Source organism: Frankia sp. AiPa1, from assembly GCF_023243075.1.
Classification (GTDB): domain Bacteria; phylum Actinomycetota; class Actinomycetes; order Frankiales; family Frankiaceae; genus Frankia.
This window is the reverse complement of sequence record NZ_JALKFZ020000033.1, coordinates 1-57,671: the sequence shown is the minus strand read 5'-3', so window position 1 is coordinate 57,671 and position 57,671 is coordinate 1. Positions and strand designations below refer to the sequence as shown.

The window sequence follows — 57,671 nt, the reverse complement described above, 5'->3', positions numbered from 1 at the left end:
GGCGAGCCCACCTGCGGTGCCGCGCAGCCCACGCCCCCCACCGCCACCAGCACCAGCACCAGCACGGCAGCTACCCCGCAAATGCGGCTGGCCGTCGCCTGGGCGCTGGCGGAGAAGAACTCACCCGATCCCACCTGGAGCGACCACTACCACCATGCCTGGTCCGGCTGGTGCGAGCAGTTCGTCGAACAGGCCGAAAACTTCACGTTCCGATTCCCGACCGCACTCGCCGACTTTGCCTGGCAGCGTGACCACGGCCGCCTGCACACCGGTGGGACGCCGCCCGCCGGCGCTCTCGTGTTCTATGGCGGTGGCTCGGCCGGACACGTCGCCGTTAGTATTGGCGGGGGGCAGGCGGTCGGCACCTACGGCTTCGTCGGGCAGCGTCTCGCCGTCCGGCAGTACCCCGTCGTCGGTTTCCTGACCAACCCGTACCTCGGCTGGTCCACTCCGATCGGCAGCTGATCTCTCCGCGAGCCGCGAGCCGCGAACCGACCGGGCCCGTGATCGTCCCGCGGGCCCGGTCTCGCTCCAAACCCGCAGGACGAGCCGGATGCGCACCGCCCTCAAACGCCGGCTCCGCCAGCCAGGCAGCCACCCCGCCGGCCTGCTGATCGTAGCCGCATACTTCCCCGCCACGATGCGCCTGGTCCTCGCCGCGTTCCGTCAGGCGCACGTCCCTTTGCAGCAGATCAGGCCGGCGCTGGACTTCCTGCGCGACCAGAGAAGCTCCGCCGGCCACCGCAGGGTCCACACAAAATGCCGCGCTTACGCCGGCCCTGGGGCGGGGGCGGGCGTCGCATGGTGGGCGTAGGCCGTACCGGGAATGGCATCGAGCAACGTGCGGGTGTACTCGTGCTCGGGATGGGCGAACAGCTCCGTGGTGGTACCGGTCTCGACGACCCGGCCGGACCGCATCACCGCGACCCGGTGAGCGATCTGGCGGACGACGGACAGGTCGTGCGAGATGAACAGGTAGGCGACGCCGGTGTCGGATTGCAGCTCGCCGAGCAGCTCGAGCACCTGGGCCTGCACCGAGACGTCCAGGGCCGAGACCGGCTCGTCGCAGACGACCAGTTCGGGGGCGAGCGCCAGGGCCCGGGCGATCGCGACCCGCTGCCGCTGGCCGCCGGAGAGCTCCGCCGGGCGGCGCTCGAGCACCGACGCGGGTAGCGCGACCCGGTCGAGCAGGTCACGGGCGCGGGCGGCGCGCGACGCCCGGTCACCGACATGGAACACCCGTAGCGGTTCAGTGATCACCTCGTCGATGGTGAATCTTGGGTCGAGCGAGGCATAGGGGTTCTGGTAGATCAGCTGAGCTCGCCGCCGCAGCGCCCGCAGCCGACCGCCACCGGCACGGGTCACGTCGTCGCCATCGAAGAGGATCCGCCCGCCGGTCGGATCGGCCAGCCGCAGCACGAGCCGGGCCGTCGTCGACTTCCCGGAGCCGGACTCGCCGACCAGCGCCAGCGTCTCGCCGGGGCTGATGGTGAAGCTCACCTCGTCGACGGCGCGCAGCGTCCGCGCACCGCCCGCAGTGCGGGGCAGGGGGAAATCCTTGACCAGGTTGTCCGCGACGACCAGCGGTCGCGCCCCGTTCGTGCCCGCCGGCGCCGCGGGTGTCAGGGCAGCGGCCTCCTGGCCTCCGTCCCGGCTGCCGTGCTGGGCACCGTTCTTGCCGGCGTCCGAATCGGCGGATGGCACCGTCTTCGTGAGCGCAGCCGCCGGTCGCGCGGACACGACAGGACGCAGGTCGCGGGTCGCGGACAGGCTGGGGGCGGCCCGCAGCAGGCTGCGCGTGTACGGGTCGCGAGGGTCGTCGAGGATCCGGGCCGTCGGGCCGGTCTCGACGATCCTGCCGCGCGACATCACCGCGATCCGCTGGGCACGGTCGGCGGCGACGCCGAGGTCGTGGGTGACGAGCAGGACGGCGGTGCCGAGCTCGGCTGTCAGCTGGTCGAGATGGTCGAGGATGAGCCGCTGCACGGTGACGTCCAGTGCGCTCGTCGGCTCGTCCGCGATGATCAGCCGGGGTTTCGCGGCGATCGCGATGGCGATGAGCGCCCGCTGCCGCATGCCGCCGGACAGCTCATGCGGATATTGCCGGGCCCGGGTCCGCGGTTCCGGCAGGCCCGCCCGCTCGAGCAGGTCCACCGCCGCCGCGGCGGCCTCCCCGCGGCCGGCGAGCCGATGGATCCGCAGCACCTCCGCGACCTGGTCCCCGATCCGCTGCACCGGGTTCAGCGAGACCGCCGGGTCCTGCGGGACGAGCCCGATACCGGCGCCGCGAATGACGCGCAGCTCGCGGTGAGAAAGCCGGGCCAGGTCGTGGGCGCCGAACTGGATGCTCCCGGCGTCGATCCGGCCGCCGGGTGGGAGCAGACCGATGACAGCGTGCGCCGTCGTGCTCTTCCCAGAGCCGGACTCGCCGACCAGCGCGACAATCTCCCCGGAATGGATGTCGAGGTCGAGGCCGCGGACGGCCAGAACCGGTCCGGGCCGGCCCGGATAGGACACGGACAGTCCACGGATCGCGAGCAGGGGATCGTTTTCCTGGTCGTTCTTCTGGTCGACGGTCATCGTTGGGTCGCCCATTCGCCGTCCAAGGCCCGGGCAATCCGGTTCGTCGAGAGCACGGTCGCGACCACGGTCAGGCCGGGCAGGGTCGTCAGCCACCAGGCATTGGCCAGATAGTTCCGTCCGCTGGAGATCAACGTGCCCCATTCCGGCGCCGGCGGCGCGGCGCCGTAGCCCAGGAAGCTCAGCGACGACACCGCCAGGACCGACACCCCGAAGTCGAGTGTCGCGAGCACGAGCACCGGCCCCAGCGCGTTCGGCAGGACGTGCCGGCCGAGCACGCTGTACCAGCGAGCGCCGATCGAGCGGGATGCCTCGACATAGGTTGCCTGGCGCACCTTGAGCACCTCGGAACGCATGACCCGGGCGAAACTGGCGACCTGTGCGATCCCGACCGCGACGGCCACCTTCACCGTGCCATAGCCAAATGCGGTGACCAGTGCGAGCGACATGAACAGCCCGGGAATCGACAGCATCACGTCGACGACCCGCATGATGACGTCTTCCACCCAGCGGCCGACGAAACCGGCGATGAGGCCGAGCGTGCCACCGACGACGAACGCGACCGCCACCGCGATGATGGTCGCCTTCAGCGACAGCGCCGCGCCGTGCACGACCCGGGCGAACAGGTCGCGGCCCAGCTCGTCGGTCCCGAACCAGTGCTGGCCGCTGGGTCCCGCGAACCGGTTGCTCGGGATTCCCTGCAGGGGGTCCCGGGAGGTGTACAGCGCCGGCCAGAACGCAGCCAGGCCGACCACTACCACCACGATCACCGAGAGCACCAGGCCCGGCCGATGCAGGAAGAACCGTCCGAGCCGAGGCAGGTGGAGTCGCTGCCGCGAGGCCGGCGGCCGCGCCCCGCCATCCTGCGCGTCCCTCGCCGCGGAGGGCTCCGCGGTGTCGTCGGAGCCCAGCGCGGGCGTGGGCACCTGCGTCGCGGGCACTGACGCGGACGCGACGACAGCCGGGTCGGTGGCGGCGGGGTCGGTGGCGGCTTGGCCGGCGGCGGACTGGCCGGCGGCGGGGGGCCGCGTCACCGGCTGCTCCCTGCCGTTGACCCGACGACGGTCGAGGTCGCCAGGCCGCCACCCAGTGTCGGGTCGCTCGGGGTGCCCCTGGGGCGGGCGGGGCCGCGTCTGGCCGAACCCACCGCGATCCTGGGGTCCAGGAGCGGATAGACGAGGTCGATGACCAGGTTGACGGTCACGAACACGAACGTGCCGAAGACGACGACGCCCTGCACGACCGGGATGTCCTGCACGTTGACGGCGGCCGCGGTGATCCGGCCCAGGCCGTTACGGGAGAACACGGTCTCGATGACGACCGCGTTCGCCATCAGCTGGCCGGTGAGCACACCGATGATCGTCAGCGTCGGGAGCAGCGCGTTGCGCAACGCGTGCCGCAGGTGGACCCGCAGGCGCCCCGCACCCTTGGCCTGCGCGGTCTGGGTGTACGGCTCAGCGAGGGCGGTGAGCAGGCTGCGGGCGAGGATCTGCGCGACCATCGCGCCAGGCAGCACCGCCATGGTGACGGCCGGCAGGATCAGGCCGCGCAGCCCATCGTTGCCGAAGGCGGGAAACAACCGGATGCGGAACGAGAAAAGCTGGACGAGCATCAGCCCGATCCAGAACCCCGGTACCGAGACACCAAGCGACGGCAGTGACAGCAGGCCCTGGCGCAGCCACCGGTGGTTCGTGTAGGTCGCGGCGAACGCGAGCAGGCCGCCGGTGAGGACACCGATGGTGAGGCCCAGCCCGGTCAGCGCCAGCGTCGGCGGCAGCGCGTCGAGCAGCACCGAGCTGACGGACCGGTTGGTGGACACCGAGGTGCCGAAGTCGCCGCGCAGCGCTTTGGTCAGGTAGTGGAAGTACTGCACCAGGACCGGCTGGTCGAAGCCGTACTGATGGCGCAGCTTCTCGATCTGCGCGGGGTCGATCCCCTGCGAGTCCATCCCGGCACCGGCCATCGCCGAGACCGGGTCGCCCGGCAGGAAATCAAGGACCAGGAACGTCACCGTGTAAGCCGCCCACAACACGCCGACCGCCTGGGCGAGACGGCGAAGTACGTAACGCCACATCGTCTCCGCCGTCTCCCATCGTCTGTTCCGTTGCTGTTCCGCTCCGCATGGCTGGCCCCGGCAAGTCCGCAGACCCGCCGGGGCCAGCCGGGGCCAAGCCGGCGGCTGATGTGGTCGCCGGCTGGCCCGTGCTCACGTCGGTCAGTTCTTCCAGGTGTCGTGCAGCTGGATGCGGCTGGACGCCTCGAACCTCAGATCATGGACGTTCTTGCCCACCCCGAGCTCGGTCTCGAGTTCGACGACCGGGACGACATAGGCGTTGTTGACGATCAGCCGCTGGGCCTGCGCGACGAGTGCCGCGCGCTTCGTCGCATCGGGCTCCGCGGCCTGCTGGACGAGCACCGTGTCCAGCCCGGTAGCCGGGATCTTGTACGCGTTGAGGCCCTTGGTGGAGAACTGGCTGCGCAGGATGTCCGGGTCGGCCCGGGTCACGTTGCCCCACAGCACCTCGAATCCGCCACCGGTCAGGACCTGGGCGATCTGCGCGATCTGGAGCTGCTTCAGATCGATCTTGATGCCGACGGCCTTGAGCTGCTGCTGGATCAGCTCCAACGCCGGCTGGTTGGTGGCGGCGTTGGTGAACCAGGTGATCGTCACGGCCAGCGGGGTGCCGTTCTTCTGCCGGATCCCGTCCGCGCCAAGCTTCCAACCCGCCGCGTCGAGCAGCGAGCCGGCCTTCGCCTTGTCGAAGGCGAGGGTGGAACTCAGGTCGACATAACCCGGCGTGGTGCGCGCGAGGACGCTGGTCGCCGGCTTGGTCCCGGTCGGGAACACGGTGTCGACGATCTGCTGCCGGTTGATCGCCAGACCGATCGCCTTGCGCACGTTCGGGTCGCTGAAGGGTGCCTTGGCGTTGTTGAAGCTCAGCCCGAAGGGCACACCCGGGTTGGCCCGAGCCGCCAACTGCACGCCGCTTGCCCGCAGCGACGACTCGTCCGCCTGAGCCACGGCGCCGATCGCGTCGACCTGGCCGGTCTGCAGGCTGGAGGTCCGCACGCCGGCCTCCGGCACCACCTTGAACTCGAGCGCGTCGAGGTAGGCGTCACCGGACTTGGAGAACAGCGAGGAGCCCCAGGTGTAGCCGGTGCGCTTCTTCAGCGAGATGGACTGACTGGGCACGTACTTTGACAGCACGAACGGCCCGGAGCCGATCACCCCGTCGCGGCAGCGCGCCTGCGGGGTCTTCCTCACGCTCGCCGCGGACACGATGCCGAGCGAGAACGTCGAGGTGGCCTGCAGGAACTGGGCGTTCGACTGCTGGAAGTCGACCTCGATCGTCCGGTCATCGATCGCCTTGCTGCCGGCATAGCCCGCCAGATAGCCGGCGCCCAGCTGGGCCAGGGTGCCCAGCTTGGGGATCACCTCGAAGTTGTCCTTGACGACCTGCGCGGTCAGCGGCGTACCGTCGCTGAACGTGACACCGGGCTTGAGGTGGAAAGTGAACGCCTTCGCATCCGGGCTGATCTGCCAGCTCTGCGCCAGCCAGGGCACGATCTTGCCGGTGGTGGGGTCCTGATCCGTCAGCGAGTCGACGATCTGGCGGGTCGAGTAGACGGTGTCGTTGCTGCCGACCTGTTGCGGGTCGACGCAGCCCACGTCCGAGCCGACCGCGAAGGTCAACGTGCCGCCCGACTTCGGGGCGGCCCCCGCGGGCGTGCCATCGTCGGACGAGCCGCCGGAACCACAGGCGCTCAGCAACGTCGAGCCGACGGCAAGCACGGCCACGGCCACAACGGCCCACCGGGTGGATGCGGACTGTCTGGATCGATGCACGGAGGTCTTCTTCTCCTTGGAATCTGGGCCATCGGGGGGCGGTCGTCCTTCGGAGCCCCGACCGGACGGGCGTCGTGGCCCGCGGCGGTCTCGCTGACGGCCGGTCAGCCCGGCGCAGGACGGCCACCCGCCGTCGCGGCAGGTGGCAGACAGGTGGCGGAACAGGACAGCTAGCGACGAAGCAGCCACTGCGCGAGCCGGCGCGCCAGTAGCGGGCGAGCTGGCGGCTGGCCGCTTGCTGGCCACCGGATGGGGCGCCGAGGCCGGTCCCGTTGGCGGGCACCTCAGTCGTCCAGCCGCGGCTCGCGGACGCGAGCCGCGTCAGCTCAGGCGGCGGGCAACCGGGTGGGACCGGAAACGATCTCGTAGCTACGACACAGACAGGTGGTGACTCGCTGCAGGTCGATGTGACGGCGAGAGAACGCGATCAGCGATGGGTGGCTGGGCGTGCTGACGGTGGAGCGACGCGTCGTGGGCACGTTGCACTCCTCCTCGCCTGAAATCACGTGGGCCCGCATCGAACATCTCGTGGGCGACAACTGCCCGGCAACACTGTCAGGTCATCGTTTTGTCGTCAATCTCGGTACTGACTGCCGCTCCGCGACGTCGGCCGGATGACCAAGAGCATCTCTGCCCACCGATGGGTGTCGGGGATGCCCCGAACCCAGAGAAAGGTTCTATGTCCTGCCGTACACCGCCGGTTACCGGCACCATCGCGTGGGATGCCGCTGGCCGGCCCGAGACCATCTGGCGGAGTCGTTACAGTCGAGTGATATCGATCTTGACTGGGAAGGGCGCGACCGCGTCGATGACGCCGGTGAAGACCTCGCCGCTGCGGTAGGCCCCGGCTGCCGGGTCGAGAACGTGGGTATGGACGACCGGGACGCCGGCGGGGGGCTGCTCAACCCGCCAGTAATACGAGATTCCCGCTCGTGCGTACTGCTCGGCCTTGACGATCCGATCCGTTGTCTCCGAGCCCGGCGAGACGACCTCGACGACGAGCAGGATGTGCTCGGGACGGGCCGGCATGATGTCGATCGTGTCCGCGCGGTACACGACGACGTCGGGACGCCGATTGGTCAGCGGGACGTCCTGGAGCCGGACGTCAAAGTCGAAGTCCGCGTTCCAGTCGGGCCCGGCAGCGGCCTCCAACGCGACCGCGAGGATCTTGACCAGACGGTTGTGCCGCTTGGACGCGCTGGGACTCACGACGACCATCCCGTCCACGATCTCGACGCCCGCGCACTGTTCGGCCGACCAGGAGTCGTACTGCTCCGCCGTGATCTGCTGATGCATCCAGGCGGGAGCGATCATCTCCGCGGTGATGGCGCACCTCCCTCAGACGACCCGACAGACGTGATCCCTGCGCACCAGCGTAGCGCCGTCCACAGTCGCCACAGTCGCTGTGGACGCGTCGGTCAGCGGGCGCGCAGCAGGGCGAGACACAGTGTCAGGCCGGGGCCGAAGGCCATCGCGACGACAACCGCGTCGGCCGCGAGGCCACGGCGGAGCTGGTCGAGGACGAGCAGAACCGTGCCCGACGAGCAGTTGCCCCGTGTGTCGAGGATCCGGCGGGTCGCTGCGGTCTGCTCGGGGCGCAGGCCCAACCGTTTCTCGACGACGTCGACGATGCGGGGGCCGCCGGGATGCACTGCCCACCCGCCGACGTCGGTGACGTCCGCGGCGATCGGCGCGAGCAGCGTCGCCGTCGCGGCCCCGACATGGTGGGCGAGCACGTCGGGTACCCGCGGGGACAGGCCCATCCGGAAACCGTGGTCGGTGAGGTGCCAGGTCATCAGGTCCTCGCTCGCGGGCGCGGTCGCGGCGGTGGTGTCGAGGATCTCCAGGCCGTGGGCGGCGTCGGGGAGGACGACGACTGCCGTCGCGGCGTCACCGAACAGGGCGTGCGCGACGACCTGTTCCAGATCGCGGTGCGCGACCGCGGGCTGGGCGTGCAGGGATGTCAGTTCCACGCAGAGCACAAGCGCGGGCTGCCGGCGGGCCCGGACGAAATCGGCTGCGGCTCCCAGGCCGGGAATGGCGGCGTAGCAGCCCATGTGGCCGATGAGTAGCCGGCGTACCGACGGCGCCATGCCCAGCTCGCGGGCGAGCTGGATGTCCAGGCCGGGCGTCGCGTAACCGGTGCAGGACACGACGACGAACAGCCCCAGCTCGGCGGCGCTGATCCCGGCGTCCGCCAGCGCGTCGCCCGCGGCCCGGCGGCCCAGCGGCGGGGCCTCGTCGAGGTACCGGCGCATCCGGGCGGCCGTCGACCAGTCGCTGATGTCCTCCCGCCGCGGATCGACCACGCTGTGCCGGATGCGGACGCCGGAGCCGAGGAACAGCCGGCGCGCCAGCGGGTCACCCTGGTAGTGGTGCGCGAAGTAGTCGTCCCACAGGCTCTGCTGGGCATAGGGGTGGGGGAAGGCCGAACCCAGGCCGGTGATCACTGCGGCGGACAGCGCCGCGGTCACCACCGGGCCACGTCCGCGTCGGCTTCCGGGTCGCCGCCCAGCGCGGCGAGGCCCAGCCAGTCCGCGCACACGTCGCTCGTCGCGGGTTGCAGCGAACCGCAGCGAGCGTCGCGGTAGAGCCGCTCGAGCGGATGCCTGCGGCGGGTCACCGACGTCCCACAGGCCTCGACGATCGACGCGGCGACGTCCTGCGCGGTGCGCCCGGCGAGCAGTTTCGCCCGCCACACCCACCGGTTCGTCGACGGTGACCCCGGGTCGGCGTCGACGCGGCGGGCGCACTCGTCGACGACCGCGTCCAGCGCGGCCAGGGCAGCGTCTGCCTGGCCGAACCGGGCGCGCACGGCGGGCAGCCCGGCGAGCCCGCGCGCCAGCCCGGTGCCGGCGCGGCCGCGGGCGTGCTCGAGCCCGGCGTCGAACACGGCCCGGCCGACCCCGGCGTAGACGGCGGCGTAGGAGGCGACCAGCCACTGCGGCATGACCTGCGCGACCAGCAGGCTAAGCCCGGCGACGCCGCCGACCAGCGCATCCGCGGGAACCCACGCGTCGAGGCGCACGTCGTGGCTGCCGGTGCCCCGCATGCCGAGGGTGTCCCAGCTCGGTTCGACGCTGACCCCGGGGCCGCGAGGGACAAGAAAGTGGCTGACCGTCGCTGCTGCGGGTGGGGTCGCCGCTGTGGGTGGAACAGATATGCCGGGTTCCTCGGCGCGGGCGGCGACGAAGAAGACGTCGGCGTGTGACGCCCCCGAGCAGAATGACTTCACGCCGGTGATCCGGTAGCCGTCACCCTCGGGTTGGTAACGGGTCCGCAGCTCGGACAGGCGGGAGCCGGCGCCCCGCTCGCTCATCGCGACGGCGATGAACTCGCCGGCGGCGGCTGCCGCCAGGGTCCGGTCGCGGGCGGCGAAGTACGACTCCGGCGCCCCCATCGCCCGGGCGAGGTCGTCGGGTGTCCTGGCCAGCGCCCCGACAACCGAGGTGTGCATGTTCAGGACCAACGCGGTCGCGCCGCTGCCCGCGGCGAGCACCCGCGCGGCGTCCGCCCAGTCGGCGAAGCCGCCGCCGGACCCGCCGAGCCGGGTCGGCACGAGCAGCCCCAGCAGGCCGGCGCCGCGCAGTTCGTCGAGGTCGGCGGCGGGCAGTTCGCCGTCCCGGTCGGCGTCGGCGGCCCGCGCGGCAAGTCCGGCGACGGCGCCGTGGGCGAGCTCCGCGGCGTTGACGGTCTCAGGGGATGCGAGGGTGCGGGGCGACGGGATCGGGGGATTCACCGGCGGCCCGCTACGGTCGCGGTTCGATGGCCGACCGCCTGGTAGACCCCGGCGGTGGAGCCGGTGGGCAGCATCCGGACGGAGTCGGCGCGCCGCGCCAGCCAGCGGGTGTAGTCGACGAGCGACGGGCGCAGGCCACCGACAACCGTCATGTCGATGCCGGCGCGCCCGAGTGCGCCGGCCAGCCGGTCCGGCGCGACGAGCAGCGCCGGGTCGTGCAGTCGTCGCGGCGGCCCCCCGGGCAGGTGCTCGGCGATGCGGACCAGGGCCAGCCGGCAGAACAGGGTGTCCGCCAGCGTGTCGATGACGACGGTGCCGCCCGGCACGAGCACCCGGCCGATCTCCGCGCAGGCGCTGTTGAGGTCGGTGAGATGTTCGAACAGCTCGCCGGCGACAACGCAGGAGAACTGCCCGTCTGGGAACGGCAGATGGTGCACGTCGGCCCGGACCGCCAGCACGCCGTGCCCGGCGGCCTGGCGCAGCGCCGGCGCCGACAGATCGACGCCGACGTGCCGCCAGGCAGCGAGCCGGCCGGTGAGCGCCACCGAGAGCAGACCGGCGCCGCAGGCAAGGTCGAGCAGCGTCGCGCCGGGGTGCGGCGGGTCCGGAATCAGTCGTCCCCGGGCCTCGGCGAGCCAGCGCAGCGCGGCGAATCGCCCGTGCGTCCCCCACCACTCGCCGGCGAGGTCGTCGTACTGGGCGGGATCGTTCCTGGGCCGGCGTGGGACGCGCCGCTGTAGCGGGGGAGCGTTCACAGGTCTCCGGGATGAGCGTCGGGGCCGGCGGCCGGCGGCATCGCCGGTCTCACCCGCACAAATGGTGTGAGCCGCTTCCACGGTAACGGCAGATCCAACCGGTGCACACCATCGACACAATAAAAGATCGACGCAATAGCATGGTGCGGACGATCGACCTGCGGTGCCGCGGTTTCAGCCCAGCCAGGTGCCGGCGACGACGAGCGCGACGTCGATCGCGGCGACGGCCATCGCAGTGCGAAACGCCGTCCGGTCATCACGGCGCAGGCCCACACCGGTCAGCACGCCTACCGCGGCCAGTACTCCCACCCGCCAGCGAGACGGTCGCGCCGGCCCGAGCGCCGCCACCGCAGAGCCGGCCGCGAGCAGCAACGCGGCCGACCCGCGCGAACCGGTGGCCCCGAGGCGCTGCGGCAGCCCACGCACCCCCGTGCGGGCGTCGGCGTCGAGGTCCGGCAGGACGTTGGCGAAGTGCGCGCCCGCGCCGAGCAGCGCGCCCGCCGCCGGCAGCCACCACGGCGGCGCGGGAGCGCCGGGCAGCCCTTGGACGACGAAGGTGGGCAGCAACGCGAACGACACGGCGTAGGGGACCACTGACAGCGACGTCGACTTCAGCCCGAGGTTGTAGCCCCAGGCACTCGCCACGGCAGCGAGGTGCGTGAACCCGGCCCGTTCCCCGCAGGCCAGCGACAGCGGCACGCAGGCAACCAGCGCCATCGCCGTGGCCGCTGCCACCGTCGCGGGCGTGAGCCCCTCGCCAACGAGGGGCTTTCCCGCCCGGCCCCCGGCCGCGTCCCGATGTCGATCGACCAGGTCGTTGCTCCAGCCCACTGAAAGCTGCCCGGCCAATACCGCCGACGCCACCAGCCCGACCCCACCCGCCGTCCGCCCACTGGACGCCGCGAGCGCCACCGAGAACAGCGTCACCGCGGCCGTCGGCTCCGGATGACACGCCCGCACCAGCGCGGCACATCGTCCCGGCACCCCGGACTGCCAGGCCGTGCCGATCCTGCAAGCTCCGGGGTCCCGTGTCCCCACGGCCGATGGTGCCATGGTCGTGAGCGTCCCACGAAATCCAGGCCCGGCGCGGACGAGCCGACCGTGCCACGGCGCCGGCCGGGACGCGCGATGCTCCGGCGGCAGCGCCGAACGCGACCACCACCTCCGCGGACACGGGTGCCGCGCCGCGACAAAGGCTCGTGGTCACGGAAAGCGATAGGCATCCTGCCCGCTGGTGATGCCAGGGTGATGCCATGGCGACCGGCATCGGGTGGCGCACGGTAGAGTAGCTGGCATCAGCCGGCACGGCTGACCTGCCTGGGCGCGATCGCGTGGACGTGCCGGTACGAGGGGCGGTAGCTCAGCCGGTTAGAGCAGGGGACTCATAATCCTCCGGTCGTGGGTTCGAGCCCCACCCGCCCTACCATGTTTGTCATTGTACGAACCGCCCCCTTCGGGCGTGTTGTGGCTGGTAGGGCGGCTGCGGTGGTCTCGGTTGGGTCGGGTCTGGGGATGCGGAAGACCGGTTGGAACCGTCCGGGGCCGAGGATCTTGACTTCGTGGGTGAGGGCTTCGACGAGGGCCTTGCGTTGAAGGTCGGTGCCGGTTTCGATGATCGTATCGACGTGGTTGGCGATCTTGCGGAGGGTGGCGCGTGGGGGCATGACGGGTTCGTCGTCGATCTGGGCGGTGAGTTCGGTGTGGCGGTGGCGGAGTTGCTTCTGTTTGGTGCGTAGGGTGGCGACTCGGTTGGCGAGGGTTTCTTCGTTGAGTTTGCCGCGCTCGAAGGCGGCCAGGTAGCGGTCGAGGGCCTGGTCGGTCTGGGTGAGGTCGGTCTGGATGGTGGCGAGTTCGCCGGCGCGGTCGCTGTGGGTGTCGTGGTGGCGTTGGCGGGCGTGGTGGACGGCGTCGGCGATGAGCTGCTGGTGGTCGCGGTAGAAGTCGGCGAGTGCGGTGAGGATGGCGTGGTCGAGGGCGTCGGCGTCGAGGCGGGGGGCGTCGCAGCGGGTGCGGCTGTAGCGCAGGCGGGTGAAGCAGGTGTAGTAGCGGTAGGTGCGGTTGCGGCCTTTGGCGTTGGAGCCGAGCATCGCTTTGCCGCATTGCGGGCAGCGCATGCGGCTGGTGAGGTAGTAGTCGGAGTCGCTGGCGGCGCGGTGGGTGTGTCCGTCGCTGCGGATGGTGAGGATCTTCTCGGCCTCGCCGAACTGGGCTGCCTCGATGATCGGTTCGTGGGTGTCGATGACGGTGATCTCGCGGAAGGTCAGTTCCCCGAGGTAGATGCGGTTGTCCAGGACGCGGATGACCTGGTGTCCGGACCAGGGGCCGCCGGTGGTGGTGCGGTGGCCGTGCTCGTTAAGGGTATTGGCGATGGCGCGGGTGCCGAGCCGGTCCCGGACGTAGAGGTTGAAGATCAGGCGGACGACTGCGGCTTCTTTCTCGTCGACGAGTAGTTTCCAGTGGGCGCGGTCGACCTGGTAGCCGAAGGGCCGGTTGCCGCCCATCCACAGGCCCTTGGCGGCTTTGCGTTCCATGCCGGCGATGACCCGGTCGATGATCGTGTCCCGCTCGAACTGGGCGAACATCGCGAGCATCTGGAGCAGCATGCGGCCCATCGGGGTCGCGGTGTCGAACGGCTCGGTGGCCGATCTGAACACGACGCCGGCTTGGTCGAGGTCTTCGAGCAGGGTGACGGTGTCGCGCAGGTTGCGGGAGAGCCGGTCGACGCGGTAGACGAGTAGGACGTCGATCAGTCCGCTGCGGGCGGCGGACAGGGCGCGTTGGAGGTCGGGGCGTTCGGTGGTGGCGCCGGAGGCGTCGTCGGAGAACCGGTGGGCGATGGCCCAGTCGGGCTGGGAGTCGACGTAGGAGCGCAGTCGTTCTTCTTGAGCTTCGATGGAGTAGGGCTGGTGCTCGTCGTCGGTGGAGCGCCGTAGGTAGATCCCGACCCGGACGGTGTCGAGCGGGTCGGCGGTGGGTTGGGGGGTGCGGTTCGCGCTCTTGCGACGCGAGGTCGCACGGGCCATGGCGCGTTTCCTTTTCTTCCGGTACTGGTCGTGGACGGCAGTCGGCTTTACGCGCGGCGTCTGTGGTATGGGAGAACGCGACGGAATTTCGGCGCCAGGGGAAACAGGGTGCGGGCCGGCTCGCTGCGGTCTCCGTGGAGCAGGGCCGGGCAGTGTGCCGTGAGGTAGGCGAGGGTCTGGGCGTGCTGGTCGTCGAGGGACTGCTGGTGGCCGTTGGTGGTGATCCGGGCGTAGAACACAACCGGCGGGTCGGCGGGTTCGGTGATCGTCGCTGTCTGTGTGGCCGTCCGCCGGGTTGAAAATGGGCAGGGCATACCGAGGGATCCTTTTTCGATGATGGGCGGGCGACCCATCCGAGAGGGATGGGCCGCCCGCCCGGCTGAGATACCGAAAGCCGTCAGGCTGCTTTTTTCGGTGCGACGTCCGGGGCGCCTTTCCGTTCCCACTGTAGGACAAGTTCAGCCAGAACGGACACTGCGGTGTCGTATTCCTCGGGCGTCATGGGGACGGTTTCGGCGCGTTCGACGATGATGTTTCTGACCGCGTCCTGACGCTCACCGGATGTTTCTTCGTTGCTACTGTCGGCTGGGACGGGGTCGTTACCGTGAGGTGGACGTCGGCGGGTCACCGCGACGTCTCCAGGGCGGTGGACCGCCCGCAGGAATCATTTTCCGCCCGGGTGCGGATTCGGTCGTGAAACGGCTGCGCTAGGTTCATGCGATCGGCTTCCGGTCGCTGCCGGTGTTTCCCGGGCCGGTCGGTGGGTGTGGGGTGAAGGTCCACGGGGGTAGCTGCACGCTGAAGACTCCGGTGCCGGGCGGCGCGAGGAGCTGGGCGCGGTAGAACGTGACACCGTCGATGATCGGCTGGTGGGCGCCGCGGCGGATTACCCATTCGTCGGGTGGGACGGGCCGGCCGGCGTGGGTGCGGCCCCAGACGGTGGCACCGGTGTAGGTCGGGTTGGCCAGGACGCGGGTGACCGCGTCCGGGGTCCAGGGCCGGGGGAATCTGGTGACGGGATCGACCCGCAGGAGGGCGGGGGTCTCGACGCTGCGCAGCCGCGTGGCGATCGCGTGGGGGGTGAGCCGGTCCTCGATTCTCCACCGGTAGATCGCGGTGACCATGGACGCCGGCCCGGGGTCCAGCAGAAGGCGGATACCGCGTCGCGGTGTGCCGTGCGCGGCGCCGACGCGCAGCGGGAGGTAGCCGTAGGGGACGGGGCCGAGGTGGTAGCCGTCGCGGACGAGGGCGATCTGCGCGCGGCGAGCGCGTTCGGTGGTCTCGGCGTGGTGGGCGGCGAGCAGCCGGGCGTCGCGTGCGGCGCGGCGGTGGACCAGCCGCGACCACCAGCCAGGCGGGCGGGCCGGCTCGGCGGGTGCGGGCGGCAGCGCGGGGATCGGCGAAAGATCAGACATGGGGGCTCCAGCCACACAGGCGAGCGGGAAGGAAGCGGGTGAGGCCGGCCGTGGCGCGCGGGCCGGCATGGGGCGGGCTCAGGCGGCGCGGCGCACCACGATCGCGGGCGGGACGGCGGCGGGCGCCGGACTGGACGGCGGTGGATCCGGGGGACGCGGGGGCCGGCGGGGCTGCTCGCCGGAGCGGAACAGGAGCACGTCGTGGTGGGCGGGCCGCGGCCGTCCGCTCACCGGCGCGGCGTCGAGCGGGCGGGGGTGGAGGACGGCGGTGAGCGCGACCGCGCGCTGCACGGGCCGCCAGCCCGCCTGACGTCCGGCGGCGACGATCCGGCTGGCGAGGTCGAGACCACCGACGACGTGGTAGGCGGCCACGACCACGAGGCGGCCCCCCGGCCCGGCCAGGTCCAGGTATCCGGCGAGACGGCCCGCCAGCCGGTCACCCCCAGGACCACCGGGGCCGGCTGGGTCCGGATCGGGTCCGATCCCGGTCAGCAGCAGGTCGACCGGTCCGGGTCCGGCCCAGGACCCGCCGTCGGGCCGGCGGTCCAGAATCGTCCCGTCGCCGGGTGCGCCCTGGGCTTTGGCCACGGTCAGGGCGGCCCGGACGGTCTGCCAGGCATGGGTGTCGGGGGCGATAGCCAGGGCGTGCCGGCGGGCCCGGACCGCCTGGACGACGACCGTCGGCTCGGCGCAGTCCGGGTCGCAGACGATGTCCCCGGGCTGGCTGTGGAGGGCGATGGCATAGGCGGCGACCGTTGAGGGAACCGTCATGGTCACCTCGATGCCGGCGCGCCGGCCGTCGCTGGCGTCGTCCCCGGCGGCGAGCGGGCCGGTGGGCCAGACCGTGGCCGCCTGTGCGCGGCGCCGGTGTCCGGCGTCGCCTCTCACCGGCGCTCCCGCGGGCCGGTGGGCAGGACGAACAGCAACAGATCGGAGTGCACCCGGCGGGCCACAACCTGGTGCGCCAGGGTTGTGGGAGGCCCGCCGAGCTCAGCGATGGGGATCTCCAGTAGGACCAGCCGGTCGAGCAATGCCAGGCCGTAGCGGCCGGTGGCAGCGACCAGCGCGCCAGTGGGATCGAGCAGCCCACCGGCGATGCTCTCGCTGCGGGTAATCACCGCCAGCATGCCGCCGGGAGCAACCAGCCGGTCCCACGGGACCCCGTGCACCCACCCGGTCCGCGTCGGGTCGACGACCGTGACGACCAGCGGCCGGCGGTCGCCGTCTGGACCCTCGCCCTGCGCCCTGGGTCCGTACCCGGACGGCTGTGCCGGTCCGGCAGCGGACGCGGAGCGGACCTGGACGGCGCGGCCCAGTCGGTCGACGGCCCCGCCAGCGTCGGCGAGCCGGTCCGCCGGCGTCCCATGGCGGCCCGCGGCAGGCATGTCCGCATGCGGTGGGATCAGGATCAGGACCGGGTCGCCGGGCCGGGTGTAGCAGGTGACGAGCTGGTCGAGGGCGGCGGCAAGCCAGCCGGCCGACGGCCGGCCGGGACCCTCCGGCGGGTATGGCCAGACGGTCGTGGGCCGGCCCGCGGGGACGACAGCGCCCCCGTCGCGGTCAGGATCGGATACGGGCATCGCAAAAGGTTCCTTTCACAGCGAACGAATTTTTCGTGGCCGTAAAAGGAGACCGTCTGCTGGGCACGTCTCGGACACGCGCCCGGCGAATATCTCCAAGATTTTTCTCGCTGGGCATGGCCTAGTCCAACCGGACTATTGATCGCTGGCAGCCCGCTGGGCAGCGCCCGGAGGAGATGCCCAAAACTTTTTCCAAGATTTTTCTCGCTGGGCATCGCGGTCGACTGCATGCCATGCCAGTGGGGTGCCCAGCGATCTTCGGTGGATGTCACAGCGGTGCAGCTCACAGGCCTGCTGGGCAGTCCAGGTCAGGTGCTGGCATCACCGTGAATGCGAGGCCGACGAAAAGGTAGAAATTAAGATCGCTGGGATCGTTCTGGGTGCCATCGATCTTTTCTGTGCATGTACTGGGAGATCGTTCTGGGTTTTTGCTGGGCGTGGCGTGGCGTCCTGGGAGCTGTCCGCATTTCCGTGACAGCGAAAGGGTGGCAGTAATGCCCGATGGAACATTTCCTTCTCCCGTGAGACCGGCCAGTCGGGGCGCGTCCGTGTTGCCGCTGGCGACGTTGCGGAACTGCTTTGGTCTCCTCGTCGCCGGGCCGACGCCGTTGGCGCTGGACGGTTCGACGGTGGCGGGCCTGCCGGCACGGCCGGTGGCGTTGGACGAGTTGCGTGACCTGCTGCTGGCCGCGTCCTGCCCGCAGGCGGTCCGCGACGGCGCGTGGGCGGTGCTCCTGCGTCGTTCCCGCCGCTACGGCGACAGCTGGACGGTCGGCGCCGCCGGGATGGCGCTACCAGCCCTGTACGCGGTCTGCGCGCGGCTCGGCGGGCACAGTGATCTCGATCCCGCCGATGTGCAGGCCGAGGTGCTCACCGGCTGGCTCGAAGCGGCAGCCAGTATCCGGTTGGACCTGCCGCGGATCGCGGTCCGGCTGCGCTGGGCGGCCTACCGGGCGGGGCTTGCCCTGACCGTCGCGCAGTGCGAGATCCCGCAGGCCGACCCAGACCTGTTCCAGACCCTCGCCGAGGCCGAGTCCCGGTCCGATTCGGGTCTGGGCGGTCCCGAGCAGGTCCTTACCAGCATGGTCGCCGCGGGTGTCCTGAGTGAGACCGAAGCCGACCTGATCGCCGCGACGCGTCTCGGTGAGATGCCGGTCAGCGCCTGGGCTGCCCGCCACGCCCTCGCGCCCCGCCGCGCGTCCCGGCTGCGCACCCAGGCCGAGCAGCGCCTGGTCGCTCACCTCACCGTCGGCCCGGCCAGCACCCGCCGCGCCCCCCAGAGCACCGACGAGCCAGGCGGGCCGGGGCGCGCGCCCGGACCGCCTCCCGGCACGGCGGGACTGCGTCCCCTCATAGGCGCGGCGGCGCTGACGGCCGTGGGGGTGCCGGCATGACCCCGGACACCCCCAGCCGTGACCGGCCGGCCGGCGCGCGCCGGGGACATACGCGTGGCCTGGCATGGCGTGCCCTGGTGCTGGTCGTCGCGATCGGCGTGCTCGTGCTCGTCGGAGACACGGCGTTCGCGGCCGTGCCCCAGGGCGGTGCCGTGGCACCGGACCTCAACACGGTCCTGAACAACATCCGAAATTGGATCATGGGGATTATCGCGCTGTTGTCGACGGTGTTCCTGTCCATCGGCGGGGTGCGGTATCTGATCTCCAACGGCGATCCGGGAGAGATCAACAAGGCGAAGGACAGCCTTCGTAACGCCGCCTGGGGGTACGGGCTCGCCGCGCTCGCCCCGGTCGTGGTGGAGATCCTCAAGCAGATCGTCGGCGGCTGACCGTGGCCGCCGTCTGCGCCGCCCAGACCCGTAGCCACGACCGGTCGGAGGTGTCCCGCGCCCGCGGGGCACGTTCGGCCCACGGCCCTCGCGGGGGGCCGTGGGGGCGTGGTCTGTGGCTGGTCAGGGCGGCGGCACTCCTGCTTCTGCTGTTCGTCGTCGCCTCGATGCTGGCACCGGCCGCGCAGGCCGCCCCAGCACCGGCAGCGGCTCCGTCCGCAGCCACACCCGCACCGAGCAGGCCCACACCAGACCCGGCACCGGGGCCTTCCCCCACGCCCCCGGGCGGCAGCTCCACTAGCAGCCCGGCCGCCCCGACGGCGCCCCCCAGCCCCGCGGGGAGTCTGCCCTTCGCCTGGGACGTGCCCCCCACCGGCACCAGCGGCAGCGGCAGCGGCAACAGCGGCGGTGGTACCGCCCAGCCGACGACTCCAGCGCAGCCGCCGTCCGTGCACACCACGCCGGCGGCACCCGACAGCGACGACGGTGGCGGTGGCGGGATCACCGGTTGGATCACCGACGCGATCACCGGGGCGATCAATTCGTTTTTCCGGAAACTGGTCACGGCCGCGCTCAATCCGCTGCTGGACCTGTTGGGTAAAACCCTGCTGACCACACCGACGCCGTCACAGCTTCCGGCGATCGGCCAGATGTGGACCACCTCGTGGACCATCACCGTCGCGGCCTATGGCGTCCTCATCATGGCCGGCGGAATCACGATCATGTCGATCGGTACCGTTCAGCACCGCACGACCATCAAGGAGATCGCTCCCCGCATTCCCCTGGGTTTCCTCGCGGCGGGCCTGTCCCAGTTCCTGGCCGGAAAAATGATCGAGCTCGCGAACCCGCTGCCGGCCGCGATCCTCTCCGGAGGTGTGGACCCGAACTCCACCTCCATACAACTACGAAACATCGTTCTCTCGGCGCTTTCACCGACACCGGGGAACCTCGGCAAAAGCATTTTCATCATCTTCCTCGGTCTGTTCCTCTCGGGATCGATCGTGGTGCTGCTGTGCACCTACATCGCGCGGGTCGCGATCACGGTGATCCTGATCGGTGCCGCACCGCTGGCTCTGGCCGGGCATGCTCTTCCGCAGACCGAACGGATCGCGTTCTGGTGGTGGCGGGCGTTCAGCGGCTGCCTGGCGATTCAGGTCGCTCAGGCGCTGGTGCTCCTCGCGTCGTTCAAAACGTTTTTCGCGCCGGGCGGATTCACATTGCTGGGCCCGTCACCGGACGGCATCGTCAATATGCTCGCCGCCATCACCATGATCTATTTTCTGGTGAAGATTCCGTTCTGGTTGGCGCCGCGGATGGGCGGTGGCCGTTCCAGCCTGGTCGGTCGGATCGTCCGCGGCTACGTCATGGGCCGCGCCATGGGCCTGCTCGGGGGCAGAGCTGGTGCCCGCGCGGGTGTGGCACGCAGGGGTGGCAGGGGCCGCGGTGTCGGGCGGGGTGGGCGTCGAAACCGCGGGTCGGCGGACCCGTACGAGAAGGTGCAGGCCGACGCGAACGGCCAGCTGCTTCTGCCCCTGACCCGTGTGCCCCGGGTCCGCCGCCCGGCGACGCCCCGCGGCGCTCCTCGCCAGGCCCCCCGGCCGGGTGCGCCCAAGGGCCGCCCGCGCCATCGACAGCTGACCATCCCGTTCGACGAGGCGGTCGGGCCGGGCGGGCGGTGGCTGTACCGCGACCGTGGCCAGTGGGTTGACCGTGACGATCAACTTCTGCTGCCGTTCGAGGTCGATCAGACCGACCGGCCGCCCGCCACGCCACCGACCCGTCCTTCGTCGTCCGGCGCCGGACGACAAGGCAGTGGGAGGCCGGCGAGGAACAGAGGCCGACAGCTGGAACTGCCGTTCGACCCTTACAAGGGCATACGCCCGGACCGCAGGGGGCAGTACGCCCTGCCGTTGGAGGGCCTACGCCGTACCCCCCGTCCGGCTCGGCCGCCGGCAGCCTCCCCACCGTCGGGCCGTTCGACGCCCGTCCGAGGGGGCAGGCAGGGCCGGCAACTGGAGCTGCCCTTCGACCCTTACCAGGGTCTGCGCCCTGACCGTACGGGCCAGTACGCCCTGCCGTTGGAGGGCCTGGAACGCGCCGCCCGTCCCCGACCGGCCACGCCCGCGGCACCGCCGGCCCGGCCGCCGACTGCGCGGCCCCGGCCGGTGCCGCCGCGCCACCAGCAGCTGCTGTTGCCGGACATGCCACGCCGTTCCCGTCCACCCCACCCCGGAAAGTGAGTGTTTGACATGACACATCCCGTCAGGATTCCTGCTGATGTCGATCGCGAGGACAGAGTGATCGCGGATCTGACCGCCCGGCAGGTGCTCCTGCTCGTGCTCACCGCCGCCGGGCTCTATCTCGCCTGGACCGTCACGCACGCGGTGCTGCCGCTGGCGGTGTTCGCGCTGCTCGCAGTCCCGGTCGCCGTATTTGCCGGCATCTTGGTGCTTGGCCAGCGCGACGGCCTCAGTTTCGATCGGCTCCTGGTCGCCGTGGTCCGGCACAGGACCAGCCCCCGTCAGCGGATCAACGCCCCCGAGGGCGTGCCCCCGCCCCCGGCGTGGCTCGCCGCCCGCGCCACCGGCACCCCCGACACTCGCCGGTCGGCCGGCGCGCAGACGGCGGTGCCGTTGCGGCTGCCGGCCCGCACCGTCGCTTCCCAGGGCGGGGTCGGGGTGATCGATCTGGGGACGGACGGACTCGCGATGGTCGCGGTCGTGTCCACGGTGAACTTCAGTCTCAAAACGCCGGAGGAGCAGGACGGGCTCGTCGCCGTGTTCGCCCGCTACCTGCACTCGTTGACCGCCCCGGTGCAGATCCTGGTGCGGGCGATGCCCGCTGACCTGACCGACCAGATCCAGCAGCTCGACGAGGCCGCCGACCTGCTGCCCCACCCAGCGCTCGCGCAGGCGGCCCGCGAACACGCCACCTATCTGGCCGGGCTCGCCGCCGAGATGCAGCTACTGACCCGTCAGGTGCTGCTGGTCCTGCGCGAACCGCTCGTAAGTGCCGGCCCGGTCGACGGGCTGGGCGGCGCCTCCCCGCTGGCCGCCCTGTCGGGCCGGCGGGCGGCGGCCCGCGATGCCCGCCGCGCCGGGGCGGCCACTCGCCGAGCCGCCCACACCCGTCTGGCGCGGCGCCTGGCGGAAGCCACCGATCTGCTGGCGCCGGCCGGGATCGTGGTCACCGCGCTGGACGCGGGGACGGCGACCAGCGTGCTCGCCGCCGCCTGCAACCCCGCCGGCCGGGTGCCGCCCGCCGCGCTCGCCGCGCCCGACGAGGTCATCACCGCCGATCTCCCCGACAGCTACCCGGACGACGACACGTACGACGACGGCGGCGACGTCAGGGATGCTTCCGATGCCGAGGACCTGGCCTCGGCGGTCGGCTCTGGCTACGGCGATTCTCTCGACGGTGACGGCTGGGACGGCCCGTTCGACCCCGAAGACCCCGACGACTCCGCCGGCCTGGACGCTTGGGTCCCGCCAGCTCCCAGCCCGCCCGTGCGACGCCCGCGCCGGTCGGCGCGACGCGCCGGAGAGCCCCGATGAGCCGGCGCACCCGACGCCGGGCAGGCGGGATGACCGTCGGCGGGGCCTCGCAGCCGGTGGAGGCCGCCACGGCGGCGTTCGTGCCGGACGCGCTGTCGATCGCGCCCCGTCATCTGGAAGTCGGCGGGGACTTCCTGGCCACGATGGCGATCACCGGCTATCCCCGCGAGGTGCACGCCGGCTGGCTCGCCCCGCTGCTGACCTACCCGGGCCGGGTCGACGTGGCGGTGCATGTCGAGCCGATCGACCCGGTCACCGCGGCGAACCGGTTGCGCCGGCAGCTATCGAAGCTGGAATCCGGCCGGCAACTCGGCGACGAGAAGGGCCGGCTGGTAGACCCGCAGGTCGAGGCCGCGACCGAGGACGCCTACGACCTGTCCGCCCGGGTCGCCCGCGGCGAAGGCAAGCTCTTCAGACTTGGCCTGTACCTCACCGTCCACGCGACCAGCGAAAGCGAGCTGGCGGACGAGGTGGCCGCGGTGCGGGCGCTGGCGGCCAGTCTGCTGCTGGACGCCAAACCGGTCAGCTACCGGTCCCTCCAGGGCTGGGTGAGCACCCTGCCGTTGGGCCTGGACCAGGTGCGGATGCGGCGCACCTTCGACACCGCGGCTCTGTCCGCGGCGTTTCCGTTCACCAGCCCGGACCTGCCGCCCGCCGACCCGACGTCGCTCGCCCCGACCGGGGTGTTCTACGGGCTCAACGTCGCCAGCAATGGGCTGGTGCACTGGGACCGGTTCGGCGACGTCGACAACCACAACGCTGTGATCCTCGGCCGCAGCGGCGCGGGGAAGTCCTATCTGGTCAAGCTCGAACTCCTGCGCAGCCTCTACCGGGGCATCGAGGTCCACGTCGTCGACCCCGAAGACGAATACGCCCGGCTCGCCACCGCGGTCGGTGCCAACTACCTGCACCTCGGCGCTGACGGGGTGCGGATCAACCCGTTCGACCTGCCCATCCAGACCACCCCCGACGGCCGGCGCACCGCCCCCCGCGACGCGCTCGTGCGCCGCAGCTTGTTCCTGCACACCGTCATCGCCGTGCTCGTCGGCCAGCTGACGGCGGCCGAACGGGCAGCGCTCGACGTCGCGATCACCGCGACCTACCAGGCGGCGGGGATCAGTTCCGACCCACGCAGCTGGGGCCGGCCGGCACCGCTGCTGGCCGATCTCGCGGCCACGCTCGCCGCTTCCGAGGAGCCGGCGGCGGTTGCGCTCGGCGCACGGTTGCACCCGTTCACCGCCGGGGCGTTCTCCGGCCTGTTCGACGGGCCGACCACCGGACGCGGCGACGGCCACCTCGTCGTCTACTCGCTGCGCGACCTGGCCGAAGAGCTGAAGCCGATCGGGACGCTGCTCGTTCTCGACGCCGTGTGGCGGCGAGTGTCAAACCCCGCCGACCGCCGTCCCCGCCTGGTCGTGGTCGACGAGGCATGGCTGCTCATGCGCCAACCCGCCGGCGCCGACTTCCTGTTCCGGATGGCCAAGTCAGCGCGGAAATCGTGGTCCGGGCTGACCGTCGCGACCCAGGACACGGGTGACGTGCTGGCGAGCGATCTTGGTAAGGCGATCGTCACCAACGCGGCCACGCAGATCTTGCTGCGCCAGGCACCGCAGGCGATCGACGAGATCACTCAGGTTTTTGACCTGTCCCAGGGCGAGCGGCAGTTCCTGCTGTCCGCCGACCGCGGACAAGGACTGCTTGCGGCGGGCGCCCAGCGGGTCGCCTTCCATGCCCTCGCCTCGCAGGCCGAACACGCCCTGATCACGACGAACCCGGCTGAACTCGCCGCTGGCCCCCATAACGGGGACGACGACGGCTTCTTCGATCTCGCCGCACCGGATGACCCGGCCGATCCCGACGGCCAGATCTACCTCGACCCCGCCTGACCGCCGTAGCCGTATGGAGATCGTAACCATGGATCTGCTCACAGCGGCGCCCGCCACACCATCCTCACCGCTCACCGCCTACCTGACCGACCCCGCAGGCTTCCTGCACCAGATCCTCGCCCAGCTGAGCGCGGGGGCACTGGCCTGGGGGCCCGTCGCCGGCCCGCTGCTCACCCTCACCGTCGCCGGCCTGCTCACCGGGCGCCGGCGGATACGCCGCCGCTACCAGCAGCGGCTGATCGCCGGCGCCCGTCTCGTGACCGTGCTCGCCCCGCCCACCGTCGACCCGGCAGGCGGGCCCGCGCTGTGGGCGAACCTACTCGGCCTGCTGCGGCCGTCCTGGCGACGGCTGATCGGCCAGCCGCACCTCGTCTGGGAGTACCAGTTCACCGCCGACGGGGTCCGTATCCAGATCTGGGTGCCCGGCGTCGTCCCCGCTGGCATGGTCGAACGCGCCGTCGAGGCGGCCTGGCCCGGCGCGCACACCCACTCCACGCCCGCCCGCGCACCGCTCCCCGTCACCGCCCGGCCCGGCCGGCGCCTCCTCGCTGCCGGCGGCGAACTACGCCTCGCCCGACCTGAAGCGCTCCCCATCCGCGTCGATCATGATGCTGATCCGATCCGCGCGCTGCTCGGCGCACCCGGCAGCCTGGCACGTACCCAGCGGGCGGCGGTGCAGATCCTGGCCCGCCCCATCACCGGCCGCCGCGTCGCACGATCCCGCCGCGCCGCCCGCCGGCTGCGTACCGGCGGGTCGACGCATCTGATCGGCGGGCTGCTCGACCTGCTCACCCCCCACACCGGCCGTACCCGGCAGCGCCGTCGGACAGCCACCACGGCGAAGGTCGATCCGCAGACGTCGTTGGCCCTGTCCGCGGAAGACCGCGCCATCGTCACCAAACAGCGCGGCGCCCCCTACGAGGTCCGCGTCCGCTACGCCATCGCCGCGGTCCTCGACGAGCACACCGACACCACCACGACCGCCCAGACAGCCAGCCAGCTACGCGGCCGGGCGCACGCTCTCGCCAGCGCCTTCGCCGCCTACGGCGACCACAACCATTTCCGCCGCGTCCGTCTGCGCCGCCCGCTGCCCCTCCTCGCCGCCCGCCAGTTCGACCGCGGCGACCTGCTCTCGGTCACCGAACTCGCCGCATTGGCACACCTTCCGGTCGACGAGGCGACCCCCGGCCTGCAACGCGCCGGCGCCAAGGCGATCGCCCCACCGCCCGGTGTCGCCGGCCCCGGCCCGAACGTCCGCCCGCTCGGACGAACCGACGCCGGGCACCCGCGGCCGGTCGGCCTACGCGTCCCGGACGCCCGCCACCACCTGCACGTCCTCGGCGCGACCGGCGCCGGCAAATCCGAACTCCTCGCCCGCATGACCCTCGACGACATCACCGCCCGCCGGGGCGTGGTCAACGTCGACCCGAAAGGCGACCAGATCATCGACATCCTCGCCCGCTACCCGACCGACGCCCTCGACCGGCTCGTCCTGTTCGACGCCGAATCGGCGGGCCGGCCCCCGTGCCTGAACCCGCTGGACCAACCTGACCGGGGCCGGGCCGTCGACAACCTCGTGTCGATCTTCTCCCGGGTGTATGCGGACTCCTGGGGGCCGCGCACCGAGGACATCTTCCGCGCCGGCCTGCTCACCCTCGCCGCCCAACCCGGCATTCCCGTCCTGACCGACCTGCCGAAACTGCTCACCGACACCGCCTACCGGCACCGGGCACTCGGGGAGATCGACGACGACATCCTCGCCGGCTTCTGGACCTGGTACGAAGCCCTCTCGGATGCCGCCCGCGGCCATGTCGTCGCCCCACTCATGAACAAACTCAGGGGCTTTCTGCTGCGGCCGTTCGTGCGGGCCGCGATCGCCGCCGGCCCCTCGACCGTCGACATGGACCAGGTGCTGAACAACGGCGGGGTCTGCCTGGTCCGCATCGCCCAAGACGCCCTCGGCGTCGAGACCGCGGCGCTGATGGGCTCGATCGTCGTGTCCGCGGTCTGGCAGACCACCACCCGCCGTGCCCGCCTACCCCAAAGCAAAAGGCCGGACGCCAGTTTGTATTTGGATGAGGCGCACAATTTTCTGACGCTTCCGTACGCGTTGGAGGACATGCTCGCCGCCGCCCGCGGCTATCGGCTGTCACTCACGTTGGCCCATCAAAACCTTACCCAGCTGCCTCGGCATTTGGAAGAGAGCATCGGCGCCAACGCGCGCTCGAAAATCTATTTCACGGTGAGTCCGGAGGACGCCAAACGGCTCGCCCGTCATACCGAGCCCCGGCTCGGCGTGCACGACCTGGCCAACCTCGGTGTGTTCCACGCTGCGGCCCGTCTCGTCGTCGGCGGTGAGGAAGCGTCCGCCTTCACCCTCGTCACCGAAAAACTGCCGCCACCGGTACCAGGGCGCGCCACCCAGATCCGTCGGTACCTGCGACGCCGCGCCGCCACCCCCGCCACCCGGCCCGCGCCGCCGCCCACCGATCCGGGTCCACAGCCCACCTCCGACCCGCGCCGCATCGCCTGACCGCGCCCCCGTTCCGCCACCTCGAAGGACCCCCTGATGGCCAAGCCGCTGCCGCAGCGTGCCCTGCGTGCCCCGCTGCGTCCCGCCGCCCGCGTCGTCGCCGACGCAGCACACCTGGCGAACCTCACCCCCCACCTCAGTCCCCGCGACCGGTGGATCACCCGGCTCCTCTACGAACACCGGGTCCTGACCACCCACCAGCTCGTCCAAGCCGCCTTCACCACCCGGCGTACCGCCAACGAACGGCTCCTCCAGCTCTACCGCTGGCGCGTCATCGACCGCTTCCAGCCCCACAGCCCCCTCGGCGAGGGCATGCCACCCGCGCACTACGTGTGCGACGTCGCCGGCGCCGCCCTGCTCGCCGCCGAAGACGGGATCGACCTGGCGGCGACCGGCTACCGGCACGACCGTGCGCTCGGTGTCGCCTACTGGCCGCAGCTCGCCCACCGCGTCGCCGTCAACGGCTTCTTCACCAGTCTCCTCCACCACGCCCGCCAGCCCCATCCGCCCGGCACGCTCACCGCCTGGTGGTCCGAGGCCCGCACCCGCGCCGCGTTCGGCGACATCGTCCGCCCCGACGCCTACGGCCGCTGGACCACGTCAAACAGCGACGTCGAATGGTTCCTCGAGCTCGACTGGGCCACCGAGCCCTATTCCCGCCTCGCCACGAAGATCAGTAAGTATGGGCGGCTCGCCGCCGCGACCGGCATCACCACACCGGTCCTGTTCTGGTTCCCCACCACCACCCGGGAGACCCGCGCCCGCCGCGCGCTGGCCGACGCCGTCGCCAGCCTCGACCGGCCACACAGCGTCCCGGTCGCGACCACCGCCGCCACCCTCACCCCACCCGACGACCAGCTCGACCCGACCCCCGACCGCTGGCTGCCCCTCACCGGCAGCCGCGCCGGCCGGCTCCCCCTCGATCAGCTGTCCCGAGCCTGGCCCTACCTGCCTCCGCCCGCGCCCGTCTCCGACCGGCCAGAAGCTCGGCCCGCAGGGTCGGGCCTACGCCCGCCCGCGCCGATGCCGCCCGAGAACTACCGGAGGTGAGCGGCCACGACCAAATACCTCGCCGCCGCCCTGGCCGCGGTGGTCCTGCTCATCGTGCTCATGGGTGCCGCCGCCGGCCAGCTGGCCGAACGCGTCCTGTGCGCCCCGATCGTCGGCTGGTTCCTCGGCTGTAGCAGCGGCGGTGCCCCCAGCCAGACCGCACTATCCGATATCCCTCCCGACTACCTCACCCTCTACATGCAGGCCGCCGACACCTGCCCCAGCCTTTCCTGGACCACCCTCGCAGGCATCGGAAAAATCGAATCCGATCATGGTCGCAGCACCCTGCCTGGCGTGGCCAGCGGCACCAACAGCGCCGGGGCCGGCGGCCCCATGCAATTCCTCGCCTCTACATTCACCGAAGTCGTCGCCCGCCATCCGCTGCCCGCCGGCGGCGCCACCCCGCCATCGCGCTACAACCCCTCCGACGCCATCTATGCCGCCGCGGATTACCTGTGCGACAACCACGTCGCCACCGACCTCACCGGCGCGCTGTGGACGTATAACCATTCAGACCTTTACATCGCCCAAGTCGTCACGCAGGCCACCCAGTACAGCACCACCAGCAGCCCCGGCACCGACAGCGGTGGGTCCAACGCCGGCTATGCCGCCGTCCTCTACGCCCAGGGACAGCTCGGCATCCCCTACCTGTGGGGCGGGGACGGGCCGGCCCAAGGTGGCTTCGACTGCTCGGGTCTCACCCGGGCGGCTTACCAGGCCGCCGGCATCGACCTGCCCCGCACCGCGCAAACCCAGTACGAGGCCGGACCTGTCGTCCCGGCCGGGGAACCGCTCCAGATCGGCGACCTCGTCTACTACGGCACCGCCACCAACATCCACCACGTCGCGATCTACATCGGAAATGGACAGATGATCACTGCCCCGGGGCGGAACAAGGTCGTCAAAACCGCCTCCTACAGGTGGAAAGGGGACGACTATTTTGGAGCTACACGGCCAGCTAACTGAGATTCATTCGCGCTTGAGGTGGTCCTCTTGTAGCTGTGCCCAAGGGCGACTCCATCGCGACACGCAGGTCCGTGGTAATTAGGCGATCGTCGCATTAATCAGCACTTCCGGGATTTTCGACAGGTCGTGCAACACTGTCGTGCCATAGCGATCGCTGAGTCCCGAGCTGTTGATATGCCGAGCCCATTGGCGTTCCGTCACGACGATATCGCAGTAGGGAACGGCGGCCGACAAGGCGTTAACGTCATTCAGATCATGCGGATGCCATCGCTGCTGCGGGTTGCGATGTCGGAGGCGGCGCAGTTCTCGGGTCACCCACCGGCTCGGTAGATCCTCAAGAAACCGGTGGACGCGGTCGCGGTCACTCACGAACTCCATCGGCTCAATACCATGCCGCGAACAGCTCGTGATCAGTGGCTCTATGATATCGACGATCTCGGTGCCGGTAACGACGTCGCCGAGCCGGTGCCGCAGCTTGTGGGCATCTATCTGTCCAGCGAGAGCCGTCTGCCCGTCAGCGAACTTCTGGGCCGCTTCTTGGAACTTGCGTGCTGTCTCAAGCATCAGCGCCAGTGTCCCAGCGGGATCGGCCAGAGCCGCGAACTCCATCATGTGCACGAACGCCTCCCCGAGCTGGATGCGCAACGCAGGGGGAATCGCGGAATCGTCGGGCAGCTTCATTCGGTCAAGTGGGATATCGCTGCCGAAGGCGTGATTGACGCCGACGCCGAAAATATTCGCGCTTCGACGTCGACCGCCGCAGTGGCTGGTCATGGCCGCGTCGATCTCCGCCGGCACGATCACGTGCGGCGGAGCGATCGTGTGGAACTTGGAGAGCCCGGCCATCGTGGTCGCAAGGTCTAGCCTGCTAGACCAGCTGGCTCGGCGGTGAGTCTCGTAGTAGTGAGCTGCGGACAGCACGAACGAGGCATGACCGAGCCGGACCGCCTCCGTCGCGATGGTGAAGGCATCCCGATAGCGTTCGCCGTCGCTACGGCCCAGCCGACACTTGGCGAAGTCGATCCACTTCGCCTGATCGAGATAGACGCGCAGCACGACTCGATTATCCCTCCTGCCAGAACTTTCCCATGGACCCGGCACCTCTACCAGCCGAAGCCGATCGCCTCGCAGATCTTGTCGCCGCGACCCGCGCGTGGATCGAGCTGCCCCGGTCCACCACCGGGAAGCGAATGCAGGCCGCACTCGACGCCGCCGGCACCGACGGTGACGCCGGCCAGCTCGCTGCCGAGATCCGCGCCTACCAAGCCGGCCAGGGCGGTCCACACCGCGCAGGACGCTTCGGCCCCGGCGCCGCCGCCCGCATCCTCACCCGACACGGCTACCCGTCGCGCGAGCCCGATTGATGCTGCGCTTGGGCCCGGTGCCGCGCTGCGCTCAATCGGTCGACCGCCAACGTCCTGCCGATTACTGCGCCAAGAACGGCAGCCGGGACATCAACTTAAGATGGTCAGGTGCTCACCATGGCGACATCGGCCAGCAGCTCGGTAAGCACGAAGCGCCAAGGCCGGGACGCCCGTGATCGACGAATACTGCGCACTCTGATTAACGGCACTCCACCAGTCAACTAGGATTTATTCGCGAATGTTAGGGTTGGTAATCTGCGGACGAGGCGGTGACCGTAGACAACGTAAGCATCGCCGTGGTCATCCGTTGCGATAGATTGCCCATCTGCCCTTCGAGTGGCGGACCAATCGACCCCTCGCCTGGCCACGCGGCTGACGCTGATCCGTGAGGAGGGCAGGACCGGTCGCTGTCCCCGAATTTCTTACGGACGGAGGTTGATGATGGTCTTTCTCTTGCGTCGCTCGGTCGGATTGAGGGCGGCGACGGCATTGTCGATGGTCGCGACGTTGTCGATGTTCGTTCGCAGCCGTCCGTCGCGCACCCGCTGTACGATCTCACCTAGTTGAGCGCGATCGGACTCGACAACGAAGTCGACTGTCAGGCCGTCGGCGGGCCGTCAGCCAGATTCAGCATTCAGTGGTCGCCGAAAAATGGTCGGTCTTTACTTTCGGAGCATCACAGGCCGGAGCCTATCGCAACACCGGCCTTCGGCGGCTAAACGCCGATGCTGGCTTGCGACGCAACGATGATGGAAACCATCTTCCGACCCTGCTACGAAACACCCACGTGTCAGCTACAGTAAGCGTGATTATGCCGCCTCGATCGTGGCGCTTCGGGCTTTCCGTAGCCGGCATCCGGTGCGCGTCGGCAGCTCGGCCGAACATGCGTCCGCCAGAACCGGGCGCTGACAGGCGCGGAGACCGCGTTCCCCCGTCGATCACATGGCCTCACGGCTCATAGGATGATCCCGTGCCGTCAGGTGCCCGTGCGGGCAGAGGAAGTATCGCGGGGTCGTCCGGCGACGGCGGGGTGGAATTCAGGCGGGCCGTCGCTGCCTATGCGGTCGTGGCTGGGCTCTCCGACACTCCGCTGCGTGGTCTGGGCATCTCTAGGGCCGACGCGCGAGTGACCGCGGTGGTGCTGGAGACCGAGGATGCGGTCGACGATCTGCGGGTTGACTTCGCGACCGGTGAGACGGCGTACATCCAGGCGAAGAGGACCTTGCAGGGAGGCCCCGTCCTCGCGAAAGCGGTCGCGCAGTGGGTACGAGCGGGCGAGGGGCAACTGGACCCGACCCGCCATCGGTTGGTGATCGCAACGGGTGACCTGTCGAACTCGATGAAGGCGCTGCGCCGGGCTCTCGACGCGCGGCGGTTGTCGGTCCCAGGAACACCGAGCCCGGAGGAAGCCGAACAACTCCGCCGCGTCGAGGAACTGATGTCGCCGCTCGACCCTGCGGCACGAGACATCGTGCTTCAGTGCGCGGTCATCTGGCATCTCGACGTCGAGGAGACGGACCGCGCCGACGCGCAGACCGCCTTGCAGCAGCTACGCGGGCTCGTCGCGGGCGGAGACGCCCTGGCGGCAGGCAAAGCGTGGTCGGCGCTGCTTGACGCTGCGGGGCACGCGGCCCGCCGCCGCGGTGGCCATCACCTTGAAGGTTGGCGAACCGCGATGCGCGATCGCGGCATCGGCCTCGTCGAGCACAGCAGCGCACCTGCACAATCTGGGAGCCAGTCCAACCCCGCCCGGCAATCCAGCCATCCGATCGGGGACCACGACCTGCGGGAACGGCTCACGCTGCAACCGCCGGTCCGCGCGCCACGACTGAGGGGAAGCCTGGCGTCGGCGACCCGGCCTCGCAGGACGAGGCGGCTATGGGGGGCCGCCCTGGCGGCCGTTCTGATGATGGTCGCGGGTACCGCGGTCTATTCGTTGAATGACCGGCAGGCTTCCGGGCGGAACCTGGCTGACTCCCGCCAGTTGGCAGCCGACGCGGAGAGCACGCGGGACAGCAACCCGAGCCTGGCGCGTCAACTGGCTGTGCTGGCATGGCGCACCGCGCCGACCCTGGAGGCATGGCGAGCACTGTTCGCGGTCGCCGATCTGCCGACCGAGGTCGACTTGGACGATCAGGTCCTGGCGGTGGGCCGCGTCGGTGGGCGGTTCGTCGCCGTCACCGCGCTGTCCACGAAGGCCCAGCTGTGGGATGTGACCCGGGTCAGCGGTAAGGCCGGGCCACTGGCCGTGCTGTCGGGCCACGATCGGATCACCGCGGCGGTCTTCAGCCCGGATGGTCGACGGCTCGCGACCATGGCAGTCGACGGCAGCGTCCTCGTCTGGAACGTCGAGAGTGCCACCGCCGGACCACCCGGGAACAATCCGGTGGAGCTCACAGCACTGGCGTCCCTGCCCGGGAACGACTCCGCCTCGCCAGCAATGGCGTTCAGCTCCGACGGCACCCTGCTCGCGGTCCCCGGCCCCGAAGGGTCGGTGGAGGTCTGGAACACCCGGCTGTCGGCGGGGAGCGCCTCCGCCCAGAACAGCACAGGCCCCGACCCCGAGGCCCTGCCGCTCCAGATCCCCGGCGTCGTCAGCGGCATCGACGATCCCGGCGTGTCCGCGCTGGCGTTCACCCCCGACGGCGGTCGGCTGGCCGTGGGAACGTCCGGGGGGACCTTCGCTGTCTTCGCTCTGGGGCGGCCGGCGGAACCGCTGATGCGGCGGACCAACTATGCCGGCGCCATGAACGCCGACGCGGTCGAAGGCACTGCGGGACAGACGACGCCACCGGACACGCTGGAAACCAGCCACCTCCCGCCGCAGCGGCAACCCGTCACGCGACTGCTGTTCCGGCCGGACGACGGCGCGACCCTCGCCGTGGCTGGAGGCGACGGCGTGGTGCGCCTGTGGGACGTCGCCGGGACCGATCCCACGCTGGCATCGCAGAACGCCCCCGTGAACCTGCCCACGAAGCCGACCGCGGAACTCGGCGACGGCGCGCCCGCCGTTGACGCCATCGCCTACAGCACCGACGGCCTCCACCTGGCCGTTGGCTTCGGGGTCAGCGGCGGGACCGTCGACGTGTGGGACGTCACCGACGAGAGCAGCCCGGCCCAAGGTGCCCCCATCGAGCGGCTCAACGGCTCGCCGATCTCCCTGACCTTCGACCGGGCCGGTCAGACCCTCGCGGTCGGAACCGCGGACGGTGCTGTGCGGCTGTCGCCCGTTGCGTCTCCCGGGATGCCTCAGCCCAGACTCACGGTGCCGGACATCTTCGGGGACTATGTGGCGGTGGACGGCGCGGGAACGACCGTCGCTGTATCGCTCGCTGTCGACGGCGTGGACGGCACGATCGAGATCCGGGATCTCCGCGCCGGATCGAGCGAGCCGACCGTCACGTTCCCCGGCCGCGAAGCGACGGTCTACTCGATCGCGATCAGCCCGGACGGCGCCCTGCTCGCCGCCGGATACGACGACGGGGTCGTCAGGGTGTGGGACCTGCGCGCCGCCCTCTCGACACGCGCCGCCGCATCACCTGTGGCCGACCTCGCCGAGCACGGCGCGATCGTGCAGGGCCTCGCCTTCACCAGCGACGGCAGACTGCTCGCGTCCGGAGACCAGGACGGAACGATCAAACTCTTCCGACTCGACGGCACCCATCCCCCGAAGCGCATCGCCGAGGCGGCATCCACCCACGGCTCGGTCCAGGGAATCACCTTCAGCGCCGACAACGGAACATTGGTGACTGGCGGTGATAGCGGTGTGGGCGTCTACGACGTCCCGGATGTCAGCACCGGCGGTCTGCTGACCACGGTCGCCGACATCTCGGACGCAACCGCTGGGAACCTCTCCGGAGGTGTCGCGCTCAGCCCCGACGGACGCACACTCGCCGTCGGCGGTCACGGCACCGTCACGACCTGGGACATCACCGGCCCGACGCCACAGCAGCAGGGCACACCCCTCCCTGTCGGAAGCAAGGAGGCGGCGGTGAGCACGGTTGACTTCAGCCCGGACGGCCGCCTGCTGGCGGCAGCCGGTAACGACGGCGACATCGCAATCTGGGACACCAGCCGCCCTGGCCAGCCGAAGTCGCTCACCAGCCTCCCCGGCCACGACAACGGAACCCGCCTCGCGGCGTTCACCGACGACAGCCGAACACTCGTGACTCTCGGCTCCGACTACCTCGCGAAACAATGAACCTTTCCCGGTAACCTGTCGTCGCTTTCGGTAGCGACAACTCTGTGTGTATGGGTTGGTCTTCAGGTGGTGCGCTGGTGCTCCATGTGGAGCGGCACGAGGCATGCCTTCACAACGGAGCCGATCTGCCAGGGGTCGATCGTGACATTGCGCAGGACGCCGAAAGTGCCCTTGAGCAGGGCGTTTCCGCGTTCACCGACAGCGCGCAGCGCGTTGTGGATCCTGTTGTGGCCTTTCTGGTCGTCGGTGAGGGTGCCACCCTTCGGCTTCTTGAACGGGATCGCGAGCGGGCCCTCCTGGGTCGCGCACCCTTCGTAACCGAGATCGAACAGGACCCGGTGGAGCTCGTCGCCTGTCCACTCCGTGAGGACCGGGATCGCCCCTGAGGCGCGCAGCGCGGTCAGGTCGTGCTCCCGGCCGGGCCGAACGTCGGAGACCCACAGCGGGAAGCCGTCGTCCGGGGCGGTGACGACCTGGACGTTGCCCGCGTGGTTGTGGGCCTTGCCCGACCACCACAGGTCCACGCCCTTCGTCGGGCCGGGCACGCACAGACGGTCGGTCTCCACGAGAGTGCCGTCGACGATCACATGGTCGTAGCCGGCCATCTTCGCGGCGATCAGAGCATTGCGCAGGTCAGGCGCCTGCCAGGCCAGCAGCGCGCGACCCTCGTGGATCGCGCGATAGCACACGCTCCTACTGATCCCGTGATCCTCACAGAGCCTTCTGACCCTGGTGCCGTCGCAGAACCAGCGGATCACGACCGTGGCCTGGTCGGCGCAGCCGAGCTTCCGCCTCCCGTTCCGCGTGCCGACGCGCTCGCGTTCCGCGGCCAGGAGACGGACCAGACCCCAGAACGTGTGATCGCTGACGGGCAGGTAGGAGACATATGGGATGCTCATCGCGACGCGGGGCCTCTCGGAAGTGATCTGTGGAAGGACTACTTCCTACCGAGGCCTCGCGTTTCGCCGTCTACCACCCCCGACACACCCCCCGCTCGTCACCCACAGCAACCAGACGCGGAGCGTGACGACTCGTTACAGGGAAAGGCTCAATGGGATGTCGACCCCGAAACACTCGTCGGCCGCGCCTGCAAAGGAGTCTCCCAGCCGATGACCAAGACAGACTGGCGCACCTTCGTCAACAACCGCGAGTACGCCGCGCCGTGCTGACCCTTACCCGCCACGGAGGGCGATGATGTACCTTGCCCCGCACTCACGGGATTGCGACCGTCCGAGATCCTGTACCTCGCCACGCCATGCTCCCAGCGCGACGACGGACGCCAAGTCGATCGATTCGACCAGAGCCAGCGGTCGCCAGCACGGGAACCGCCAATCAGCGCGATGTCGGAGCGTCGCCCGGTCGAGGTACATCAAATGCGCGCCTTGAATTTCGCCCAACTGACACCCTGAATTACTCCGAGATCATCGAATGCTATTTGCAGAAACGCCCATTTGGCTCTTTTCAGGGCCGTTTCGCCCAGGTCTACCGGTAGCTCGTGGAGAATAGCCTCCTCAAGGTCGGCGAGGCTGTGGGCCATCCGGTTACGGAGCCTGTTGAGCTTCTGAAGTCGGTCGATCTGATTGTCATCAGGGCCGTAGAGGCCGACATAGACGGTGATCTTGTGGGCGAATGTCAGGCGGGTGAATCGGCTTTGCCCGAATACGTTGGATCGCTCGAAACGCTCCTTGATTAGGATCTCCAGAGCCTGCTCAACGAGCAGATGGGCATAGAGCACAACCTCAACGAGGTTGTCCGAGGCGAGAACATCCTCCGCTCGTCGTCGCAACTCGTCCGGGTACCCAGGAAACTGCGGATCGCCCGACTTGAGAGTGAGAAACAGTCGACCACCGGGCTGCACAAAATCGTACTGCGGCGGGGGTGAAGGGTCAGACATGCCGCGAAGGCTATAGCATGACATGAGGAGGCAAGCGCTCGCCCTACCGAAGCGGGGGACCGGATCAGCCTCCCGCCCGCTGCACTCCAACAGGGCGGACCTGCGACGAGAATCCGGGACTGGGTGACGGGCCAGGCGGCGAACGCGAGGACAACACCGGGTCGGACCGCCGACCGCAGTGACTGGGCCGACGACCGTTGATCCGACGAATAGCCCGACGGTCGGCGGTCCTGCGAAGGCCGTCCCTGTAACAGCACGCCGTTGCGTTTCCCGAGGGCTGCACCAGCGGATCGGCGATCGGAGTCGGTCCGGCTTCGACACCGTTTGAGCCCACGAATACCGCAGGGTTTGAATAACGGCACTCCGCCAGTTAAATGAGCGTTTGTAGGTTCTCAAAAGAGATGACAGTTTCTCAAAAGACTTGACGCCGATCTGTCGCTAGCCGACAGATCGTTGAGAAAGCTGCTCGGCGTGGCGTCCTCGGGTCCGGCGACGCGCGGTGTTCGCGGCTGGCCTGGGGACGGTGATTAGGCGGCAACGGCTGATGCCGCCGCCGGATCTGCTGCCGGTGCTGCCGCCACGCTTCGTCGCGCGCGACGAGGACACGGCGGACGTGCGGGAGCTCCTGTGCGGCGAGGCTGCGGGGCCGATCGTCGGCCTCGTCGCGATGGGCGGTACAGGGGTCAGGCGTGGGTGCGGACCAGGTCGCCGAGCGCGGTGCGACCGCGGTCGATGAGCACCTGGTCCTGGTTGCGCAGGCCGGTGGTCAGGTAGGACACGGCCAGCCGGGCGGTCAGCAGCACCAGCAGCCGCTGCTCATCTTCGGTCAGAGGGCGGCCGTAGCCGTCGAGGTACGCCTCGCGCAGGTGCGGCTGGCTAGGCCACATGGCGCCGCAGAGCCAGATCATGTCCTGGACGGCGAGGCCGTGTTCGGCGGTCTCGAAGTCGATCAGGGCCAGGGTGGTGGTGACCTGGTCCCAGAGCCAGTTGCGCGGTGCGGCGTCGCCGTGGAGGTAGACCAGCGGGAGGCCGGCGGCCAGAGCGACCAGGTCGTGGGCGACCTCGGCGACCAGTTCCCGCTCGTCGGGGTACAGCAGTTCCTCGGTGGCCTTCAGGCACAGTGCCGCCTCGGCCGCCTGCGCGGTCATCGAGGCGGTGACCGCCTCGCGGGCGCCCTCGGGTTCAGCCTCGGGGTGGTCGTGCCAGCCCCGCAGCAGGGTGCCACCCAGGTGGTGGACCCGGGTCTCGATGTCCGGGTCCAGCGGCAGCCCGCGCACCACGGCGCCGGGGACCGCGGTGGTCAGCAGGGCGAGGGTGCGGGTGTCGTAGGCGATCAGGCGGGGGGCCGCGGTGGGGGGCAGTGCCGCCCTGGCGTGGCGGTGGGCGTGGATCTCCCGCTCGAAGGCGCGACGTGAGGGGCTGATCTTGACATAGACGCTGGTGCTCTCGCCGTCCACGAGCCAGACCTGGGAGGTGCTACGCGGCCAGGAGGTGTCGGTGGCCCGGGTGGTGCCGGGCAGGTGCTGCTCGGCCCAGCGGTGCAGGTCCTCGGGGATCGGCGCGGTGGGGGTCAACAGGGTCTCCAAGGGTGCTGGTCGGGGACGGCGGCGGCCCGGTGGGTCCGGGTCTGGACTGCCAACGCTGCAAGCGGGGCGGCGGGCACGGGGTGCGCCCGAGCGCCGGGGTGCTGGGTGGTCAGAAGTATTCGGTCAGCCACGGCTCGCGGTCGCAGGTCAAGGCGACCAGCGCGGTGACCGCTTCGCGGGTGCCGTCCACTCCGGCCAGGGTGGCGGCGGTGGCGGTGCGGTAGCCGCCGGCGTACCAGACCGTGAGCTGGCGCATGGTCATCGTGCACGCGCCGGGCGGGTGCTGGCCGTTGGGGAGCAGGCGGCCTTTGCCGCCGTCGATGCTCAGGGTGTAGGCGCGGGAGCGGCCGGTGCCCTCGGTGATCGTCAGCGGCAGATCCGCGGTGAGGTGGGGCGGCCAGCCGCGCAGGCGCACGGCCTCGGCCGGGTCCAGGATCCGCAGCATCCAGGGGTGCCAGTGCCGGGCCTGGGCGGATCCGGCGCGGTGCAGTTGCTCCAGCAGCTCGGCGCCGGGGGGCAGGGCGGTGCGCTGGAAGGCGACGGTGGGGATGCGGCTGTGGAAGCGGCCGAGGAAGCCCAGCAGGGCGGTGGCGCTCGCGGCGTTGGAGGCCCAGAAGTCGTGGACGACGACTTTCCGTTCGCCCTGCTGGTCGCGGTCGAAGGCCAGGGAGACGAACCCGGCGGTGCGGCCGTCGAGATCGTGGGCGCGGTAGTGCGCGAGCTGGGGGTGCGTCTGCTGCTGCCAGCCGTCCCACCACTGCGGTCGTTGCCAGGGGCCGTTCCACTGCCCGGCCAGCTGGTGCTGCAGGGTGGCGACGTCCTGGTAGGGGCCGTGGGTGATCTCGAACGCGCCGGTGGTGAACACGGCGCGCAGCTGGTCGACGGGCACGCTCCACGAGAACACCTGGGCAGGGGCGGCCCAGCCCAGGTGGTGGGCGCAGCCGGTGGACGTCGTCCACACCACGGCCAGCACGGCCCCCTGCTCGCGCAGCGGGCGGATCCGCTCGGCCAGCATGCGCACCGTCAGGCGGCTGCCGCGCTCCTCGGGGGCGACGCTGCCGGCCGCAAGGCACGCGGAGGGCACCGGCTGGCCGCCAACTCCTCCAGGATGGTCAGCGCCCGACGGTAGCGGTCCTCGGCCTCAACAGTCTGCCCACGCGCTCATCCGCCTTCCGCATCACCCTGTGGCACCTCGCATCGGGCCGCTCATACCGGCCGGCGCCGGCCACGCGACGAAACGTCACACGACGTCCCGCGCCCGCGGTCGCCTCACGACACGGTCGACTCCAGGAAATGACAGATCGGTGAGAAACGGCACCGGACAGGCCGCTGAGAAGATTGTTAGTGCCCTGGCCATGCCACACTCCAGGGGACAAGCAAGATGAGAACCTACAGCGTTATTCGCACTAGATGCAACATCTGACGGGCACCGAAAAGAATCGCGACACGCCGCCCTGCGACGGTAAAATGCCGAATCGACGTCCGATGCGACGATGATGGATCGGGGGTAACAGGCGGCCGTGACACAACGTTTTGATCCGTCCGGGGCTGCGCATCTTTTTCTGGACGCGACTGCCGCCTACTTCAATCCGGTGGCGATCATTATGGCGCCGTCGGGGCGCGTTGAGTCAACGTCGGTCAATCGCGCCTCGAAGTCCGCCAGTCTGACCGGCAGACCCAGGTCGCTTCCGCTGACTCACGGGTCGACGGCGGTTTCGTCGTGCGCGTTCTGTTTCTGAACGGGGAGCGGTACTTTATAGACCTGGAAGAGATCAAAAAAGAACTCTCGAATTAAGTCGGGCGCCTTCGCTCGATCGTCAAGTTCAGCGGTGCCAAAGCGAAAGACCTCGTAACCACTCAGCTTGAGTTCCCTGTCGGCCCTCATATTGGCTGCGTATGCAGCAGGGTCGGCTCGGCCGTTGATGGAATAATGGCGCCTTCCGTCAACCTCCAGAACGATGCGAGCTCCGCCAGGAAGAAGTAGCAGGAAATCCATTCGGAATCTGAGCATTGCCTCAGGGCCGCGTTCGCGGACCGTTTTTGGGTCCCAGTGCCACCAAACTTCGGGCAGAAGCGCAGGCAGATCCGGTATTGTGGTGCGAAATGTATCATGATAGAGATCGAATAGAAGGCGTTGCTGATCCGAGTTCGCTGGCAAGCTGTTGCGTAGTCGGCTATACAGAGTAGATTTCGCTTCGTCCTCGTCAAGGATCTTCCGTGAATCCCGCCACCATTGCTGCAGATCGCGCCACCGGACACCCTCTACGCCGATAGGTCGATCGTAGACAAGCACCTTGTCGGCGCTCCCAACAATTTCGATATCATTGTCCAATGCGTCGCGGAATCGAAGGTCAGGCTTCGCCGAGGAAGCGAAAATTATGTTCTTCGGCAGGCGGTTGATCCTGGAACGAGTCGAGACTATTTGGAAAACCGGATAGCCTTCTTCGGTTCCGGTCTCACGCATTTCGAACCCAGCGGCGCGGAGATGAGAGTTGACGGCATTAATAATTCTCTGCTGCGTCGCATCATCTAGGATCAATTCGGCGGAGGTCAATCCTTCGAGAAAGCGCGCGAATCGCATATCCGGAGCATCGAACGCTCCTAGTTCCTGTAATAGATCCTCGGTAGACCAGTCTCCCGGGTTGCGGAGAACGTGCTGATTAACGAGAATTCTCCGTGTTGTCAAGAAGTTAAAACCCGCGCCCGGGGAGAATGTCGAACCTTCCGGTCGGTCATTCATAAGCCAAAATTTATCCAGAAGTCGCATAAATCGATCGCCGCGACGAACGAAGTCGGCGAGATTGAGCGCGCGAGCGATGTCACGCCTAGTCCTCTTCGCTATCCGGGGCGGGTTCTCGGCGGCCCACAGCACATCCTCGATCGCGTTTCGGGCATCTTCCTTCGCCATCTGCCGGTCTAGAATTCTTCTTGCTACAATAGGCAGTTCAGAGTCTGGCGACGCTGAAAGGCTCGCGGAGACGCGTCGACGCTTTGATATCCCACCCTCGGGCGGTGGTTCCGGCAAGCCAAGATCTTCGCAGCCCTCCCTCAGCGTCTCGTGTGTGTAGTGGTCGCCAAGATCGGAAGCGAAGGCTTCAAGAAGCCGTCGCAGCTCCGCAAGATCAATATCATCCACGTCCACAGATTCTTACAGATGCCTACGACGAGACCGCACCGTTCGCGACCGACGTGGGCTACGGTGCAGGTGGGACGTCTCCCCTCGCGGAAGGGCGACGCTTTGCCCGCAAGCGCTGCAGCGCTGCTACTCGTCCCCCATACTGGCCCAGCCCTCCCAACGACCTGTGCAGGTACGTCAGCAGAGTCCGGCAACCCGCTGTCGAGCCTGGGCGGGCTCCAAGCGTTGAGACCCCACCCGTTCCGGCACCACGCAGCATCAAGGTCGTCGAACATTGCAGGATTCGGATAACGGCTTCCTGTCAGCCACCTGAGATTTATTCGTACCAGTCTCAACGCCGGTCATGGTTGTTATCGAACAGGGGTCCGGCGCTTCTCCCAGGCCCTGTACATAAGTTCCTCGATCGCTTTGTCGGCGTGGGCCTCGTCGATCCGAATGACGCGGCGGTACGCGTCACCGAGGTGGTTGCCGAAGGTGTCGGCCCAGGCAGCGCACTCGGCAGACAGGATGAAGATCATGGCGTTGATGGCATGCGTGCGGCCCGTGTACTGTGCTTCCTCGTCGTCGGCGGCGTCCTGGATAGCGACGAGCGCATCACGGGCGATGTTCCAGTTTGTCTGAGTCGACCCGTGCGCGAACTCGCCGAGCGCGCGGTTCAGCAGGTTCAGCCGGCGCCAGCCGGCTCCCTCGATCCAATCGCGTGGAGTGGAGTTCGGGTTGGCTTCGATCTTGCGAGCGCGGTCCGGTCGTAGCCGCCAGGTCCGCGCGCGGGCCACCTGCTCCACGACGCAGCGCAGACAACCCATGGCGCGATCGTCGTCTTCAAGCCATAGCCACTGCGCGGAGCACAGGCCCGAGGCGCAGACTGCCAGAGCATTGGCGGGCGAGCACATGTCAGGATCCTCACGCAGCCACCTGGCCAGGACTGCCGCCATCTCGCCCGCGAGCACGGCTTCAGCCTGAGCCTCCTCCAATCCGTCTTCCTCGAACTGGTCACCGAAAGTCCTCCGCTCCGACTCGTAGGCGACGATGGCGGTGACGAGGGCACGGAAACGGTGGGCGCCGAAGCTGAAGACGGGCCACAGCTCGGCGGGCTCGGCCGGTTGCCGGCCCGCTCGCATCGCAGAGACGACCCGCCGGTGCGCGACGGCCATCCCGCCGAGCGTGCCCTTCACAACCGGCTCCTGAATGAACCAAAGCACCAGCGGCCACAGGAAAGCCCGAAGATCAGAAATCCAGCCATGAGCAGGCGCGACGAGCCGCAACCTGTTTATAGTCTCCGCGAGGACCTCGAAGCCCTTCTCCTCCGCTGCGGTAGCCAATCCGGTGCGTATGAGGCTGAGGCTGACGATCAGCGCATCACTGATCGTCTCCAGTAGCTGCACGTGCTCACTCGACGGCGTGGCGGTGACGTCGGCGACATCAAGCCATACCAGTGGCATCAGACGGCCACGCCCGTGCAGAAGCTCACTGAGATCGGCGAACAGCTCACCAACAGGAGTCTTGACCCCGTCCGGCGGCCGGACGCCGGACGCGGCCCAGAGCCGGTTGAGCCAGTCCACGGTCGACTCGCCGGACTGCTGATCGATGCCGCTGTTGAACTGTAGATTCGACGACCATCGTTCCAGCTGAGTTCGGGCGACGATACACGCGCCGACCGGCTGCAAGCAGATCATGAGGCGCACCGCGGCGACAACGCTGTCCAGGCCCCAGGCCAGGTGGTCCGGCCAGGTCGGGCCAGACTGGATGGGAGGACGCTGCGGGTTCGCACCCAGTTCCTCGGCCGCGAGTTCCATGAAGAACTGGTTGGTCAACAGCGGCAGGCTGATGGTCTGCATGACGTGTCCAGCGTCGATGGCCCGTTGCATGCGCTGGTTGTGGCGAGCGATCAGCGCCTCGGCGATGCCGTCGTGCCCACGGTCCTGGACGGCGGCCTCGAACCCTGCCACGGTCAGTGGAACGCGTGCCCCGCGCCGATCCGCCCGCTGCCCGAGCCTCGCCTCGGCACGCTGGGCCCTGCGGAGTGCCGTACGCGCACGGATGAGCCGCCGACCGTTGCCCTGACCTGCCACCCAGGTATTCCGCCGTTCCGCTTTCAATCCGCTACCGACGCACGCCCAACCATAGGTAACAGCTGGTGAGGCTTCAAGACAATTATTGTCATCCCGGACGGTCCTTCGGTGGCTGGTCCCAGTCCTTCAGGCCGCGTAGCTGCGGAAGACCTGGCGGTCGTGCCAGGTGATGTGCTCGACGTCCACAGAGGGTTCGCCGGGGCGGGGTAAGGCGAGCGGGCGTCCGGCGAGGTCGTAAATCGCCCGACCGGCTGGCGCCTGGGCGATGTAGAGCTCGGACACCTTCAGCCGGCGGTCGGGGGTGAGGCCGAGGACGCCGAGGTCGAGCAGTGTGTGGTGCAACGAGCACAGCGCCAGCCCGTTGGCAACGTCGTCGGGGCCGTGTTGGCTGTGCCAGCGCACGTGGGCGGCCTCGACACCGACGGGGACCGGTCCGACCCGGCCGTCGAAGCCGCAGGCAGCGCAGGAGTAGGCGTAGACCCGCAGTACCCGTTCGGTGAACGCGGCGCTGCGCCGGCGCCTGCTCACCACCGCCAGGCGGGAGTCCTCGACCGACGTAGCCACGTCGAGGCCGACGGTGTCGCAGATGATCGGTGCCAGGGCGGAGGTGAAGTGGCGGGCGAGCAGCAGCCTGGTCGCGGCGGCGAAGGTGGCTGGATCGGCGAGCAGCCGCTCGACGTCTTCATGAAGTCGGCCGGTCGCGCCGAGATCGAGCAGGAACCGACGTCGCTCGGGCACCTCGTGGCCAAGCGGATCACCGGCGGCGTCGCGAAGATCCCACAGCTCCCGCTCCAGATGCACGAACGGCATCGCTGCCCGCTGCCGCGTCGTCGCGCGCCGCACCGGCGGACCGAACTGATTGATCAGCCCGTTGACCGGCTCCTCGGCGGCGGCATAGCTCGCGATGCTGCTACCCGTCGTGGCAAGCCGGCCGAACAGCCACAGCAACAGCAACGGCTTGTGGGGCACCCGGACCGCACCCACATGGGCTCGACGCAACCGACCCAGACGATCAAGTAACTCGACGCTGTCCATCAAGGCAATTCAACATCGCCCACGGGCTGGCAGCACCGGAGTCGCACCGAGATCCGGCGACTGGTACCAGACGCAACCTTCGATGCCCGCCGCTGACTCAAGATCGCCGACTGGCGAGGAATACCGCAGGGTTCGAATAACAGCACTCTGCCAGTCAACTAGGATTTATTCGGAGCAAAACGTGGGCAGGGTGGGATTATCGGGCACGTCTGGACCCTCTCGCGCCACTGGGCGGTCCCGCACTTTCCTTCTTCTGGCCACGCAACAGAAGACTTGCGCTACTAGCCTAGCTTGATGGCAGTCCCAGCTTGTCAAAGAACGCCCTGTTCCGCTCTGTGGCGGCGTTCACTAGTCTGTCGAAGTTCATGACCTCTATGTACGCCTTCGCTGGCTCGTTAAAGCCGAAATAGCCTTGGCCGTCATAAGTCGGCCGCAGGTTCGCGTATTCGCACCTGTTCACTAGGGTCGGCGTGAGGTCAGCCAGGATGTAACAGAATGCCGGCGAATCCCGTGACGCTGGGATTGGGCGCCCCGAGGCCGTCAACACACCGCCATTGCGCACGCGCTTCACGTAGTCGAGTGACTGAGCGATCGGATCCTTGTCTTCCGATGCGTCATTCCGCATCGGCCTCTTGATCTCGACTACGACGATCGAGGGCAACGGCAGCCTCTCACCCTCCGCTGCCAGCACCGGGGTGTCGACGAGTCGCGTTGCGAGTATGTCCGGTTCTTTCGTTGACTCGGAACCCGTGATCCGCATGCTCTTGAGCGTCCTATCGGGAGTCGATAACAGCACTCCACCAGTCTAGGATTTATTCGGACGGCCGGCTTTGCCTCCGAGATCGGAGGGCATCTGTAGAAAATTATGGGTGCCACGCCGTCCCAGCCTCCTCGAAGCCGTGCTGCTGAGATCGGTTCGCCTGCCGCAGGACCTCGCGTACGAATCGCCGCCGATTCTCTCCTGGCCGGTAGTACACGTGGCGCAGTGCGGTCCGCACCTGAAGCGGACGCCTGTGCGGTAGTAAACAAAAGCGACATCGAGTCTGGGTCTCGGAAATAAACTCTATTGACTGGCGGAATGCTCGTATCCGAACCCCGGCGTATTCTTGATACGACACTTCGGACTCGCTTCCGATGTACCAGTGGCCGGGATTGCCGGCTCGCGCTTGGCCGGCAGACCCGTCGGGACCATCGGCGCGGGGATCGCCAGGGTTGACACCGGTCTCTCGCAGGCCACAGCAGGGCCATGGCTCGTGGGCGGTTCGGCCGCCAGGACCTGGCTGCGCGGACCAGCGGGAAGGCGGACTACATCGTGCCGATGTCAAAAGGCTGTGCACGGGTGCACGCAGGCGTCATGCTGAAGGGGTGGGTATTGGGCCGGCCCGGCAAAGGTCCGATCTGTCGGGAGGCGGTTCGCCCGCGACGCCGTGGGAATGGGCCGCCGTCCGTGTCGAGGCGGTGCTAGCGAGGATGCCGCCGTCGGATCCGATGTTTCTCGGCGCCCTTCCAGCGCTGCTGCTCGACCTGATCGCGGTCGGGCAGCAGCAGCTCCCCGCTGAGCGGTGCGTCGATGACTGCCTGACGCTGGCGTACGCCTACGCCCAGCTCGGGATGACCGCCCAAGTCCGGGTCGTTGAGCTGGCCAGCACCGATCTGCGCACCGGCCGGACAGATATCCACAGCTCGCTGCCCGCCTGGTGGCAGGACGGCCTACTCCACGGCCACACGGTGGTCTGGCTGCCCAGATCGCAGATCCTCGTTGACCCCACTGTGGGCCAGTACCTCGATGACGATGGCCACAGCGGTGGGCCTGCCTTCGCCTTCGCCGAGGACGTGGACGAAGACCGCGGCCCGGTCGTGGTTGGGACCCGACGTCAGGACACGCTCTTGACCTACGCGCTGGCGACCCGGCACGCCTCGGCCCAGGTGCTCGACCACCCCACCGTGGGCTCAGCGGACGAGCCGTATGTCCGTCGCGGTATCAACATCGCGTCGGTGGTCGTATCGCTGCTCGCCGACAAACTGGCGCCCAGCGCCGCCACGGCGCTGCCCACGCGGCGCACCGCCGCGCTTGTAGAAGCGGTACGTGGTCTACCCGAGGAACGCACCGACGATGGCGACCACAGGTACGGCCTCGCTGGGACAGACAGCGTCCGCCACGCCGTGCGACTCGACGAGATCCCACTCCCGGCAGGCACTCCACGGCCCCGCCGGGTCGCTCCCCTTCCCGGGTGGCGATAGACGCACCCCAACCTGGCGCCAGTGATCTCACCGCCGCAGTACCTCCCCTGAAGATCCAGTCTCCTGCCTGCATGCGGGCGGCCTGAAGGTGACCCCGGTGAAGAACTGGACGTCCTCCTAGATACCGCCTGCTGAGCCCACACCCTCTGCGTGCTGCCTCTCTGCGAGGGGCAACATCGCTCACGGCCAAGCCACCTCGTTGGCAGACCGCTGGGTCCGGATCCGAGCCTCCGCCAGCCGCCTGATCTTTGTTCGCAATCAGCGTCGCCAAGAAAAGGAGGCGAGAGCCCTGCGCGGCGCTGGCGCCGGGACACGTGGGGTCCGGTGGGAGAGGATCGAAAGAACCTTCATGCTGCAAGTACGTAGCATCTGTTGCAATTTTGGGCGCACGCCGCTGTTATCTCTACCGAGAAATGAAGGGCTTCTCCGTTGGATATAGCGAGAGCTATTCTTCGCCTTGTGGCCAGCTCCACGGCACCCGATTGAAACCCTGTCGACGTGACGAAAATTGCCTTCTGTGCATGCACGTCTTCGAGTGTGTCAGACAGAATTTGAACCTGACGCCGCTCCACCCTCCTGCGGAGGAGCTTGCACTCAACGATGACCAGAAATTGAACCCCGACCTGCTCAAAGCGGAGTGTGCCGTCAACGGTGTATCTCGCGTCACCCACCAGAACCTCGTGGTGGTTGCCCCGCACGCTCCCGGCCGGGCCTTGCTCGCGCGCAAGCAGGTCGAGCACGCGCAGCTCGTAGCTGTGGGGGTCTCCGGCCCAGCCGGAGGCCGAGGCGCCGCCCGACACGGGATCATTGTGACACGACACTCGGCCGAGGCCCGCACAGGGTGCTGCTGCTCCCGAGGTGGACTCAAGCGCGGCCAAGACCGCTGCGCAGGCGGGCTGCATCGAGCGCCGCATCCGGCGGTGAGGGCCGCGCCCGGCCGCGCTGGCTGAGGCAGCCCCGCCCGGTATCTCGGACCGAGACCGAACGGTCGATCGCGAATACGGCAAGGTTCGAATAACAGCACGCTGCCAGTTAAAGAGGATTTTGTAGGTTCTCAAAAGAGATGACAGTTTCTCAAAAGAGATGTCACTGATCTGTCGCCGACCGACAGATCAGTGAGAAGTGGGTCGGCGTGGCGCCCTCGGGTTCGGCGGTGCACGGTGTAACCATGATCGGGTGGTTGGCGGTTCGTCGTGGTCTGGGCGACGTGTCCGGGTGCGGTACCGGTCGGGGGCCGGTGTCGAGGTGGACACGTCATTGGATCGTGTCGCCGTGGAGGATCTGGCGGAGTGTCTGCCGGTGCGGGAGTTCCGCTGGTACAAGGGCCGCAGGCATTATTCGGGCTGGTACTGGTCGTCTACCGTCAACCGCCTGGTGATCTACGAGAGTCGTCTTGAGCTGGCTCGGATCATGTTGGCGGACTTCGACGCGGCTGTGGTGGGCATCGCCGCGCAGCCATTCCTGCTGGTCGGCGCGGATGGTGACCGGATCCGCCGGCATGTACCGGACCTGCTGGTCGTGAGCGGCGACGGCGGGGTGACTGTGGCGGATGTCAAGCCGGCGAGTAAACGCGACGACCCGGACATGCGGGCGCTGATGGCCTGGACGCGGGAGACAGTCGCCTCGCGCGGCTGGGCATTCGAGGAGTGGTATGGCGCGCCGCCGCGGCTGCTGGCCAACGTTGCGTTCCTCGCCGGGTACCGGCGCCCGATGGTCATCGAGGAGGCGCTGATACCGCGGGTGCTCGGGGCGGCTTTCGGGGGAAGGGCGATCGTGGACGTGGAACGGTCCCTGAGGCCAGCCCATCCTGCCATGGCCCGACACGCGGTGCTGCACCTGCTCTGGCGCGGCGCGTTACACGCCGATCTGGCCGTTCCTCTCGACGGGACGAGTGTTGTCCGCCCACACGCGGAGGCGGTGGGCGGATGAGCCAGGCGGTGATGCTACGTGTCGGCATGCGGTTCACCTTTGATGGTGAGGTCGTCGAGGTGGTGCAGGTCGAGGGCGCCAGGCTCACCGTCCGCGACGCTCAGGACCGGTGGCGAACCGTCGGCCTGGCGGCCTTCGTGGCACGCGCGGTGGCGATGGCCCCGACGACGAACCTTCTGCGGGTGGCGTTGGGTTGGCGGCGCTGTCGGACGCCCAGCGGCGGGCGCTGACCGAGCAGGCTGGCCATGTCCGTGAGCTTCTCACCGGCTACCGGTCTGGGTCCGCCGACATACTCCGGCCCGGCGAGCCACGCGGTGAGTACGACCCGGCCAGGCCGCTGCGGGCCTGTCTGGAGGCGAAGGCCGGCGAGCTCGGGGTCTCGGAGCGGACCGTTCACAGGAACAGCCGGACCTGGTCGGCCCTTCACTGCGAGCCGGCGGGCCAGGATCAGGCCGGGATGGTTCTTCTCGTCCTTCCAGGGCCGGGACATGTTCGCCAGCCGGTCGGTCTCGACGTCGGTGTCGTAGCGGGCCCGCGGCGCGTCGACCGTCTCCTGGTCGAGGCGGGTCCTCCCGGTGGCGCGGGCGGCCACGATCAGCCCGTTCGCCTCGCGGAGTAGGTCGATGAGCCGGCCGGTCCGCTTCTGGACGTTCGGCGCGAGCATCAGCACTGCCCGAAGAGCCCTGATGAGGTGGGCGGCGCAGAGCTGGACGCCGGCGATCCGGTCGTCGTACTGGTGCCAGCCGGCGTGGTCGTCCCGGGTCAGGTAGCCGTGCCAGCCGGTGAGGACCTCGGTGCCTGCGATCGCCTCGGACGAGCGGGAGTGGACGGGGCTGCGGCTCGCCTCCCGCCGCCGGTCCAGTTGCCAGCCGAGGTCGGCAGCCTAGGGGCGGCCGACGAGGTTGCCGCGGTGTCCCGCACTCGCGACTCGAGGCCGTTGCCGCAGGCGGCGAGCACCGCGCTGGACGCCAGTGCGGCCAGCGCGCAGATGATCGCGAGGATGCGTCGGATTGACGCCTCGCCTTGTCACGGCCCCTTCGTCGACTCAGACGTATCCGCCGAATGCGTGGCACTCATATTGCGTACCGTTGCGTGGCTATCGCATCAGTAGGGGCATATCGGCACTTAAAGTGACGAGATCCACATGGGACGTCATGATCCCTGGTATCATTCTGGGTCGCGTCTATCCCGATCGGGTATCTGTCGGGCCATCCGGTCTGCGTGGACAGACTGGGGCGAGGTGTACTGAACCTCGGGTCGATGGGCGGTGCAGGTGGGGACCATGGTGATCGCTTCGGCGGGCCTCGGCCTGCAGCGGATGGGGATCTCGCTGATTCCCATCGGGTGCTCGGTGATCGGATTGGCGTTCCTTGCACTCGGATTGTGCGCCATGCTCCTGCGAGTGCCCCCGGAGCGTCCGCGCCCTGCCAGCCCGAAGCGGCTGCGGCGCGCGCGGGCTCGATCGCTGGCGGCCTCGATGCGGCTGGCCTCGCTGACGACTGCTCCGACCCACCCCGTCGGTCCACTCCCCGTCGAGCTGCTTGCGTCGGATGTCGCCTGGCATGACCAGCTCGTCGGGCGCAGCCGGCTCGCGTCGCTCCCGCCGTTCCTGGTCATGTCACTCGGTTTCCTCGTCGCCTCGACCGGGGTGCTGCTGCGCGGCTTTGCCACCCCGGGTGGTCCGGCGCTCGACACCGCGGTGGGGCAGGCCGCCTTGGTCGCCGTCTACCTGCTGTTTCTTGCTCTGGCCGTCGGCCTGCAGCGCCGGTGGTCGAACAGCCATCCGCGCGTCTTTGCGGTGCATCATCTGCTGCGCACGGTCGAGCTGTGCCTTCCCCTGGCGGAAAGCCGGTCCATTGCCGGCGCCGATGTCCATGGTGACGGTCCTGTCGATATCGACCTGGTCCGTCGTCACGGAGTAATGGCGCTTGGCCAGTCGTCCCGCTTCCTATACCGCATGTTCGGGCAGCGACAACCGGGCCTCGGCGCAGCGGAGCTGGCCAGTGTCCGGCGACGGGCGACGGCGCTTGAGCGGGTTGTCCGCGGCATTCAGGAGACTTTTGTGAGTGCTTCGTCCTCGGAGGTCATCGCGGCAATTCCGAAGATCTCGGATTTTCTGAGTGCGGTGGTGAATCAGCGTTTCACCGATCTTCCCGGTGGCCATGAACGGGACGTTGCAATCGATGCCCCGTCTGAAGTCGGCGCATCGGCGTCGGATTCGCTGCCGGTGGGGATGCGGTCAGACGATATGGAGGTGCTGCGCCGCGAACTGGCAGAGCTTTATCCCACCTCGGAGTCCGCGGACGTGTTGCTGACGCGTATCGGCTATCCGCGGGCCCGCCGGATGAGTATCGATCATCACGGGTCCGACGAAGCCTGGCATGGAATCTTCCGCGCCCTCGGACAAGGCGCAGTCGCGGACCCGTATCGCCGGCTGTTGGCCGGTGCGCTGGCGAAGGATCCGACGAACTCCGTTCTCCTCGCCTTGGCCCGTCGGTATGACGTCCCCCCTGCCGCAGAGCTCCGGCGTGATCGTGGGTCCGGGCGGGATGATCAGTGATCACGTAGACGGTTTCGTCGCTGATGCCGCCGTCGGGGCTGGCGTCGCGCTGGCTCTGTTCGGGGTGCTCCGCGTGCTCGGGCGTGGGCGTGGCGGTCTCGGGTTGGGCGACGTCAAGCTGGTGGGCCTGCTGGGTGCGGGCCTGGGGTGGACCCGGGACCTGTCACTGGTGCTGCTCGCCCTCGGGCTCGGCGTTCTGTCCGCCGGGCTGTGGGCGGCGTTCCTAGTCGTCACCGGTCGCGCATGCCGGTCCGACGCCCTTTCCTACGGACCGCACCTGCTCCTCGGTGCCCTGCTCGCTCTCCTGCTGGGCGGGGCCCTTGACGGCCTGCGCCACGCGACCGATCCACCCGCTGTGGGGACGCCGCCGTGTCGGCCCGGATGGTCACCGAGATCGACGCTGCTGCCGCGCAGGGAGGTCGGCTGGCTATTCGTCGGTGAGGAGTTGGAGCAGGCGCAGGCCGGGGAATCCGTCGCCGGGGCGGGCGGGCAGGTGGAACGTGCTGGGCTCGTCGAAGACGGGCTGGCCGTCTGGCCTGCGGCTGTGGGGGGCCCAGCCGTAGTCGACGCCGTCGGTCGCGTCGTAGGCGGTCCAGACCACGCATTCCTGTTCACCGTCGCGTAGCGGCCGGACGGAAAATGGGTGGGCTTGCAGGCCGTCGGGGCGCATTTCGATGATCTGCGGGACGGCGAGGGTGAACCGGCGGGCGTGCAGCGCGCGGGCCCGGTCGGCGGCGCGGGTCTCGAAGTCGACGCGGGTGTGTTCGCCGTGGACATAGTCGTAGTCGGACAGGATCTGGCGGCGGTCTGCGTCGAGGATGACGATCGCCGGGTAGTCGGTCATCCGGATGGACTGCTGCACACGGTTCACGACGTCGATCACCAGAGTCCAGGTGATGTCGTTCATCGCGGCCTCCAACGGCGGTCCGGTCAGACCGTTCCCGTCGTCGGCGACAGGGACGAGAGGGAACAGCAGTCGAGGGTGGTGGTGCCGGCTCGTGAGCCTGTCCACCGTATGCGGTCAAACGCAGTGCGCGTCACCACCCGCCGGGGTCCTGGTCGCCCGTGCGCTGCGAGACGCCGCGACCGTGATCGACCTGGCCCGGGACGGCGCTGGTCCGCTGGTGCGCTGGCTGGAGCAGGTCAACCCGGGCTGAGCGCGCTGGTGTGCTCCGCTGGTGGTGCCGGCCGCGGATGGGTCAGAGTTGGGTCCGGCGTTACCGGGTGTCATCCAGCAGTTCGCGGAGCAGGACGGCGCCAGGGCCGCCGCCGGGGCTCAGGGGGATCGAGAAGATGTGGTCCGAGCCGTCGAACGCGTCGAAGACGGGTGTGCCGTCGCGCTTGCGCTTGAAGGGGACCATCCCGGATTCGTGGCCTTCTTCGACGTCGTAGAGCACCCACAGGATGACGTGCATCTCGCCGTCGTCTTCCACCAGCGGGCCGCCGGTGACCGGGGAACGGAAGCGGATTTCGGTGTCGCCGTCGATCAGGACCGGCTGGCTGATCTGCGGGACGGCCAGCATAACGCGTTCGAGGTTGATGCGGTGCGCCTCGGCGGCGACCTGCCGCTCGAACTCTGCCGCGCGGGCCGGATCACGCAGATACGCCGAGTTGCTCAGTGTGTGCGACGGCTCGCCTTCCAGGACTGCGATCGCGGGCTGGTCTCCTTTCGTCAGCGCCTGTTGGACCTGCTGGACGGTCAGGTCGACCAGGATGTGGGATTCGAGGTTCATCGGCGTGTCCTCTACGGGGTGCGGATCGTAGCGGCGGGCCGTATCGGACGGCCGTCCCCACCAGTCTGATCGTGCCAGGACCGCGGACACCACACCGGGAGCACCCGCACCACTGTCGCCGGCTGTGGGCCCCGACCGTCACAGTCGTCTGATCTGGTCGAGGGAGGTGGTGACGTGCCCGTCCCGGCCGAGATCGACGACGAGCCGCTCCCCGTCGATCTCCGTGATCCAGCCGAACCGCCAAATATCCCCGTCGCCCAAAGGCACCTCGACGAGGCTACCGATAACCAGGTCGCCGGACTCGTTGTTCATGGCTACTTCCCTTTCTGCGGCCGTGAAAATGCCGCCGTCGAGGGTTGGAGGCGGACATGGACGTGCGCAGCGTGAGGTCCGCGAGGTTCAGCTGGCCGACGATTTCCCGGGTCGGCCACAAGACCACCAGGCCGCAGGAAAGGCAGCAGTAGCGACCCCGCCACCGCGCCGAACCTGCGGGGATTTCCCAGCTCCTACGGACCGGCACGAAGCCGCCGGTCTCGGGGCTGTTCCCGCACCGGCACAGCCAGGCGTCGTCGGCGCCCGCCCGCGCAATGTATTCACGCATGCCAGCTCTCCTGTCCTCGCGGAGGTATTCGAGAATGCGGCCGGCAGAACCGGCCCTGTTCCGCCGCGCGGCAGCGCAGAGGCCGCGTCGCCGGGCGCGCCGGAGGTCACGGGCCGCGGACGCGGGGAACCGTTCAGCGGTCCCAGGGTTCGCGGCGCAGGTGATCCCGGGGAGTGTCCCTGGCCTGGATGACGATGTCGGTCCAGATCCGCCGGCCGCGTCGAGCTGCTCGGCGGTGGTGAGGACGGCTGCGGCCCGCGGAGAGACGGTCCAGCCGAGACTGCTGAACAGCGCGAGGACCGTGGTGTCGCCGAGAGCAGTGGCGTGGACGGCGTCGATCCGCAGGTAGGCGGCGAGCAGACCGAGCAGACCGGTCGGGTAGCCGCGGTGGAACAGCACGGTCACCGGGGCCGGGCTGGTCATGTCGGCGCTGTGGCGGGCGACGAGGTGGGACAGGACGGCCATCACGGCGGCGTCGCCGAGGCGGGTGTCGTCCGGTTCGTCGTCGTCGCGCGTGCGCAGGACCGCGGCGTCCAGGGCGTGGCCCCAGGTCCAGCCCTGCTCGGCGAGCCGTTCGGTCTCGGCGGCGAGGATGGTCGCCTTGACGGTGAGCGGGTAGCCCAGCGCGCCGTAGACCTCGGGGGCGGGCTCGAAGTTGAGCAGGCTGTCGGGAGCGAGATGGCTGTCGAGGCCGAACAGGACGTGAGCGTGCAGCCGCTGCGGCCAGCCGTAGCGGTCGAAGTAGGGCTGAAGGGGGCGGGTGGTGACGGTGTCGTCGCCGTTGATGGTCAGGACGTGGCGGAGCCGGCCGAGGAGTTCGGCGTAGCCCACGCGGTGCGGGGTCGAGGGCATGGCAGAGCGCCCCTTTCGGGTGCGGCACAGAGTGCAGGCGGGTGGAAGGAGGTGGACGGGCCGCGCTATCGGCGTCCCGGGCGGGCCCGGTCAGGTGCTCGAATCGGGAGCGCCGCGTTCGGTGCTGGCGCTGTCGACCTGGCGGGTCAGGGCGCCGATCAGGTCGGCGGCCAGCGCGGCGGCGCGTAGCTGGCGGGCGATCTGGAGGACCTCGCGTCGCTGCGCGAGCGCGGTCTCCTGCCAGCTGTCGGTGAGGCTGTCCCCGACACCGAGCACGACGTGCCGCCCGAGTCCCCAGAGCACCGCGTTCACCGCGGCGCACGCGATGGCGGTTTCGTCCACGTCGCCGCCGAACCACAGCAGGCTGGCGGGGTCGGTGCCCTGGGCGCGCAGCGTCTGGGCGGCGGCGCGGAACAGCCCGCCCGTGCCGATGGCCGGGTCCATCACCGAGTTGCCGGGTTCCGCGTCGTGCAGCACGGCGGTGGCGAGGGTGTCGGCGATGTCGGCGGGGGTGTAGAACTGGCCGGCGGCGAGACGGGCACCGTCGGCGCGGAGCTCGACGAGCAGCGGGCCGAACAGGTCTATGTCGCGGCGGCGTGTTGTGCCGGTCAGCGGGAGCTGGCCGGCGTCGAGCGCGGCATGCGCGACACTGCGGGCGGCGTCCACGGTGGCGGCATCGGGCGGGTCGCCGTCGAACCAGGGGCGCACCAAAGGCCAGGCGGCGGGCAGCAGGTCGGGCCGTGCCCGCACAAAGATCGTCCAGTGGGTGCGCAGGAACTGGTGGAACTGCTCGCGGTCCAGCCCTCGGATTACGTCGGCGGCCTCGACCAACTGGCCGGTTGGTGGCGTGAGCAGCGCGAGGACGGCGACGGTGGACAGGGGGATCTCTGGTGCGGCGGAGCGGTGGGCACGATGCCAGGCACCGGCAACAGCCTCCACGACGGTCATCAGACGGGCGGTGGTGGACTCGGACGGCGGATGGGGGGGGCGGCGGCGCTTCGCGGGCATGCGGCAGCGCTCCCTTCACGGAACGGGACAACGGGGATCGGCCGGACGGGCGGCGCCGGCGGTCGGGAAAGGCCCCGGCGGATCAGGCGGGGGGTCGTCCGGCGACGGGACGGATGCGCAGGGGGGTGCGGCCGGAGTAGGACGCGGCGAGGGCACCGTGGTCGGTGATGACCTCGTAGCCGCGCAGCCAGACGGCGAACCAGGGCTCGGCCGGCGCTCCCCGACGGCCCGGCCCATCCGCCGGAGGGAACATCGTCGCGTCAAGTGGCAGAACCGTGGTCCTGTAGTGGTCGGCGCGTCCGCCGACCATGGGGCAGGCAGCGACGGTGTAGGCGGTGCAGACCGGGTGTAGCGCCGGCTCGGCGCTACACCGGCGGGGCAGGTCGGACAGGCGCAGGAGCAGCACCAGCCGCTCGTCGAGGGGCTGGCCGCACACGCCGCACAGACGCCCCCGCAGCGCCCGGTCCCTCCGGTCGCTGTCGACAGCACCGAACAGATAGCGTCCGTCGCCGGTACGGGCGGTAATCCACGGGACGACGAGACCGCCCGCGGTCGGCAGATGGGCCAAGAACAGTGGGATCGTGGCTGGTGTCGGGTCGGTCATGGCAGGTTCCTGTTCGTGGGATTGCTCGCGCGCGGATGTCGGCCGGAGCTGGGCGCGGCCTGCCTACGCGGCCGAGGAACCCTCGGTCGTAGCCCTGCGCTGTCGCCGCGCCTCGGGCCGGCGGGCGGCGGTCTGCGCCGGGCGTCCGCCTGGCCCAGAACCACGGGGAGCGGCGGTCCGGCGTGGGCGGCGCCTACGCGAGGGACCGCGGCGTCGGTGCCTGCGGTGCCTGCGCGCCGTCAGGTCGACAGCGACGACGGCGAGGGCGATCACCGCATACGCGGCGAACACGACGATGCCGCCCGTGGCGGCGATCCCCAGAATCCACACCAGCAGCGAGACGAACAGCCCGACATGAAGCCGTCGACGACGGCGGCGACTCAGGTAGATCACAGGAATCGACTTCCTTTCGTGAAGGGGGATGCGCCGGATGCGGCGCCTGCCTCGGGCGGTCGCTGTCACGGCGCGTTGCCGGTGAGGTTCACGTGTGGCTCTTCACCAGCCGGAATGGCGCCGTCCCTCGGTTTTTTCTTTTTTCGCTGATGGCGATTCAGATCGGTGATCATGAGTGTGGTGGTGGACGTTGGGACCGCGCTCATGGCGCACCCGTGTCCGTGCCAGTCGGCGTTTCTGGTAGCCGTCCGTCGGCGGCCGGCCGCACCAGGACGGCCAGTTCCGGCGGGACTGACGCGGACGCGGCGCATGTGGGTGGCGATCTGTCTTGGATCAGAACTCGGCGCGGTTCTGCCAGCGGGCGAACGCATCCTGGATCGACGGCAGGAACGCGCGCCCACCGGCGGCGGTCGCGGCCTGGGCGGCGGCGTAGGCGAGACCGAAGGCGACCGCAGGGCTGACGCCGCTCGGGGCGGTGCCGGTCAGGGATATTCCGTGGTCGGTCGCGCCCCAGGCATACCAGCAGGCGGCTCTCCCATGGTCGCGCGCATCCGCCGCGAGGCTCTCCGGGGCGGCGCCGAGCGTCGCGACGCAAGCCGCGAGGGTGACTGCCAGCGTGGCCGAAACACCCAGGTGAAACGTCACTGTTTCCACGTCCGCGCGCACCTCGCCGTGAATCGACGGTCCGTGTAGCGCCACGCCCGGTCGCCTGGACGGGTCGGACACACGGTCGAGCCTGTCCGCGCGCAGGATCGACGCGACTTCCGCGGCCAGCCGCTCCTGCTCTGGGTAGATCACCATCCGCCGATCGAGGGCGGACTGGCGGGCCTTCCGATAGCCGGAAAGCAGGCGGGTCTCGACTACCCGCGCGAGCACGGCGGGTGGTCGGCTGGCGCTGACGGTGATCTGATGGGTGAGTGGGTCGTTCTCCTCGCGTGGCCAGAAGGCGAGGAGGTCACCGGGTTCGCCGCGCAGCCGTAGCCGCGCGCCGACCGTGCTGACCCGGATCACCTCGCCGTTCGCGCGGCGGAGCATCTCGTCGTCCGCACCGTCGGCCGGTTGCACACTCCAGTCGTCGCCCAACGCCTTTGCGATCGCCTGAACCGTGTCGGTCATGCCTGTCACCAGTCTTCCACTGGGAGTTGTTGGTTGTCGTGGTTCTCGGGACGGTGATATTCCTGCCTTTACAGGAGGATCACGTCGTCCATGTGAAGGCGACGCACGACGACGGGGCCGTTCTCACCGTTCTTGCAGACACGGCCGCACTCGGGGCAGAGATACTCCTCGCTAGGCCACGGCTCCCGAGCGGGGTCAACCTCCCGGGTTCCCTCCAGGTGAAAAAATCCCGGTCCGATGCCGGTCAGGTTTCCGCAGCGGCATTTCCACGTGTCAGGATCGCCCTCGGATGGCGTGATGTCGTCTGGCTGGAAATCGAGCGAACGCGCGGACATAGGGATCTCCCATCTGGCTGGATGGATGCGCCGCCTTTCCCCGCAGCCTTGGGCAGTCGCGCCAGGGCTACACAGAAAGGCGGGTGTCGGGCTGAATCAAACCGGTGGCGTGCTGGCTCTGCCTGGACACAGGTGACCGGGTCGGCCGGGACTCGGTCCGCCAACGGATAGCGAAACCGCGCACGCGTTCAGGTGATCTGTCACGTCTTTTTGCCGGGCACCGCTCAGCCTGGATGCACCGGCTGGATTTCCGCACCATTCCCGTTGATCTGTAACGATCGTTAACGTTCGGTAGTTGTT

General features: G+C 69.3%; 49 protein-coding genes, 1 tRNA gene and 3 pseudogenes (1 of these 53 running past the window's edge). 17 read left to right on the top strand and 36 right to left on the bottom strand.

Going from position 1 to position 57,671, the window contains the following annotated elements; genetic code table 11:
* A protein-coding gene (locus tag MXD95_RS05335; RefSeq protein WP_250639411.1) for a hypothetical protein crosses the window boundary here: on the top strand, positions 1-465 show its 3' portion. The gene continues 375 nt to the left of window position 1, outside the view; the window shows 465 of its 840 coding nt (coding positions 376-840); its start codon lies off the left edge, out of view; its stop codon occupies positions 463-465.
* 303 nt (positions 466-768) lie between these two features.
* On the opposite strand, the gene MXD95_RS05330 is transcribed toward MXD95_RS05335, so the two are convergent.
* The 10 genes from MXD95_RS05330 to MXD95_RS05285 all read right to left on the bottom strand — a co-directional run bounded on the left by MXD95_RS05330 (position 769) and on the right by MXD95_RS05285 (position 11,905).
* Complete coding sequence (locus MXD95_RS05330) at positions 769-2,580, bottom strand: dipeptide ABC transporter ATP-binding protein (protein ID WP_250639410.1); 1,812 nt, start codon at positions 2,578-2,580, stop codon at positions 769-771.
* On the bottom strand, positions 2,577-3,614 hold the full coding sequence (locus MXD95_RS05325) for an ABC transporter permease (RefSeq protein ID WP_480024001.1): 1,038 nt from the start codon (positions 3,612-3,614) through the stop codon (positions 2,577-2,579). Before MXD95_RS05325 ends, MXD95_RS05330 begins: the two co-directional genes overlap by 4 nt.
* Positions 3,611-4,654 carry an ABC transporter permease gene (locus MXD95_RS05320; protein ID WP_250639409.1) on the bottom strand — a complete coding sequence of 348 codons (1,044 nt, stop codon included), beginning with the start codon at positions 4,652-4,654 and terminating at the stop codon, positions 3,611-3,613. The genes MXD95_RS05325 and MXD95_RS05320 overlap by 4 nt, the downstream gene beginning before the upstream one ends.
* Before the next feature lie 141 nt (positions 4,655-4,795).
* Positions 4,796-6,427 carry an ABC transporter substrate-binding protein gene (locus MXD95_RS05315; RefSeq protein WP_250639408.1) on the bottom strand — a complete coding sequence of 544 codons (1,632 nt, stop codon included), beginning with the start codon at positions 6,425-6,427 and terminating at the stop codon, positions 4,796-4,798.
* Positions 6,428-6,753: 326 nt separating this feature from the next.
* Positions 6,754-6,906: a putative leader peptide gene (locus tag MXD95_RS05310; protein ID WP_250639407.1), complete on the bottom strand. Its 153-nt coding sequence runs from the start codon at positions 6,904-6,906 to the stop codon at positions 6,754-6,756.
* 280 nt (positions 6,907-7,186) lie between these two features.
* Entirely contained in the window at positions 7,187-7,741 is a 555-nt protein-coding gene (locus MXD95_RS05305; RefSeq protein WP_250639406.1) for a Uma2 family endonuclease, read from the bottom strand.
* Positions 7,742-7,845: 104 nt separating this feature from the next.
* The gene (locus MXD95_RS05300; protein ID WP_250639405.1) at positions 7,846-8,904 is read right to left on the bottom strand and encodes a type III polyketide synthase; all 1,059 of its coding nucleotides are present in this window, start codon (positions 8,902-8,904) and stop codon (positions 7,846-7,848) included.
* On the bottom strand, positions 8,898-10,166 hold the full coding sequence (locus MXD95_RS05295; RefSeq protein ID WP_250639404.1) for an acyl-CoA dehydrogenase family protein: 1,269 nt from the start codon (positions 10,164-10,166) through the stop codon (positions 8,898-8,900). The genes MXD95_RS05300 and MXD95_RS05295 overlap by 7 nt, the downstream gene beginning before the upstream one ends.
* Positions 10,163-10,921 (bottom strand): class I SAM-dependent methyltransferase, encoded by a 759-nt coding sequence (locus tag MXD95_RS05290; protein ID WP_250639403.1) that lies wholly within the window; start codon positions 10,919-10,921, stop codon positions 10,163-10,165. The genes MXD95_RS05295 and MXD95_RS05290 overlap by 4 nt, the downstream gene beginning before the upstream one ends.
* Positions 10,922-11,095: 174 nt before the next feature.
* Complete coding sequence (locus MXD95_RS05285) at positions 11,096-11,905, bottom strand: UbiA family prenyltransferase (protein ID WP_250639402.1); 810 nt, start codon at positions 11,903-11,905, stop codon at positions 11,096-11,098.
* Positions 11,906-12,270: 365 nt separating this feature from the next.
* Here MXD95_RS05285 and MXD95_RS05280 point away from each other — a divergent pair.
* Positions 12,271-12,347 (top strand) — tRNA-Ile (locus MXD95_RS05280).
* Positions 12,348-12,480: 133 nt separating this feature from the next.
* The gene (locus tag MXD95_RS28835) at positions 12,481-12,657 is read left to right on the top strand and encodes a hypothetical protein (RefSeq protein WP_250639401.1); all 177 of its coding nucleotides are present in this window, start codon (positions 12,481-12,483) and stop codon (positions 12,655-12,657) included.
* Between the two features lie 270 nt (positions 12,658-12,927).
* Here the strand turns inward: MXD95_RS28835 and MXD95_RS28830 are convergent.
* The 5 genes and pseudogenes from MXD95_RS28830 to MXD95_RS05250 form a co-directional block, all read right to left on the bottom strand.
* Positions 12,928-13,944, bottom strand: a pseudogene (locus tag MXD95_RS28830) (recombinase family protein); the annotation flags it as partial.
* Between the two features lie 47 nt (positions 13,945-13,991).
* Positions 13,992-14,258 carry a hypothetical protein gene (locus MXD95_RS05265; protein ID WP_250639400.1) on the bottom strand — a complete coding sequence of 89 codons (267 nt, stop codon included), beginning with the start codon at positions 14,256-14,258 and terminating at the stop codon, positions 13,992-13,994.
* Positions 14,259-14,657: 399 nt separating this feature from the next.
* Positions 14,658-15,359: a recombinase family protein gene (locus tag MXD95_RS05260; protein ID WP_250639399.1), complete on the bottom strand. Its 702-nt coding sequence runs from the start codon at positions 15,357-15,359 to the stop codon at positions 14,658-14,660.
* Between the two features lie 78 nt (positions 15,360-15,437).
* Positions 15,438-16,247: an SAM-dependent methyltransferase gene (locus tag MXD95_RS05255; RefSeq protein WP_250639398.1), complete on the bottom strand. Its 810-nt coding sequence runs from the start codon at positions 16,245-16,247 to the stop codon at positions 15,438-15,440.
* Positions 16,244-16,939: a hypothetical protein gene (locus MXD95_RS05250; protein WP_250639397.1), complete on the bottom strand. Its 696-nt coding sequence runs from the start codon at positions 16,937-16,939 to the stop codon at positions 16,244-16,246. The genes MXD95_RS05255 and MXD95_RS05250 overlap by 4 nt, the downstream gene beginning before the upstream one ends.
* A gap of 548 nt (positions 16,940-17,487) precedes the next feature.
* On the opposite strand from MXD95_RS05250, the gene MXD95_RS05245 reads away from it, so the two are divergent.
* From MXD95_RS05245 to MXD95_RS05210, 8 genes are read left to right on the top strand one after another with little or no spacing between them, the layout of a single operon-like run.
* The gene (locus MXD95_RS05245) at positions 17,488-18,333 is read left to right on the top strand and encodes a hypothetical protein (RefSeq protein ID WP_250639396.1); all 846 of its coding nucleotides are present in this window, start codon (positions 17,488-17,490) and stop codon (positions 18,331-18,333) included.
* Positions 18,330-18,722 (top strand): pilin, encoded by a 393-nt coding sequence (locus tag MXD95_RS05240; RefSeq protein ID WP_250639395.1) that lies wholly within the window; start codon positions 18,330-18,332, stop codon positions 18,720-18,722. Before MXD95_RS05245 ends, MXD95_RS05240 begins: the two co-directional genes overlap by 4 nt.
* Before the next feature lie 2 nt (positions 18,723-18,724).
* The gene (locus MXD95_RS05235; protein ID WP_250639394.1) at positions 18,725-20,962 is read left to right on the top strand and encodes a TrbL/VirB6 family protein; all 2,238 of its coding nucleotides are present in this window, start codon (positions 18,725-18,727) and stop codon (positions 20,960-20,962) included.
* A 9-nt stretch (positions 20,963-20,971) separates the two neighbouring features.
* Positions 20,972-22,276 (top strand): PrgI family protein, encoded by a 1,305-nt coding sequence (locus MXD95_RS05230; RefSeq protein WP_251077852.1) that lies wholly within the window; start codon positions 20,972-20,974, stop codon positions 22,274-22,276.
* Positions 22,273-24,162: a VirB4 family type IV secretion system protein gene (locus MXD95_RS05225; RefSeq protein ID WP_250639392.1), complete on the top strand. Its 1,890-nt coding sequence runs from the start codon at positions 22,273-22,275 to the stop codon at positions 24,160-24,162. The genes MXD95_RS05230 and MXD95_RS05225 overlap by 4 nt, the downstream gene beginning before the upstream one ends.
* Positions 24,163-24,190: 28 nt before the next feature.
* Positions 24,191-26,695, top strand: coding sequence for a DUF8128 domain-containing protein (locus tag MXD95_RS05220; protein ID WP_250639391.1), 2,505 nt, complete (start codon positions 24,191-24,193; stop codon positions 26,693-26,695).
* Between the two features lie 36 nt (positions 26,696-26,731).
* Entirely contained in the window at positions 26,732-27,745 is a 1,014-nt protein-coding gene (locus MXD95_RS05215) for a replication-relaxation family protein (RefSeq protein ID WP_250639390.1), read from the top strand.
* A gap of 60 nt (positions 27,746-27,805) precedes the next feature.
* Positions 27,806-28,711, top strand: a complete 906-nt coding sequence (locus MXD95_RS05210; protein WP_250639389.1) for a C40 family peptidase — start codon at positions 27,806-27,808, stop codon at positions 28,709-28,711.
* Between the two features lie 78 nt (positions 28,712-28,789).
* On the opposite strand, the gene MXD95_RS05205 is transcribed toward MXD95_RS05210, so the two are convergent.
* Both MXD95_RS05205 and MXD95_RS05200 read right to left on the bottom strand, forming a co-directional pair.
* The gene (locus MXD95_RS05205) at positions 28,790-29,767 is read right to left on the bottom strand and encodes a hypothetical protein (protein WP_250639388.1); all 978 of its coding nucleotides are present in this window, start codon (positions 29,765-29,767) and stop codon (positions 28,790-28,792) included.
* Between the two features lie 47 nt (positions 29,768-29,814).
* Positions 29,815-30,048, bottom strand: coding sequence for a hypothetical protein (locus tag MXD95_RS05200; RefSeq protein ID WP_250639387.1), 234 nt, complete (start codon positions 30,046-30,048; stop codon positions 29,815-29,817).
* 997 nt (positions 30,049-31,045) lie between these two features.
* On the opposite strand from MXD95_RS05200, the gene MXD95_RS05195 reads away from it, so the two are divergent.
* On the top strand, positions 31,046-34,276 hold the full coding sequence (locus MXD95_RS05195; RefSeq protein WP_250639386.1) for a WD40 repeat domain-containing protein: 3,231 nt from the start codon (positions 31,046-31,048) through the stop codon (positions 34,274-34,276).
* Positions 34,277-34,338: 62 nt separating this feature from the next.
* Here the strand turns inward: MXD95_RS05195 and MXD95_RS05190 are convergent, their stop codons facing one another.
* The 9 genes and pseudogenes from MXD95_RS05190 to MXD95_RS05155 all read right to left on the bottom strand — a co-directional run bounded on the left by MXD95_RS05190 (position 34,339) and on the right by MXD95_RS05155 (position 44,759).
* A complete protein-coding gene (locus tag MXD95_RS05190) occupies positions 34,339-35,175 on the bottom strand; it encodes a transposase family protein (protein WP_250639385.1) in 837 nt (278 codons plus the stop codon).
* Between the two features lie 470 nt (positions 35,176-35,645).
* Positions 35,646-36,170: a hypothetical protein gene (locus MXD95_RS05185; RefSeq protein WP_250639384.1), complete on the bottom strand. Its 525-nt coding sequence runs from the start codon at positions 36,168-36,170 to the stop codon at positions 35,646-35,648.
* Positions 36,171-36,853: 683 nt separating this feature from the next.
* Complete coding sequence (locus MXD95_RS05180) at positions 36,854-37,756, bottom strand: aminoglycoside phosphotransferase family protein (RefSeq protein ID WP_250639383.1); 903 nt, start codon at positions 37,754-37,756, stop codon at positions 36,854-36,856.
* Positions 37,757-37,865: 109 nt separating this feature from the next.
* Positions 37,866-38,645, bottom strand: coding sequence for a GNAT family N-acetyltransferase (locus MXD95_RS05175; RefSeq protein WP_480024004.1), 780 nt, complete (start codon positions 38,643-38,645; stop codon positions 37,866-37,868).
* Positions 38,646-38,684: 39 nt separating this feature from the next.
* Positions 38,685-38,843: pseudogene (locus tag MXD95_RS29540) on the bottom strand (hypothetical protein); the annotation flags it as partial.
* 609 nt (positions 38,844-39,452) lie between these two features.
* Complete coding sequence (locus tag MXD95_RS05170; protein ID WP_250639381.1) at positions 39,453-40,892, bottom strand: AbiJ-related protein; 1,440 nt, start codon at positions 40,890-40,892, stop codon at positions 39,453-39,455.
* 350 nt (positions 40,893-41,242) lie between these two features.
* A complete protein-coding gene (locus MXD95_RS05165; RefSeq protein ID WP_250639380.1) occupies positions 41,243-42,841 on the bottom strand; it encodes a hypothetical protein in 1,599 nt (532 codons plus the stop codon).
* A 249-nt stretch (positions 42,842-43,090) separates the two neighbouring features.
* Entirely contained in the window at positions 43,091-43,999 is a 909-nt protein-coding gene (locus tag MXD95_RS05160) for a phosphorothioated DNA-binding restriction endonuclease (protein WP_250639379.1), read from the bottom strand.
* A 286-nt stretch (positions 44,000-44,285) separates the two neighbouring features.
* Positions 44,286-44,759 carry a hypothetical protein gene (locus tag MXD95_RS05155; protein ID WP_250639378.1) on the bottom strand — a complete coding sequence of 158 codons (474 nt, stop codon included), beginning with the start codon at positions 44,757-44,759 and terminating at the stop codon, positions 44,286-44,288.
* 710 nt (positions 44,760-45,469) lie between these two features.
* On the opposite strand from MXD95_RS05155, the gene MXD95_RS05150 reads away from it, so the two are divergent.
* Positions 45,470-46,240 carry a hypothetical protein gene (locus MXD95_RS05150; protein WP_250639377.1) on the top strand — a complete coding sequence of 257 codons (771 nt, stop codon included), beginning with the start codon at positions 45,470-45,472 and terminating at the stop codon, positions 46,238-46,240.
* 347 nt (positions 46,241-46,587) lie between these two features.
* Here MXD95_RS05150 and MXD95_RS05145 read toward each other — a convergent pair whose 3' ends face one another.
* Entirely contained in the window at positions 46,588-46,980 is a 393-nt protein-coding gene (locus tag MXD95_RS05145; RefSeq protein WP_250639376.1) for a restriction endonuclease, read from the bottom strand.
* Positions 46,981-47,512: 532 nt separating this feature from the next.
* Between MXD95_RS05145 and MXD95_RS05140 the strand changes: the two genes are divergently transcribed.
* A complete protein-coding gene (locus MXD95_RS05140; protein ID WP_250639375.1) occupies positions 47,513-48,169 on the top strand; it encodes a TnsA-like heteromeric transposase endonuclease subunit in 657 nt (218 codons plus the stop codon).
* Positions 48,166-48,399: a hypothetical protein gene (locus MXD95_RS05135; protein WP_250639374.1), complete on the top strand. Its 234-nt coding sequence runs from the start codon at positions 48,166-48,168 to the stop codon at positions 48,397-48,399. The genes MXD95_RS05140 and MXD95_RS05135 overlap by 4 nt, the downstream gene beginning before the upstream one ends.
* A 169-nt stretch (positions 48,400-48,568) precedes the next feature.
* Here the strand turns inward: MXD95_RS05135 and MXD95_RS05130 are convergent.
* Positions 48,569-48,998 (bottom strand): annotated as a pseudogene (locus tag MXD95_RS05130) (IS66 family transposase); the annotation flags it as partial.
* A 438-nt stretch (positions 48,999-49,436) separates the two neighbouring features.
* Here MXD95_RS05130 and MXD95_RS28825 point away from each other — a divergent pair.
* Complete coding sequence (locus tag MXD95_RS28825) at positions 49,437-50,729, top strand: effector-associated domain EAD1-containing protein (RefSeq protein WP_250639373.1); 1,293 nt, start codon at positions 49,437-49,439, stop codon at positions 50,727-50,729.
* 427 nt (positions 50,730-51,156) lie between these two features.
* Here the strand turns inward: MXD95_RS28825 and MXD95_RS05120 are convergent, their stop codons facing one another.
* A complete protein-coding gene (locus tag MXD95_RS05120; protein ID WP_250639372.1) occupies positions 51,157-51,636 on the bottom strand; it encodes a hypothetical protein in 480 nt (159 codons plus the stop codon).
* 91 nt (positions 51,637-51,727) lie between these two features.
* On the opposite strand from MXD95_RS05120, the gene MXD95_RS05115 reads away from it, so the two are divergent.
* Positions 51,728-51,886, top strand: a complete 159-nt coding sequence (locus tag MXD95_RS05115; RefSeq protein WP_250639371.1) for a hypothetical protein — start codon at positions 51,728-51,730, stop codon at positions 51,884-51,886.
* A 60-nt stretch (positions 51,887-51,946) separates the two neighbouring features.
* Here MXD95_RS05115 and MXD95_RS05110 read toward each other — a convergent pair whose 3' ends face one another.
* The 7 genes from MXD95_RS05110 to MXD95_RS05080 form a co-directional block, all read right to left on the bottom strand.
* Entirely contained in the window at positions 51,947-52,462 is a 516-nt protein-coding gene (locus MXD95_RS05110) for a hypothetical protein (protein ID WP_250639370.1), read from the bottom strand.
* Between the two features lie 138 nt (positions 52,463-52,600).
* Entirely contained in the window at positions 52,601-52,774 is a 174-nt protein-coding gene (locus MXD95_RS05105; protein ID WP_250639369.1) for a hypothetical protein, read from the bottom strand.
* Complete coding sequence (locus MXD95_RS05100) at positions 52,740-53,915, bottom strand: hypothetical protein (protein ID WP_250639368.1); 1,176 nt, start codon at positions 53,913-53,915, stop codon at positions 52,740-52,742. Before MXD95_RS05100 ends, MXD95_RS05105 begins: the two co-directional genes overlap by 35 nt.
* A 90-nt stretch (positions 53,916-54,005) precedes the next feature.
* Complete coding sequence (locus tag MXD95_RS05095) at positions 54,006-54,923, bottom strand: N-6 DNA methylase (protein ID WP_250639367.1); 918 nt, start codon at positions 54,921-54,923, stop codon at positions 54,006-54,008.
* Positions 54,924-55,005: 82 nt separating this feature from the next.
* Positions 55,006-55,527, bottom strand: coding sequence for a hypothetical protein (locus MXD95_RS05090; RefSeq protein WP_250639366.1), 522 nt, complete (start codon positions 55,525-55,527; stop codon positions 55,006-55,008).
* Between the two features lie 63 nt (positions 55,528-55,590).
* On the bottom strand, positions 55,591-55,920 hold the full coding sequence (locus tag MXD95_RS05085) for a hypothetical protein (protein ID WP_250639365.1): 330 nt from the start codon (positions 55,918-55,920) through the stop codon (positions 55,591-55,593).
* A 333-nt stretch (positions 55,921-56,253) separates the two neighbouring features.
* Complete coding sequence (locus MXD95_RS05080; RefSeq protein WP_250639364.1) at positions 56,254-57,036, bottom strand: hypothetical protein; 783 nt, start codon at positions 57,034-57,036, stop codon at positions 56,254-56,256.
* Positions 57,037-57,671 lie beyond the last annotated feature (635 nt).

Bases quoted from the DNA above. Each gene is read 5' to 3' on its own strand.
- MXD95_RS05330 (WP_250639410.1), bottom strand. From the start codon at position 2,580: ATGACCGTCGACCAGAAGAACGACCAGGAAAACGATCCCCTGCTCGCG.
- MXD95_RS05320 (WP_250639409.1), bottom strand. From the start codon at position 4,654: ATGTGGCGTTACGTACTTCGCCGTCTCGCCCAGGCGGTCGGCGTGTTG.
- MXD95_RS05305 (WP_250639406.1), bottom strand. From the start codon at position 7,741: ATGATCGCTCCCGCCTGGATGCATCAGCAGATCACGGCGGAGCAGTAC.
- MXD95_RS05265 (WP_250639400.1), bottom strand. From the start codon at position 14,258: ATGCCCTGCCCATTTTCAACCCGGCGGACGGCCACACAGACAGCGACG.
- MXD95_RS05260 (WP_250639399.1), bottom strand. From the start codon at position 15,359: ATGTCTGATCTTTCGCCGATCCCCGCGCTGCCGCCCGCACCCGCCGAG.
- MXD95_RS05250 (WP_250639397.1), bottom strand. From the start codon at position 16,939: ATGCCCGTATCCGATCCTGACCGCGACGGGGGCGCTGTCGTCCCCGCG.
- MXD95_RS05240 (WP_250639395.1), top strand. From the start codon at position 18,330: ATGACCCCGGACACCCCCAGCCGTGACCGGCCGGCCGGCGCGCGCCGG.
- MXD95_RS05230 (WP_251077852.1), top strand. From the start codon at position 20,972: ATGACACATCCCGTCAGGATTCCTGCTGATGTCGATCGCGAGGACAGA.
- MXD95_RS05225 (WP_250639392.1), top strand. From the start codon at position 22,273: ATGAGCCGGCGCACCCGACGCCGGGCAGGCGGGATGACCGTCGGCGGG.
- MXD95_RS05220 (WP_250639391.1), top strand. From the start codon at position 24,191: ATGGATCTGCTCACAGCGGCGCCCGCCACACCATCCTCACCGCTCACC.
- MXD95_RS05215 (WP_250639390.1), top strand. From the start codon at position 26,732: ATGGCCAAGCCGCTGCCGCAGCGTGCCCTGCGTGCCCCGCTGCGTCCC.
- MXD95_RS05210 (WP_250639389.1), top strand. From the start codon at position 27,806: ATGGGTGCCGCCGCCGGCCAGCTGGCCGAACGCGTCCTGTGCGCCCCG.
- MXD95_RS05190 (WP_250639385.1), bottom strand. From the start codon at position 35,175: ATGAGCATCCCATATGTCTCCTACCTGCCCGTCAGCGATCACACGTTC.
- MXD95_RS05185 (WP_250639384.1), bottom strand. From the start codon at position 36,170: ATGTCTGACCCTTCACCCCCGCCGCAGTACGATTTTGTGCAGCCCGGT.
- MXD95_RS05160 (WP_250639379.1), bottom strand. From the start codon at position 43,999: ATGGACAGCGTCGAGTTACTTGATCGTCTGGGTCGGTTGCGTCGAGCC.
- MXD95_RS05155 (WP_250639378.1), bottom strand. From the start codon at position 44,759: ATGCGGATCACGGGTTCCGAGTCAACGAAAGAACCGGACATACTCGCA.
- MXD95_RS05150 (WP_250639377.1), top strand. From the start codon at position 45,470: ATGCCGCCGTCGGATCCGATGTTTCTCGGCGCCCTTCCAGCGCTGCTG.
- MXD95_RS05135 (WP_250639374.1), top strand. From the start codon at position 48,166: ATGAGCCAGGCGGTGATGCTACGTGTCGGCATGCGGTTCACCTTTGAT.
- MXD95_RS05120 (WP_250639372.1), bottom strand. From the start codon at position 51,636: ATGAACGACATCACCTGGACTCTGGTGATCGACGTCGTGAACCGTGTG.
- MXD95_RS05110 (WP_250639370.1), bottom strand. From the start codon at position 52,462: ATGAACCTCGAATCCCACATCCTGGTCGACCTGACCGTCCAGCAGGTC.
- MXD95_RS05105 (WP_250639369.1), bottom strand. From the start codon at position 52,774: ATGAACAACGAGTCCGGCGACCTGGTTATCGGTAGCCTCGTCGAGGTG.
- MXD95_RS05100 (WP_250639368.1), bottom strand. From the start codon at position 53,915: ATGCCCTCGACCCCGCACCGCGTGGGCTACGCCGAACTCCTCGGCCGG.
- MXD95_RS05095 (WP_250639367.1), bottom strand. From the start codon at position 54,923: ATGCCCGCGAAGCGCCGCCGCCCCCCCCATCCGCCGTCCGAGTCCACC.
- MXD95_RS05090 (WP_250639366.1), bottom strand. From the start codon at position 55,527: ATGACCGACCCGACACCAGCCACGATCCCACTGTTCTTGGCCCATCTG.
- MXD95_RS05080 (WP_250639364.1), bottom strand. From the start codon at position 57,036: ATGACCGACACGGTTCAGGCGATCGCAAAGGCGTTGGGCGACGACTGG.